The organism is Dactylosporangium sp. NPDC000555 (assembly GCF_040300025.1).
GTDB lineage: Bacteria > Actinomycetota > Actinomycetes > Mycobacteriales > Micromonosporaceae > Dactylosporangium.
Window position 1 is genome coordinate 1 of record NZ_JBEPDB010000064.1, and the last position, 54162, is coordinate 54162.

At 71.8% G+C, this 54162-nt stretch carries 54 protein-coding genes; 25 read left to right on the top strand and 29 right to left on the bottom strand.

Annotated features, from left to right (window positions below; translation table 11 throughout):
- The 4 genes from ABT297_RS30350 to ABT297_RS30365 all read left to right on the top strand — a co-directional run.
- On the top strand, positions 1 to 1474 hold a 1474-nt coding region (locus tag ABT297_RS30350; RefSeq protein ID WP_350555813.1), incomplete at its 5' end, for a fibronectin type III domain-containing protein.
- Positions 1475 to 1552: 78 nt separating this feature from the next.
- Positions 1553 to 2479 carry an AAA family ATPase gene (locus ABT297_RS30355; RefSeq protein ID WP_350555860.1) on the top strand — a complete coding sequence of 309 codons (927 nt, stop codon included), beginning with the start codon at positions 1553 to 1555 and terminating at the stop codon, positions 2477 to 2479.
- 4 nt (positions 2480 to 2483) lie between these two features.
- The gene (locus ABT297_RS30360; RefSeq protein WP_350555814.1) at positions 2484 to 3632 is read left to right on the top strand and encodes a DUF58 domain-containing protein; all 1149 of its coding nucleotides are present in this window, start codon (positions 2484 to 2486) and stop codon (positions 3630 to 3632) included.
- Positions 3626 to 5872, top strand: coding sequence for a transglutaminase TgpA family protein (locus tag ABT297_RS30365; protein ID WP_350555815.1), 2247 nt, complete (start codon positions 3626 to 3628; stop codon positions 5870 to 5872). The genes ABT297_RS30360 and ABT297_RS30365 overlap by 7 nt, the downstream gene beginning before the upstream one ends.
- Positions 5873 to 5881: 9 nt before the next feature.
- On the opposite strand, the gene ABT297_RS30370 is transcribed toward ABT297_RS30365, so the two are convergent.
- Both ABT297_RS30370 and ABT297_RS30375 read right to left on the bottom strand, forming a co-directional pair.
- Entirely contained in the window at positions 5882 to 6547 is a 666-nt protein-coding gene (locus tag ABT297_RS30370) for a response regulator (protein ID WP_350555816.1), read from the bottom strand.
- The gene (locus tag ABT297_RS30375; RefSeq protein WP_350555817.1) at positions 6544 to 7797 is read right to left on the bottom strand and encodes a sensor histidine kinase; all 1254 of its coding nucleotides are present in this window, start codon (positions 7795 to 7797) and stop codon (positions 6544 to 6546) included. Before ABT297_RS30375 ends, ABT297_RS30370 begins: the two co-directional genes overlap by 4 nt.
- Positions 7798 to 7985: 188 nt before the next feature.
- Between ABT297_RS30375 and ABT297_RS30380 the strand changes: the two genes are divergently transcribed.
- The 10 genes from ABT297_RS30380 to ABT297_RS30425 all read left to right on the top strand — a co-directional run bounded on the left by ABT297_RS30380 (position 7986) and on the right by ABT297_RS30425 (position 15780).
- Positions 7986 to 8462, top strand: a complete 477-nt coding sequence (locus ABT297_RS30380) for a DUF1707 domain-containing protein (protein WP_350555818.1) — start codon at positions 7986 to 7988, stop codon at positions 8460 to 8462.
- Positions 8463 to 8545: 83 nt separating this feature from the next.
- Positions 8546 to 9196 carry an SDR family NAD(P)-dependent oxidoreductase gene (locus tag ABT297_RS30385; RefSeq protein ID WP_350555819.1) on the top strand — a complete coding sequence of 217 codons (651 nt, stop codon included), beginning with the start codon at positions 8546 to 8548 and terminating at the stop codon, positions 9194 to 9196.
- 43 nt (positions 9197 to 9239) lie between these two features.
- A complete protein-coding gene (locus ABT297_RS30390; RefSeq protein ID WP_350555820.1) occupies positions 9240 to 10049 on the top strand; it encodes a metal-dependent hydrolase in 810 nt (269 codons plus the stop codon).
- Between the two features lie 11 nt (positions 10050 to 10060).
- Positions 10061 to 10423: a peptidyl-tRNA hydrolase Pth2 gene (gene pth2, locus ABT297_RS30395; protein WP_350555821.1), complete on the top strand. Its 363-nt coding sequence runs from the start codon at positions 10061 to 10063 to the stop codon at positions 10421 to 10423.
- A gap of 112 nt (positions 10424 to 10535) precedes the next feature.
- Complete coding sequence (locus tag ABT297_RS30400) at positions 10536 to 11504, top strand: LLM class F420-dependent oxidoreductase (RefSeq protein ID WP_350555861.1); 969 nt, start codon at positions 10536 to 10538, stop codon at positions 11502 to 11504.
- Positions 11501 to 12289, top strand: a complete 789-nt coding sequence (locus tag ABT297_RS30405; protein WP_350555822.1) for an SDR family oxidoreductase — start codon at positions 11501 to 11503, stop codon at positions 12287 to 12289. The genes ABT297_RS30400 and ABT297_RS30405 overlap by 4 nt, the downstream gene beginning before the upstream one ends.
- Positions 12286 to 12927 carry a nucleoside/nucleotide kinase family protein gene (locus ABT297_RS30410; RefSeq protein ID WP_350555823.1) on the top strand — a complete coding sequence of 214 codons (642 nt, stop codon included), beginning with the start codon at positions 12286 to 12288 and terminating at the stop codon, positions 12925 to 12927. The genes ABT297_RS30405 and ABT297_RS30410 overlap by 4 nt, the downstream gene beginning before the upstream one ends.
- Before the next feature lie 116 nt (positions 12928 to 13043).
- A complete protein-coding gene (locus ABT297_RS30415; RefSeq protein ID WP_502885672.1) occupies positions 13044 to 14285 on the top strand; it encodes a VWA domain-containing protein in 1242 nt (413 codons plus the stop codon).
- Positions 14282 to 15112 (top strand): peptidase, encoded by an 831-nt coding sequence (locus tag ABT297_RS30420; protein ID WP_350555862.1) that lies wholly within the window; start codon positions 14282 to 14284, stop codon positions 15110 to 15112. Before ABT297_RS30415 ends, ABT297_RS30420 begins: the two co-directional genes overlap by 4 nt.
- Before the next feature lie 68 nt (positions 15113 to 15180).
- The gene (locus ABT297_RS30425) at positions 15181 to 15780 is read left to right on the top strand and encodes a hypothetical protein (protein WP_350555825.1); all 600 of its coding nucleotides are present in this window, start codon (positions 15181 to 15183) and stop codon (positions 15778 to 15780) included.
- A 119-nt stretch (positions 15781 to 15899) separates the two neighbouring features.
- On the opposite strand, the gene ABT297_RS30430 is transcribed toward ABT297_RS30425, so the two are convergent.
- From ABT297_RS30430 to ABT297_RS30450, 5 genes are all read right to left on the bottom strand, one after another.
- A complete protein-coding gene (locus tag ABT297_RS30430; RefSeq protein ID WP_350555826.1) occupies positions 15900 to 18257 on the bottom strand; it encodes a DUF8189 domain-containing protein in 2358 nt (785 codons plus the stop codon).
- Positions 18258 to 18460: 203 nt separating this feature from the next.
- On the bottom strand, positions 18461 to 20707 hold the full coding sequence (locus tag ABT297_RS30435; protein WP_350555827.1) for a S8 family serine peptidase: 2247 nt from the start codon (positions 20705 to 20707) through the stop codon (positions 18461 to 18463).
- Between the two features lie 76 nt (positions 20708 to 20783).
- Positions 20784 to 21500 (bottom strand): SRPBCC family protein, encoded by a 717-nt coding sequence (locus tag ABT297_RS30440; RefSeq protein ID WP_350555828.1) that lies wholly within the window; start codon positions 21498 to 21500, stop codon positions 20784 to 20786.
- A 117-nt stretch (positions 21501 to 21617) separates the two neighbouring features.
- On the bottom strand, positions 21618 to 22730 hold the full coding sequence (locus ABT297_RS30445) for an XdhC family protein (protein ID WP_350555829.1): 1113 nt from the start codon (positions 22728 to 22730) through the stop codon (positions 21618 to 21620).
- Positions 22731 to 22843: 113 nt separating this feature from the next.
- Positions 22844 to 23509 carry a nucleotidyltransferase family protein gene (locus tag ABT297_RS30450; protein WP_502885669.1) on the bottom strand — a complete coding sequence of 222 codons (666 nt, stop codon included), beginning with the start codon at positions 23507 to 23509 and terminating at the stop codon, positions 22844 to 22846.
- Here ABT297_RS30450 and ABT297_RS30455 point away from each other — a divergent pair.
- Positions 23498 to 23995, top strand: coding sequence for an NUDIX domain-containing protein (locus tag ABT297_RS30455; RefSeq protein ID WP_350555830.1), 498 nt, complete (start codon positions 23498 to 23500; stop codon positions 23993 to 23995). The two genes, ABT297_RS30450 and ABT297_RS30455, sit on opposite strands and share 12 nt — an antisense overlap.
- Here the strand turns inward: ABT297_RS30455 and ABT297_RS30460 are convergent.
- From ABT297_RS30460 to ABT297_RS30490, 7 genes are all read right to left on the bottom strand, one after another.
- Positions 23977 to 25680 (bottom strand): bifunctional 3'-5' exonuclease/DNA polymerase, encoded by a 1704-nt coding sequence (locus ABT297_RS30460; RefSeq protein ID WP_502885670.1) that lies wholly within the window; start codon positions 25678 to 25680, stop codon positions 23977 to 23979. The two genes, ABT297_RS30455 and ABT297_RS30460, sit on opposite strands and share 19 nt — an antisense overlap.
- 27 nt (positions 25681 to 25707) lie before the next feature.
- Positions 25708 to 26625, bottom strand: coding sequence for a carbohydrate ABC transporter permease (locus tag ABT297_RS30465; RefSeq protein WP_350555832.1), 918 nt, complete (start codon positions 26623 to 26625; stop codon positions 25708 to 25710).
- 11 nt (positions 26626 to 26636) lie between these two features.
- Positions 26637 to 27518 (bottom strand): carbohydrate ABC transporter permease, encoded by an 882-nt coding sequence (locus ABT297_RS30470; protein ID WP_350555833.1) that lies wholly within the window; start codon positions 27516 to 27518, stop codon positions 26637 to 26639.
- Between the two features lie 40 nt (positions 27519 to 27558).
- A complete protein-coding gene (gene ngcE, locus ABT297_RS30475) occupies positions 27559 to 28974 on the bottom strand; it encodes an N-acetylglucosamine/diacetylchitobiose ABC transporter substrate-binding protein (protein ID WP_350555834.1) in 1416 nt (471 codons plus the stop codon).
- Between the two features lie 22 nt (positions 28975 to 28996).
- Positions 28997 to 29749, bottom strand: a complete 753-nt coding sequence (locus ABT297_RS30480; RefSeq protein WP_350555864.1) for a sugar isomerase domain-containing protein — start codon at positions 29747 to 29749, stop codon at positions 28997 to 28999.
- A gap of 32 nt (positions 29750 to 29781) precedes the next feature.
- Entirely contained in the window at positions 29782 to 30813 is a 1032-nt protein-coding gene (locus tag ABT297_RS30485; RefSeq protein WP_350555835.1) for a MurR/RpiR family transcriptional regulator, read from the bottom strand.
- A 347-nt stretch (positions 30814 to 31160) separates the two neighbouring features.
- Positions 31161 to 32432, bottom strand: coding sequence for an aspartate aminotransferase family protein (locus ABT297_RS30490; protein ID WP_350555836.1), 1272 nt, complete (start codon positions 32430 to 32432; stop codon positions 31161 to 31163).
- Between the two features lie 53 nt (positions 32433 to 32485).
- Here ABT297_RS30490 and ABT297_RS30495 point away from each other — a divergent pair, with 53 nt between their 5' ends.
- Positions 32486 to 33499, top strand: a complete 1014-nt coding sequence (locus tag ABT297_RS30495; RefSeq protein WP_350555837.1) for a coiled-coil domain-containing protein — start codon at positions 32486 to 32488, stop codon at positions 33497 to 33499.
- A gap of 9 nt (positions 33500 to 33508) precedes the next feature.
- Here the strand turns inward: ABT297_RS30495 and ABT297_RS30500 are convergent, their stop codons facing one another.
- From ABT297_RS30500 to ABT297_RS30510, 3 genes are all read right to left on the bottom strand, one after another.
- Positions 33509 to 35041 (bottom strand): PucR family transcriptional regulator, encoded by a 1533-nt coding sequence (locus ABT297_RS30500; protein ID WP_350555838.1) that lies wholly within the window; start codon positions 35039 to 35041, stop codon positions 33509 to 33511.
- A gap of 107 nt (positions 35042 to 35148) precedes the next feature.
- Positions 35149 to 35394: a hypothetical protein gene (locus tag ABT297_RS30505; protein WP_350555839.1), complete on the bottom strand. Its 246-nt coding sequence runs from the start codon at positions 35392 to 35394 to the stop codon at positions 35149 to 35151.
- Between the two features lie 120 nt (positions 35395 to 35514).
- Positions 35515 to 36315, bottom strand: coding sequence for a DUF4184 family protein (locus ABT297_RS30510; RefSeq protein WP_350555840.1), 801 nt, complete (start codon positions 36313 to 36315; stop codon positions 35515 to 35517).
- Between the two features lie 84 nt (positions 36316 to 36399).
- On the opposite strand from ABT297_RS30510, the gene ABT297_RS30515 reads away from it, so the two are divergent.
- A complete protein-coding gene (locus ABT297_RS30515; RefSeq protein WP_502885671.1) occupies positions 36400 to 37290 on the top strand; it encodes a TrmH family RNA methyltransferase in 891 nt (296 codons plus the stop codon).
- 81 nt (positions 37291 to 37371) lie between these two features.
- On the opposite strand, the gene ABT297_RS30520 is transcribed toward ABT297_RS30515, so the two are convergent.
- Both ABT297_RS30520 and ABT297_RS30525 read right to left on the bottom strand, forming a co-directional pair.
- Positions 37372 to 38481, bottom strand: a complete 1110-nt coding sequence (locus tag ABT297_RS30520; RefSeq protein ID WP_350555842.1) for an SPFH domain-containing protein — start codon at positions 38479 to 38481, stop codon at positions 37372 to 37374.
- 18 nt (positions 38482 to 38499) lie between these two features.
- Positions 38500 to 38934, bottom strand: a complete 435-nt coding sequence (locus tag ABT297_RS30525; RefSeq protein WP_350555843.1) for an NfeD family protein — start codon at positions 38932 to 38934, stop codon at positions 38500 to 38502.
- A gap of 163 nt (positions 38935 to 39097) precedes the next feature.
- Between ABT297_RS30525 and ABT297_RS30530 the strand changes: the two genes are divergently transcribed.
- Positions 39098 to 40423: a serine hydrolase domain-containing protein gene (locus tag ABT297_RS30530; RefSeq protein WP_350555844.1), complete on the top strand. Its 1326-nt coding sequence runs from the start codon at positions 39098 to 39100 to the stop codon at positions 40421 to 40423.
- Positions 40424 to 40429: 6 nt separating this feature from the next.
- Here ABT297_RS30530 and ABT297_RS30535 read toward each other — a convergent pair whose 3' ends face one another.
- Positions 40430 to 41233: a DUF3097 domain-containing protein gene (locus ABT297_RS30535; RefSeq protein ID WP_350555845.1), complete on the bottom strand. Its 804-nt coding sequence runs from the start codon at positions 41231 to 41233 to the stop codon at positions 40430 to 40432.
- A 75-nt stretch (positions 41234 to 41308) separates the two neighbouring features.
- Here ABT297_RS30535 and ABT297_RS30540 point away from each other — a divergent pair, with 75 nt between their 5' ends.
- Both ABT297_RS30540 and ABT297_RS30545 read left to right on the top strand, forming a co-directional pair.
- On the top strand, positions 41309 to 42091 hold the full coding sequence (locus tag ABT297_RS30540; protein ID WP_350555846.1) for an Rv1486c family protein: 783 nt from the start codon (positions 41309 to 41311) through the stop codon (positions 42089 to 42091).
- A gap of 182 nt (positions 42092 to 42273) precedes the next feature.
- Positions 42274 to 42597 carry a hypothetical protein gene (locus tag ABT297_RS30545; RefSeq protein WP_350555847.1) on the top strand — a complete coding sequence of 108 codons (324 nt, stop codon included), beginning with the start codon at positions 42274 to 42276 and terminating at the stop codon, positions 42595 to 42597.
- Positions 42598 to 42643: 46 nt separating this feature from the next.
- On the opposite strand, the gene ABT297_RS30550 is transcribed toward ABT297_RS30545, so the two are convergent.
- From ABT297_RS30550 to ABT297_RS30580, 7 genes are all read right to left on the bottom strand, one after another.
- Positions 42644 to 43423, bottom strand: a complete 780-nt coding sequence (locus tag ABT297_RS30550) for an HAD-IIA family hydrolase (protein WP_350555848.1) — start codon at positions 43421 to 43423, stop codon at positions 42644 to 42646.
- 32 nt (positions 43424 to 43455) lie between these two features.
- On the bottom strand, positions 43456 to 44460 hold the full coding sequence (locus ABT297_RS30555) for a ferrochelatase (RefSeq protein WP_350555849.1): 1005 nt from the start codon (positions 44458 to 44460) through the stop codon (positions 43456 to 43458).
- 20 nt (positions 44461 to 44480) lie between these two features.
- Complete coding sequence (fabI, locus tag ABT297_RS30560; RefSeq protein WP_350555850.1) at positions 44481 to 45251, bottom strand: enoyl-ACP reductase FabI; 771 nt, start codon at positions 45249 to 45251, stop codon at positions 44481 to 44483.
- 88 nt (positions 45252 to 45339) lie between these two features.
- Positions 45340 to 46044 (bottom strand): 3-oxoacyl-[acyl-carrier-protein] reductase, encoded by a 705-nt coding sequence (fabG, locus tag ABT297_RS30565; protein ID WP_350555851.1) that lies wholly within the window; start codon positions 46042 to 46044, stop codon positions 45340 to 45342.
- A gap of 485 nt (positions 46045 to 46529) precedes the next feature.
- Positions 46530 to 47480: a VWA domain-containing protein gene (locus ABT297_RS30570; protein WP_350555852.1), complete on the bottom strand. Its 951-nt coding sequence runs from the start codon at positions 47478 to 47480 to the stop codon at positions 46530 to 46532.
- Positions 47477 to 48340, bottom strand: coding sequence for a DUF58 domain-containing protein (locus ABT297_RS30575; protein WP_350555865.1), 864 nt, complete (start codon positions 48338 to 48340; stop codon positions 47477 to 47479). Before ABT297_RS30575 ends, ABT297_RS30570 begins: the two co-directional genes overlap by 4 nt.
- Before the next feature lie 56 nt (positions 48341 to 48396).
- Positions 48397 to 49470 carry an AAA family ATPase gene (locus ABT297_RS30580; protein WP_350555853.1) on the bottom strand — a complete coding sequence of 358 codons (1074 nt, stop codon included), beginning with the start codon at positions 49468 to 49470 and terminating at the stop codon, positions 48397 to 48399.
- 275 nt (positions 49471 to 49745) lie between these two features.
- Here ABT297_RS30580 and ABT297_RS30585 point away from each other — a divergent pair, with 275 nt between their 5' ends.
- The 3 genes from ABT297_RS30585 (at position 49746) to ABT297_RS30595 (ending at position 51851) form a co-directional block, all read left to right on the top strand.
- The gene (locus ABT297_RS30585; protein ID WP_350555854.1) at positions 49746 to 49955 is read left to right on the top strand and encodes an acetone carboxylase; all 210 of its coding nucleotides are present in this window, start codon (positions 49746 to 49748) and stop codon (positions 49953 to 49955) included.
- Positions 49952 to 50455, top strand: a complete 504-nt coding sequence (locus ABT297_RS30590; RefSeq protein WP_350555855.1) for a PH domain-containing protein — start codon at positions 49952 to 49954, stop codon at positions 50453 to 50455. Before ABT297_RS30585 ends, ABT297_RS30590 begins: the two co-directional genes overlap by 4 nt.
- Before the next feature lie 67 nt (positions 50456 to 50522).
- Positions 50523 to 51851, top strand: coding sequence for a PH domain-containing protein (locus ABT297_RS30595; RefSeq protein WP_350555856.1), 1329 nt, complete (start codon positions 50523 to 50525; stop codon positions 51849 to 51851).
- 59 nt (positions 51852 to 51910) lie between these two features.
- On the opposite strand, the gene ABT297_RS30600 is transcribed toward ABT297_RS30595, so the two are convergent.
- Positions 51911 to 52396 carry a Sir2 family NAD-dependent protein deacetylase gene (locus ABT297_RS30600; protein ID WP_350555866.1) on the bottom strand — a complete coding sequence of 162 codons (486 nt, stop codon included), beginning with the start codon at positions 52394 to 52396 and terminating at the stop codon, positions 51911 to 51913.
- Here ABT297_RS30600 and ABT297_RS30605 point away from each other — a divergent pair.
- The gene (locus ABT297_RS30605; protein ID WP_350555857.1) at positions 52301 to 52729 is read left to right on the top strand and encodes a thioesterase family protein; all 429 of its coding nucleotides are present in this window, start codon (positions 52301 to 52303) and stop codon (positions 52727 to 52729) included. The genes ABT297_RS30600 and ABT297_RS30605 overlap by 96 nt on opposite strands.
- Before the next feature lie 119 nt (positions 52730 to 52848).
- Positions 52849 to 53649, top strand: a complete 801-nt coding sequence (locus ABT297_RS30610; RefSeq protein ID WP_350555858.1) for an MBL fold metallo-hydrolase — start codon at positions 52849 to 52851, stop codon at positions 53647 to 53649.
- Positions 53650 to 53665: 16 nt separating this feature from the next.
- Here the strand turns inward: ABT297_RS30610 and ABT297_RS30615 are convergent.
- The coding region (locus tag ABT297_RS30615; protein ID WP_350555859.1) for a DJ-1/PfpI family protein at positions 53666 to 54162 on the bottom strand (497 nt) is incomplete at its 5' end.

Here is a 54162-nt window from a genome sequence, read left to right on the forward strand (position 1 = left end):
CCACGTGACCACCGTCCACAAACCCGCCCCCGCCGTCGCGGGCGGCGCCCCGCCCCCCGACCCGCCGCCCCCGCCGGCGACAAAGCCGCCGGCCGCCCCGCCGGGCGCGCCGGGCCGGGTCGGCGCGGTGGCGGGCAACGCGAACGTGCGGGTGACGTGGACCGCCGCCCCGCCCAACGGCAGCGCTGTGACGAAGTATGTGGTCGAGGGCGACGGGCAGCCGCCGCACGAGGTGGGCGCCAGCCAGCGCTCGCTGGACGTCGCCGGGCTGACCAACGGCCAGACGTACAAGTTCACCGTCTACGCGGTCAACGCCAAGGGCAACGGGCCGAAGAAGGCCGCCAACCCGGTGGTGCCGACCCGCGACGTGCCCGACCCGCCGGCGAGCGTCGCCGCGACCGCCAACCCGGACGGGACGGTCGCCGTGACCTGGCCGGCCGCGGACGGGCAGGGCCACAAGATCGCCAAGTACGTCGTGACGAGCGTGTCCAGCGCCGAGTCGAAGACCTACGAGTCCGCGCAGCCGTCGCTGATGGTGCCGGCCGGCGAATTGCCGTACGGCACGCAGGTCGCGTTCAGGGTGGCCGCGATCAACGACATCGGCGCGAGCTCGGAGCAGTCGCCGCTGAGCCCGTCCGTGGTGCCGTTCAACAAGCCGGGCGTGCCGGGCTCGCTGACCGTGAAGGCGGCGCTCGACAAGCGCGGCACCGTCGTGGCGTCGTGGAAGGCGCCGCAGGACAACGGCACGCCGATCACCGGATATGAGGCGACGGTCAACGGCACCAAGATGAGCATCGACACCGCGCTCAGCCACGAGTTCGGCGGGTTCAAGGACGCCGAGCACGTCACGATCCAGCTGCGGGCGATCAACAAAGCGGGGGTGGGCGGCGCGGCCTCCGGCGCTGCGGACACCCTGGCCCAGCCGACGATGACCGTCGACGACGGCGCCGACACCGCCGCGCTCAACTCGATCACGGCCCGCTTCACCGCCACCGACGGCGGTGGCGCGCCGGCCGCCTGCCGGCTCGACGTGGCCGGCGTCGGCGGCGTGCAAGGCAACTGCTCGGGCTCGCTGACCATGGAGGGGCTGTGGCCGGGCACCGACTACAGCTACACCGTGACGATCACGAACACGGCCGGCATGACCGCGAGCGGCAGCGGGTCGATCAGCACCCCGGTGTACAAGGGGACCGTCGTGTGCACCGTCAACAGCTACTGCGGCCGCGGCGCCGACAACGGCGGCATCTGGGTCTACAAGACCCCGTCGCAGAAGGGCGCCGTGGCCGGGGACGTCTACGCCCCGGACAGCTACGTCGCCATCTGTCAGACGAACACGAACGTGAGCGTCAACGCCGAGCCCTACGGCGGCAAGGCGAGCACGCAGTGGATCAAGATCCAATTCAAGGGCGAGAACTACATCCCCTACGCCTGGTTCAATCTGCCCAGCGGCACGGGGCCGCTGAAGCAATGCTGATGGAGCATCGTGATCTCGCCTGAACAGTCCGCGGAACCTGGTCCACCCGGCAACGAGGAGGTCAGCGCGGCGGCCGAGCTGGTCGGCCGGCTCGCGCGCAACGTCGAGTCGATCGTGCTGGGCAAGCCCCAGGTGGTGCGGCTGACCATGACCGCGCTGCTGGCCGAGGGGCACGTGCTGCTCGAGGACGTGCCGGGCGTCGGCAAGACCACGCTCGCCCGGGCGATGGCGGCCAGCGTGCAGGGCCAGTGGCGGCGCATCCAGTTCACGCCCGACCTGCTGCCCTCCGACGTCACCGGCGTGACGATCTTCAACCAGGCGACCCGCGGCTTCGAGTTCCACCCCGGGCCGGTGTTCGCCAACATCGTCATCGCCGACGAGATCAACCGGGCCTCGCCCAAGACGCAGTCGGCGCTGCTGGAGGTCATGGAGGAGCGCTACGTCACCGTCGACGGCGTGCGGCACGGGGTGCCCCGGCCGTTCCTCGTGGTCGCGACCCAAAACCCGATCGAGATGGACGGCACGTACCGGCTGCCGGAAGCGCAGCTGGACCGGTTCCTGATGAAGCTCGCCGTCGGCTACCCCAGCGAGGCGGTCGAGATCGAGGTGCTGCGCGGCGCGGTGACCCGCTCCCCCGAGGCCCTCGACCCGGTCACCGACACACAGGCCGTCGCCCAGCTGGTGCGGCTGGCCCGGCGCGTGCACATCGCCGAGCCGCTGCTGGGCTACGCCGTACGGCTGGGCAACGCGACCCGCTCGCACCCGCAGGTCCGCATCGGGGTCAGCCCGCGCGGCGTGATCGCGCTGACCCGCGCGGCGTGCGCCTACGCGCTCACCGACGGGCGCGGCTACGTCGTGCCCGAGGACGTCAAGGTCCTCGCGGAGCCGGTGTTCGCGCACCGGCTGGTGCTCTCGCCCGACGCGCAGGTGCGCGGCGTGGCGCCGGCCGATGTCGTGCGCGAGGTGCTCGACACGGTGCCCGTGCCGTCTCCCGTCGCGGCCTGAGCCGATGCGCGTCACCGCCCGCGGGTCCGGGCTGTGCGCGGCGGCCGCGGTGCTGCTCGGTGTCGGGCTGGTCTTCGGCTACCCGCATCTCGTCGTGCTCGGCACCGCCGCCGTCGCCGCGCTCATGTTCGCCGCCGCGTACGTCTGGTGGCGCCCCCGGCTGACCGTCTCCCGCGGCGTCGAGCCGGACCGGGTCATGCGCGGCGAGCCGAGCACGGTCACGCTGCGGGTCGGCAACACCAGCCGGCTGCGCGGCGCCACCCTGGTCGCGCACGACCGGTGCGGGGAGGCCTCCGTGCCGGTACCACTGCTGCGCCTCAGGGCCGGGGGCGAGACGACGGCGCAGTATCCGGTGCCGACCGTCCGCCGCGGCGTGGTGCCGATCGGCCCGCTACGCGTGGTGCGCGGCGACCCGCTCGGCCTGCTGTCGCTCGCCCGCGGCTACGGCGGGACGGCCCGGGTGTGGGTCTACCCGCGGGTGCACCGGCTCTCCGCCGTGCCGACGGGCGTCACGCGCTCCCTGGACGGGCGCGACGACCGGGTGCCGCACGGCACGATCACGTTCGACACGCTGCGGGAGTACGTCGTCGGCGACGAGCTGCGGCGGGTGCACTGGCGCACGTCGGCCCGGGTCGGCGAGCTGATGGTGCGCGAGCAGCTGGACACCAGCCTGCCGCGCCTGGTCGTGCTGCTGGACGACCGCCGCGCCTCCTACGCCGACCCGGAGCTGTTCGAGTCCGCGTGCGAGGCGGCGGCGTCGCTGGTGATGGCCGCCTTCCGCGAGGAGCTGCCGATCGCGCTGCGGCTGCTGTCGGGCGGCCGGCAGGTCCAGAGGACCTCGGGCAACACCGCCCGCGACTACCTGGACCTGCTGACCGAGGCCGAAATGTCAGAAAAAACCGAAATGTCGGAGAATTCAGACATACCCGAAAAGTCGATCGCGGCGCTGCGCACCCAGCGCCTCGGGGACACCCTCGTCTACCTCAGCGGCGACCCCGACCTCTCCCGGGTCAGCACCCTGCGCACCGCGTACCCCACCCTGGTCGCGGGCGTGTTCGGCGACGCCCGCCCGGCGCTGGAGCGCGTCGTCGTCCTCGCCGTGCGCGACGGCGCCGAGTTCGCCGCCGCGTGGGACGGGGTCCAGGCATGGTGAGCCGCGCACTCGTGCCGGTGTCGCTGCTCGGCATGCTCGTCCTGGCCGGGCTCTCGCTCGCCCCGATCTACAACGGCACCCTGCTGCCGCTGCTCACCACCGTCGCCGCGGCCGCCTCCGTGCTCATCAGCGTCGCGGTCCGCCGGCTGCCGGCCTGGACGGCGGCGCCCGCCTCGGTGCTGGGCCTGGCCGTCATGACGTTCGTCGCCGTGCGCGTCTCCGCGCAGGCCGGGCAGATCCCGGGCGCGGTGCCCGACATCGCCCGGGAGGCGCTGCGCAACAGCATCCCGCGGCTGCTCACCGCGCTGATCCCGATCGAGCCGCAGCCGGACACGGTCCTGCTGCCGGTCATCGCCACCTGGCTGGCCGGGCTCGCCTCGGCCGAGGCCGGTGTGCGCTACGGCCGGGTGCTGCTGTCCTACACCGCACCGACGCTGCTGTACGGCGGCGCGCTGTACCTCGTCGGCCCCGACACCACGGCGGTGCGCGCCACGACGTGGATCCCGCTCGCCTACGCCGCCTTCGCCGCGCTCGGCCTGGTCGCGAGCGCTCGGGCCGATATCTCGTCCGACGTCCTGACGAAAACGCAGAAACGGACGATCGGCGTCCGGGTGGGTGCCGGCGCGGCGGCCGGCGTCGCCGTCGTCGTCCTGCTCTCCCAGTTTCTCGGCCCGGCCGTCGCCGGCCGCGGCAACGACACCCCGGTCGACCCGCGCAACTACGTCACGCCGCCGCAGCTGGACGCGCTCGACGAGAACCCGCTCGTGCGCCTGTCCGGCTGGAACCTCAACAAGGGCCAGCACCTCTTCGACGCGGTCGTCGCCCCCGGCCCCGGCGCCCAGCAGGAGCCGCCGATCCGGCTCGCCGTGCTCAGCGACTACGACGGCATCACCTGGCGGATCGGCTCGGTCTATCGCAACGCCGGCCGCGTCCTGGGCCGCTCCGAGGGCGACGGCCCCGAGGTCACGCAGACGATCACGATCGACGAGCTCGACGGCCGCCTCCTGCCCGGCGTCGCCACGCCGCAGCGCGTCGACGGCGTCCGGGTCGCCTACGACGCCGAGACCGGCACGGTCGCGCTCAATGACGGACTGCGCAAGGGTCTGACGTACACGGTCACGTCGCGCCAGCAGCCGCGCCCCGACGACCAGGCCCTGTTCGTCGCCGACGTGCCCGCCCCCGGGGAGGCGGCCCGCTTCGTGGCCCTGCCCGGCAAGGTCCCCGACTCGATCGCCCAGCTCTCCGGGCACCTCGGCGAGGGCATCTCCAACCCGTACCAGCGCGCGTTCGCCATCCAGCAGTGGCTGGGTGATCACTACAAGCTCGTCTCCGACGCGCCCAGCGGCCACGCGTACCCCAACGTCGAGCACTTCCTGTTCGGCAACAAGCAGCTCGGCGGGCAGAAGGGGACCTCCGAGCAGTTCACCGCCGCCTTCGCGGTCCTGGCCCGGCTGGCCGGCCTGCCCACCCGGGTGGTCGTGGGCTTCCAGACGCGCAAGAACGACAAGGCGGTCCGCGGCGCCGACGCCATCGCCTGGCCGGAGATCCAGTTCAAGGGCTTCGGCTGGGTCGCGTTCGACCCACTGCCCAAGTCCGACACCGTGCAGCGCCCGGTCGAGGACGACTTCCGTCCGAAGGCGCCGCCGTCGCAGCCACCGCCGCAGTCGGTGCCGCCGCCGTCCATCACCCCGAGCACCCCGCCGGCCCGCTCGGGCTCCCCCTCGGCCGCCGCGCCCCCCGCCGCCTCCGGGGCCGGCCCGCTGGTCGCCGCCTCGGCCGCCGCGGTCGCGTTCCTGCTCGTGGCTGGCTATTTCGCGGCGGTACCGCTGGTGCTGCGCAACCGCCGCCGGCGGCGCCTGGCGGAGGGTTCCCCGTCGGCGCGCATCGACGCCGCCTGGAGCGAGGTGCTCATCGGCCTGCGCCAGGCGGGCCGCCCCGCGCCGGCCCATCTCACGGCCGGCGAGATCGCCCACCACGCCGCGACGGCCGCCGAACACCGGGCCCACGCCGCGCCGCGCCTCATCCGCCCGGCCGTGCCCCCGATCGACGACCTGGCCGCGCTCGTCAACGCGGTGGCCTTCGCGACTCCCGCCGCCGGCCCGGGCGAGCCACAGGCCGCCCGCGCCACCGCCCAGGCCGCCGCCTACGTGGAGGACCTCAGGTCGCGCCGCCCGTGGTGGCGCCGCCTGCTGTGGACCTTCGACCCCCGCCCGCTGCATTGGCAGCGCCGCCGCCGCTGACCGACGGTTTCAGCCGAGCCAGCCGGGGCGGACCAGGCCGGCCTCGTAGGCGAAGACGACGAGCTGGGCGCGGTCGCGTGCGCCGAGCTTGATCATGGCCCGGCTGACGTGGGTCTTCGCGGTGGCCGGGCTGACGTAGAGCTTCGCCGCGATGTCCTCGTTGGACAGGCCGGCGCCGACCAGGGCCATCACCTCGCGCTCGCGGTCGGTGAGGGTGTCCAGCGACATCGGGGCGAGCGGCGCGCGGGAGTGGCTGGCGAACTCCTCGATGAGCCGGCGGGTCACGCCCGGCGACAGCAGCGCGTCGCCGGCCGCGACCGCGCGCACGCCGCGCAGCAGGTCGACCGGCTCGGTGTCCTTGACCAGGAAGCCGCTGGCGCCGACGCGCAGCGCCTCGAAGACGTACTCGTCGAGGTCGAACGTGGTCAGGATGACGATGCGCACGTCGGCGAGGCGGGCGTCGGCGGCGATCTGCCGGGTCGCCTCCAGGCCGTCGAGGACGGGCATGCGGATGTCCATGAGCACCACGTCGGGGCGGGTCCGCACCGCCAGGCGTACCGCCTCCGCGCCGTCGGCCGCCTCGCCGACCACCTCGATGTCGGGCTGCGCGTCGAGCAGGGCGCGGAAGCCCGCCCGCACCAGCGCCTGGTCGTCGGCCAGCAGGACCTTGATCACGGTTTGTTTTCCTCACGCAGGGGGATCGTGGCGCGGACCTCGAAGCCGCCGGCCTCGCGCGGGCCGGCCTCGACGGTGCCGCCGAACGTGGCGGCGCGGTGGCGCATGCCGGCGATGCCGTTGCCGGCCTGACCGGCGTCCGCCCCCGCGCCCGCGCCGTCGTCGGTGACGCGAAGGCTGAGCTCGGCCGGGCCGTAGCCGACGACGACGGTCGCCGTGGCGTCCGGGCCGGCGTGGCGGCGGACGTTCGTGAGGGCCTCCTGGACGATGCGGTACGCCGCCCGGTCCACCTGCGGCGGCAGCGCCCGGGGCTCGCCGACGGTGTCGAGCGTGACGGGCAGCCCCGCGCCGCGGGCCTCGCCGGCGAGCCGCTCCAGGTCGGTCAGGCCGGGCGCCGGGGTGCGCGGCGCCGCCTCCCCCGGGTTGAGCCCGGCGAGCACCGCCCGGGTCTCCTTGAGCGCCTCGGCGCTGGCGTGCTTGATCGCGGCGAGCGCCACCCGGGCCTGCTCGGGCTGCTCGTCCATCAGGTGCAGCCCGACGCCGGCCTGGACGTTGATGAGCGACAGGTGGTGCCCGATGACGTCGTGCAGCTCCCGGGCGATGAGCAGCCGCTCGTCGCTGGCCTGGCGGCGCTGCTGCTCCTTGCGGGCCTTCTCCTCCTCGGCCCGGGCCAGCGCCTCCTGGTGCGCGCGGTCGCGGGCCATCTGGGCATACCGTATGCCGCGCACCCGGGCCGCCTCGCCGAAGAACGCGATGATGACGCACCACACGCCGATGGCGACGAGCCGCCCGACGGAGGCGTGCGGCAGCACCAGCACGACGTACGCGCCGTAGGCGACGACCACGGCGATCCAGGTCAGCCAGCGGAAACCCGCCGACAGGGCGGTGACGACGGCGACGATGGCGGCGATGAAGCCCGGTCCGTTGGGGTACAGCTGCGCGAAGTAGGCGACCGTGGCGGTCAGCGCCCCCGCGAGCGTGAGCAGGGGCAGCTTGTGGCGCAGCACCAGGACCGCCGGGCCGGCGATCAGCAGCAGATAGCCGGTCTGGTCCAGCTCGTGGGCGGTGCTGCCGTAGGCCGCAGCCCGGGTGCCGAAGACCTGCAGGAGCGCGACGAACACCGCGAACGGCACCGGGTGCGGCCCGGGCCAGCGCCGCGGACGCCCACCCTCGATCCGCCGCTCGAAGCGCTGGAACTTGCGCTCCAGCCGCTCGGCGCGGCGCTCGTCGGCCCACGGCGGTCGTCTCACAGCACAAACGTAGTGGAGGCGCCCACCTGCGGCATCGCCTCGCCGGTGCGCCGGCGTGTACTCCAGCGGGAGTACACGCGGGGCCCGGCTGCGTCGCCGGAGGTAGTCCACGAGCCGACGCTGGTGCGACGCGCCCGGCGCCGCCGACCGCCACGCTGGAGTCCATCAACGGAAGGGGGCTTGGACACATGAGCGGGAACACGTTCGGCGAAAGGGTGCGCGCCTCGGACGAGGAGCGCGAACAGTACGCCAACATGGTGCGGGCCGGCATGACCGAGGGCCGGCTCACGCTCGAGGAGGGGGAGGAGCGGCTCAGCCAGGTGTACGCCGCGAAGTTCCGCGACGAACTGCCGCCGCTCACCGCCGACCTGCCCGAGGGCGGGCGGCGCGGGCTCCACGAGACGCCGGAGGCCAAGGCGCGCTTCGCCCGGGACAGCCGCCGGCACCTGTGGGGCCACGCCGGCTTCGTGACCGTCGTCGCGGCGGCGCTGACGGGACTGTGGGTGTTGTCCGGTGCGCACTTCTTCTGGCCGGCGATCCCACTCTTCTTCATGATGTTCGGCCTGACCAGGCACGCGCGCTGGCGGGCGTACGGCGGGCACCACCCGCGCTGGGGCCGCGGACCGTGGGGGGCCGCGTCCGACCGGCAGGGCTGGACCCGCTGACACCGATTGGGGGCCGCCGCGCCGACCACCGCGGCGGCCTCCACCGATGAGAGGGCCGACAAGAAGAGAAAGGGTGGCACGCAGTGCTCGGATCGTCGTACCTCGAGCTGAAGGGCCGGGTCGCCGTGGTGCTCGGCGGGCCGGACGGGGTGCCCGCGGCGGTGTGCCGGATGCTCGCCGAGCGCGGCGCCCGGATCGCCGTCGTCGGCGCGGACGAGGGCCGCCTCGCCGACCTCGTGGACGAGCTGCGCTGGGGCGGCGCGGAGGCGGTCGGCATCCTGGTCGAGGACACCGGAGCGGCCGCGATGGACGCGGTGCGGCTGGGCGTGCTCGCCGAGTACGGCCGGCCCGATCTGCTCTTCGTGCTGCCGTGCCCGCCACCGTCCGGCGGCGGCTGGCAGCAGACCGTCGACAGTGGACTGACGGTGACCTTCCAGGCGCTGCAGGCGTTCCTGCCCTGCATGGCCGAGGCCGGCGCCGGCGCCGTGGTGACGCTCGCGCCCCACGGCCCCGACCCGGCGACCAACGCGGTCGGCGGCGGCGTGACCGCGCTCACCCGGCACTACGCCCGGCTGGTCGCCGACGCGGGCGTGCGGGCGAATGTCGTGTCCTGGACACCGGGCGAGTCGACCGTGGACGACGCCGCCTTCGCGGCCCTCTACCTGGCCTCGGACGCCGCCGTGAGCATGACGGCGACGACGCTCGACGTGACGGGCGCATCGATGCGCCGGTAGCTCCTATGTACGAATGATCGTCCACCTGGGATAGTCACGTGTCATGATGGGCTCCTCGCATGCGCTCTCCGGGGCGGCCGTCTGGTTGACAGGGTCGCTCGTGCTGGACCAGGTCGCGCACTTCCACCAGACGCCGCTGCAACTCGCCGTCGGCACCGCGATCTGCGCCGGTGGCGCACTGCTGCCCGACCTGGACCTCTCCGGCCGGGTCACCCAGAACAAGGGCGGGGCCACCGTGGCGCGCACGTTCGGCGTGCTCTCGCTGTTCGTCGCCGAGTGCGTCGAGAAGCTCTCGCTCGGCGTCTACAAGCTGACCCGCATGAAGCACGACCCGCCCCGGCGCAACGGCCATCGCACGCTCACGCACACGATCATCTTCAACGTCGGCGTCGGATACGGCACCCTCGCCCTGTGCAACGCCTACGGCAAGTGGGCCGTCATGGGCGTGCTCTTCCTGACGTTCGCGCTCGCGCTGCGCGGGCTGTTCGAGAAGTGGGCCGAGCGCGCCGGCTGGGTCATCGTCACCCTCGCCGCCGCCGGCGCGGCGTTCCTGGTGTACGAGCGCCTCCCCGGCGACCGCGGCTATCCCCTGCTCGGCGTCGCGGTCGGCGTCGGCGGCCTGGTCCACCTGCTCGGCGACATGATCACCCGGCACGGCTCGCCGATCTTCTGGCCGATACCGACCGGCCGCCGGATGTGGCGCTGCATCGGCCTGCCGGATTCGATCGCCCTCACCGCCGGCGACAAGACCGAGACGGTGTTCCTGCGCATCGTGTTCACCACGGTCGCCATCCTCTCCGGCACGGTCCTGCTCGTCCCGATGCTCCTGCAACGCCTCAACATCGCGCTGTAGGGTCGTCAGCCGTGAGCGAGACCGCCGGCGAGTTCAGACTCGTCATCGTGATGCGGACCGACCTCGGGATGGGAAGGGGCAAGATCGCCGCGCAGGCGGCGCACGCGGCCGTCGCCGCGGCGATGCGCAACCAGGGCACGGCGGCGTTCACCGGCTGGTGGCGGGCCGGACAGCCGAAGGTGGTGCTCAAGGTGCCCGACGAGGACACGCTCGGGCTCGTCGTCGGGGCCGCCGAGGAGGCCGGGCTGCCGGTCGAGGTGATCCACGACGCCGGGCGCACCCAGGTCGCCGCCGGGACCGCGACCTGCTGCGCGATCGGCCCGGCCCGCGGCGACGCGCTGCACCCGGTGACCGGCGGGCTGTCGCTGCTGTGACGCGGACAGTCGCCGCCGCCCGCGGCGTGGGAGCTCGCGAACGAGCGAGCCGTTCCGCTTGCCACATCGGCCGTTTCGCGGAGATGATCGGCGGATGAACAGCCAATGGGGGCTGACGATCCCGCTCACCGGAGTTCCGCTGCCCGACCACGCGGCGTTGCTGTCCGCGCTACCGGATCTCGGGTACACGGACGTCTGGTCCTCGGAGGTCGCCGGAACCGACGCGTTCACCCCGCTGGCGCTCGCCTCGGTCTGGTCCCCGTCCCTCCGGCTGGGCACCGCGATCGTCCCGGTCTTCACTCGTGGCCCCGCTCTGCTGGCGATGCAGGCGGCAGCCCTCGCCGAGGCCGCGCCGGGGCGGTTCGCCCTCGGCATCGGGGCCTCCTCGCCGGTCGTGGTCGGCGACTGGAACGCGGTGCCGTTCGACCGGCCGTACGAGCGCACCCGGGATGTCCTGCGCTTCCTGCGCCGCGCGCTCGCGGGCGAGCTCGTCGACGGGGACTTCGACACGTTCGCTGTGCGGCGGTTCCGGCTCGAGCGGGTTCCCGGGGTACTGCCGAAACTGCTCTTGGCGGGTCTGCGAGGCCGGATGCTGCGCCTGGCGGCGGCCGAGGCCGACGGCGCGATCCTCAACTGGCTGTCGGTCGAGGACGTGGCGACCGCGCGGGCCGAGCTGACCGCCGCGCCCGAGGGCTTCGAGGTGACGGCGCGCATCTTCGTGTGCCCCACCGCCGACGCCGACGAGGCGCGCGCGACCGGGCGCCGGCTCATCGCCGCCTACCTGACGGTGCCCGCCTACGCGGCGTTCCACCGCTGGCTGGGCCGCGGCGCGGCGCTCGAGCCGATGTGGGACGCGTGGGCGGCCGGCGACCGCAAGGGCGCGCTGGCCGCGATCCCGGACGAGGTCGTCGACGCGCTCATCGTGCACGGCAGCGCCGACCGGTGCCGCGCGCACGTGCGGCGCTACGCCGACGCCGGGGTCACCACGCCGGTGATCGCGCTGCTGCCGACCCGGGAGCTCGTCGCCGGCGGCGCGCCCGCGCTACTGGAGACGCTGCGAGAGCTGGGGCCACGGCCGTGAGGCTCGACGGGAAGGTCGTCGTCATCACCGGCGCGGCCGGCGGGATCGGCGCCGCGATGGCCCGCCGCTTCGCCGCCGAGAAGGCCGCCGCGCTCGTGCTGGCCGACCTCGACGGCGAGGCCGCCAAGGCGCTGGCCGCGAGCCTGCCCGGCGAGGCCGTCGGCGCCGAGGTCGACGTGACCAGCCAGGAGCAGGTCGCCGAGCTGGTCGGGACGACGCTCCAGCGCTACGGGCGCATCGACCTGTTCTGCGCCAACGCCGGCATCATCAGCGGTGCCGGCCTCGAGGCCACGGCCGAGACGTGGGAGCGCACCTGGGCGGTCAACGTGCTGTCGCACGTCCACTCGGCGCGGGCGGTGCTGCCGTCGATGCTCGAGCGCGGGTCCGGCTATCTGCTGCACACCTGCTCGGCCGCGGGCCTGCTGACCGCCGTCGGCGACGCACCCTACGCGGTCACCAAGCACGCCGCGGTCTCCTTCGCCGAGTGGCTGTCCATCACGTACGGCGACCGCGGCGTGCGGGTCAGCGCGCTGTGCCCGCAGGGCGTGGACACCCCCATGCTCACCGACGGGCTCAAGGCCGGCCACATCGGCGCGAAGGTCACCGCGGCCGGCGGCGCCGTCCTGTCCGCCGACCAGGTCGCCGACGCCGTCGTCGCCGGGCTGGACGCCGAGCGGTTCCTGATCCTGCCGCACCCCGAGGTCGCCCGGTACTACCTGCACCGCGCGACGGACACCGACCGCTGGATCGCCGGCATGCGCACGCTGCGCGACTCGCTCGTATGAGGCGCCTCGACGTGCTGCAGCCGGCCCTGGACGTGGTCGTGCCGTTCGTCCGCGGCCGCCGGGGCCGCAGCGTCATCGGCATCTGCGGCCCACCGGCGGCCGGCAAGTCCACGCTGTCCAGCGCGCTCTCCGACGCCCTAAACGTCCACGATGGACTGTCCAGTGTGGCCGTGCCCATGGACGGCTTCCACCTGTCCAACGCCGAGCTGGAGCGCCTCGGCCTGACCGCCCGCAAGGGCGCCCCGGAGACCTTCGACGCGGCCGGCTTCGTGCACCTGCTGCGCCGCCTGCGCGCCGGCGAGGACCTGGTCTACGCCCCGAGCTACAGCCGCACCCTGCACGAGTCCGTCGGCGGCGTGATACCCGTGCCCCCGGACGTGCGCGTGATCGTGGTGGAGGGCAACTACCTGCTGCTCGACCACGGCCCGTGGTCCTCGGTGCGCGGGTTGCTCGACCTCGTGCTGTACCTCGACGCGCCGGACAGGGTGCGGCAGGAGTCGCTGGTGCGCCGCCAGCTCGCGAAGGGCCTGGACCTGCCGGAGGCGCAGGACTGGGTCTTCCGCAGCGACGAGCGCAACGCCGAGGTCATCGCCGGCACCCGCGACCGCGCCGACCTGATCCTGTCACGCAGCTCCTAACCCGTTTCCAGACATCGAAGAACGACGTTGGCCCGGGCCACCACAAAAGCGATCGATGAATAGCTGCGGAACGTGCGAGCGAATATCACTTTCCGTAAATCTTTATGCTCTTCGCCGTGATCGCGAAACGATGGCTTACTGTCATCCTGTTAGGATTTTCCATCCTGCCCACAATCGCTCCTGGACCAGCCTTCGCTGAAGAGCCCGAGCCCAACGAGCCGCCGAAGGTGGAACTCGTGCTCGATGTCAGTGGGTCGATGCGCGCCAACGACATCGGTGGCCGCAGTCGCATCTCCGTCGCCCAGCAGGCGTTCAACGAGGTCGTGGATGCGCTTCCCGACGAGACGCAGCTCGGCATCCGGGTCCTCGGCGCGACCTACCAGGGCAAGGACAAGGCCGAAGGCTGCAAGGACACGCAGCAGATCGTGCCGGTCGGCCGGGTGGACCGGACCGCCGCCAAGGCCGCCATCGCAACGCTGCGGCCCACCGGATTCACGCCGGTCGGGCTGGCCTTGCGCGCCGCCGCGCAGGACCTGGGCACCGGCGGGAGCACCCGCCGGATCGTGTTGATCACCGATGGCGAGGACACCTGCGCGCCGCCGGATCCGTGCGATGTCGCTCGGGAGCTGGCCGCTCAGGGTATGCACCTGGTGGTGGACACGCTCGGTCTGGCACCGGACGAGAATGTGCGTCGGCAGTTGCTCTGCATCGCCGCCGCCACCGGCGGATCCTATGCCTCGGCGCAGACGCCCGAGGAGCTGACCGGCCGGATCAAGCAGCTCGTCGATCGAACCAAGGAAGCCAATATCCTGCCTCCGGCGATTGTGGCCGGCGGCGCGGAGTGCGCGCAGGCGCCGCTGCTCTCCCCGGGCGTCTACACCGACCGGGAGAAGATCTCGGAGCATCGCTGGTACCGGGTGCCGATCCATAAGGACCAGGAGCTGCGCGCCTCGGTGAGCATAGCCCTGGACCGCCCGGTCAACCGCGACTACGGGGTGCTCCTGCGGGCCGTCACCGCCGACGGGCGGGAACTCGTGCGTACCGCGAATGCGGGCAGCGGGCGCACCGATGTGCTGTCCACCGGCGTGCGCTGGTCCGCGGCGAGCGCCACCGTCACCACGACGGACATCTGTCTGGTCATCAGCAACTCGTTCGCCAGCGCGGCGCAGGCGAACTCGGGCCCGGGCATGCCGTTCGAGCTGACCATCGACGTCGTCGCCGCCTCGCCCGCTCCGAACGCTCCCGGCCTGGGGCGGGGCTGGCTGCTGCTTCTAGTGCTCACCGTCGCCGGCCTGCTCACCGGCGCGATCGCTGGCTGGCTGACCCGCTGGTGGGTCGCGACCTGGAGGACGAACTGATGACCATCCGTACCCGGCAGGGACGCATCCGATCGCGCGCTCGTCTCGCCGCCGCCGCGCTGGCGGCCGTGGCTGTCATCGCGCTGCCGGTCGACGCGGCGGCCGCACCGACTCCGTCGCCGAGCGCGAGCACGGTCGCGCGGGCGGGGACCTCATTCCGCACCGCTGTCCTGGTCAGCCCCGGCCAGTCGATCCAGGTGGACGCCTCCACCGGTGATTACCTCTACTGGTCGTTCACCGCCACGGCCGGACAGATCATCGAGATCTCGCTCAGCATCGCGCTCCCGCCTGCCGAGAAACGGAGCGGCCCTTCAACATGGACCGTTGATGTCTTCGACGGGATGCGCCGCCGGCAGGCGTGCACGGCCGGTGCGCAGACACCGATTGCCGCCGTCACCGATGCGAAGACCGCCCTCGGCTGTACCCTGCGGCGCATACGCTCATGGGCCGAGCCATGGTCGGACGATCCACTACCCGGCACCTACTACGTCCGGCTGTCCGTCATCGACCTGCCCGAGAACGACCTCGGCCTGCCCACCCGGGTCAACGCGCTCGTCAGCGCGACCGACGGCGGCACCAGCGCCGACGATGGCGATCTCCATGCCGCACTCGTGCCACCGGCCAAGCCGGGCAAGGCGGCGTCCGGAGCCGGCCCGGCCGATCCTTCGGCCAGTCCGAGCCCGAGTCCCGACGAGGGGATCGCGGCGTTCAATTGGCTGCCCGGCCTGTCCGCGCGATGGGTCTGGACCATCATCGGCGGTATCTTGGCCGCCGTCGCCGGCGTCGTCGGTTTCTCCCTGACCTGGCGCCGCCGCCGCCACATATAGCCGCAAAATGAAGGTCGGTGCTGCGGCTCCCTCGGCGCGGGCGGCGTCGGAAGTGACAGCATGGGCGGGTGACCAATGAGACTCGACGTTCCCTTCACGGGCTGGCCGAGTTGGTGCTCGCCGGGCCGCAGCACCGGGCCAGCGGGACCATTCGCCTTCGGATCACCCACGACGGGTTCGCCACCGTGGCCGCGCCCGATCTGCGGGTGACCGCCGGCGCGCTCGTCGCCGGGGCGCGGCGCGTGCCGCTCGCCGGGCGGACGCTGGGCGAGTTGGCGGCCGACGCGGGGGTTGAGATCGGGGCGCCCCGAGGGCTCTACGCGGACGGGTCGGGGGCGGCGCCCGGCGATCGTGTCGTGCTCGACGGCGCGGCGGAGATCATCGGCGGGTTCGTCGCGGGAGACGCGGCGCTGCGGGCGATGGGCGCAGATGCGGTTCCGGTGTTGTGGCCGGAGCACTTCGACGTCGGCATCTCGCTCGACGAGGTGAACTTCGGCGTGTCGGCGGGCGACGGGACGATCGACGAGCCGTACGCGTACGTCGGCCCGTGGAAGCCGCGCTCGGGAGACTTCTGGAACGTCTCCTTCGGTGCCGCTCACCCGCTGCGCGAACTGCCGGACCTCGGCGCGTTCTTCGCGGAAGGCCGGCGCCGCGCCGCCGAGGGCTGAGCCGGGAAGCGAAGCCGGCGACTTCACGCCCGGCGCCCCGATCGCGCCGATGAAGGCGGGGCGCCCCGGGAGGTTCCCGGGGCGCCCGCTGTTTTGTCGTGCTGTTCAGGCCGGCACGGCTACAGGCCGATCCGGTTGCTCACCGACATCCCGACGCGGGACCACCATGCGAAGTCGTTCGTGTTCTTGGTGGTCTGCACCCGGTGCCAGATCTGGCCGTCGCCACCGATGGCGAAGACCTCGAGCAGCCCGTCGTCGCGCTTGAACAGCGTCGGGTTGCTGTAGATGAGGCCGCTGAGGTTGTCCCACGCACCCCACGAGCCCGGGTCGGACGTCGAGGACTGCTTGATCGACCACAGGTTGTCGTCCTCGCCACGGCCCATGACGACAACGGTGCCGTCGTCGTTCTGGGTCAGCGCCAGCGAGTGCAGGTACTTCGGCGAGCCCAACCGGACCCACCAGGCGAACGAGCCGTCGCTGTTCTGCAGTCGGTGCCAGATCGAGTGGTCCCCGCCGACGACGAATACCTGCAGCCGGCCGTTGTTGTTCAGCACGGCGACCGGTTCGCTGTAGATGAGCCCGCTCAGGTTGGTCCAGGCGCTCCAGGTGCCGTCGACGGCCTGGACGGCGGTGTACAGGTTGTTGTCCGACCCGCGCGCGAACATCTGTGGCCGGCCGGCGCCGTTGCGCACGACCGGACCCGACATCTTCGTCGTCGCGCCCGGCGCCACGTAGAGGTCGAGGCGCAGGTTCCGTGCGGTGCCGCCCGGGGCCACACCCGCCGCGACCAGCGCGTGGCTTGTCGCCTCGAGGTCGCTCGGGATGGTGACCGGCTGAGTGAAGTCACCGTTGGCGTCGGTGATGACGCTGCCCAGCTCGACCGGGTCCGAGTAGATCGTGATGATCACCGTGGAGTACGGGGCGTAGCCGGAACCCTTGAGCGTGATCTGCTGTCCCGGTTCGGCGGCGCTGATCGGGCCGGCGTCGGTGGTGAGCGCCGCGTCCGCCGTCGGTGCCGTCGGCGTCGTCGCCGGTGCCGTCGGCGTGACGGAGTTGGACGCCGCGCTCGCCGCCGAGTTGCCGGCGGCCGAGTGGGCCACCACCGTGACCGTGTAGTCCTCGCCCGCGGTCGCGCCGAGGACGCAGCTGGTCTCGGTCTTGGCCTTCGTGGTGCAGGTGGCCGGGCCCGGGTTCGCCGTCACCGTGTACCCGGTGATCAGCGAGCCGTTCTCGGCCGGTGCCGTCCACGTCACCTCGATCGACGACACGCCGGCCGTGGCCGTCGGTGCCGCCGGTGCGTCCGGGGCGTTCCCCGGCAGCGCCGTCACCGTGAGTGTCGCCGCGCTGGTGGTCGCGGTGCCGAGCGAATTCTGGAACACCGCGCGGTACTGCGCGCCGTTCTGCTGGTCCGTCGTGGTGAACGTCAGCGTCGGGTGCGTCTCGCCGTTGATGTCCGTCCAGCTGACGCCCGGGAGCTTCTGCTGCCACTTGACCGTCGGGGTCGGGTGGCCCGAGGCCGCCGCCGTGAACGTGGCCGTGCCGCCGACGCTGCGCGACTGCGCGAGCGGCTGCGTTGTCACCGCCGGCGCCGCCGTGTAGGCGAACACCTTGGTGTTGTTCGACGGGCCGCCCGGCGTGGTGACCACGATCGCGGCGTCGCCGGCGGCGTGCGCCGGGGTGGTCACCTTGAGGCTGGTGGCGGTAACCGCCGTCAGGCCGGTGCCGGCCGTGCCGCCGAAGGTGACCCCGGTGGCACCGGTCAGGTTGGTGCCGGTGATGGTCACCTGGGTACCGCCGGCCGGCGGACCGGCCACCGGCGACACAGCGGACGCCGTCGGCGCGGCCACGTACGAGTACGCCACAGTGCTGTTGGACGTGCCGCTCGGCGTCGTCACCGCGATCGGGGCATCACCGGCGGTGAGGCTCGGCGGGGTGGTCACCTTGAGGCTGGTGGGGCTGACCGGCGTCAGGACGGCGCCGGGCATGATCCCGAAGGTGACCCCGGTGACAGCGGTCAGGTTGGTGCCGGTGATGGTCACCTCGGTACCACCGGCCAGCGGGCCGGCCGCCGGCGACACGTCCGTCACCGTCGGCGCGGCGGCCGAATAGGTGAACGTGCGCAGGTCGATGGAATCACCGCTCGGGTGCTTCACCACGATCTCCGCGGAGCCGGCGGCGTTTGCGCTCGGGGTGATCGCGGTGATCGTGGTGTTGCTGACGATGTCGAACGACGTGGCCGATACGTCGTCGAAGGTGACATCGGTGGCGCCGATGAAGCCGGTGCCTGTGAGGGTCACCTTGGTGCCGCCCATCAGCGGGCCCGTCGACGGCGCGGCGCTCGCGAGCGTCGCCGGCGCCGCATATGCCGGTGTGGCCACCGCGACGGTCGCCGCGGTGAGGGTGAGGGCCAGCGCCGTGCCGGCCCAGGTTCGTCCGCGGGGTACCGGTCCTCCGCGGACGTTCGTTGTTGCGAACACTTTCCCCCCGTACAGGTGTTGGAGCGGCACCTCGTGTCGCTCGTTCTCCCCGAAGGTAGATCAGATGTGAATGCTTTTGCGATATTCCGCGCGTTTCGCACCCGAAGCACCGGTTCCGACGGCCGGAACGAGGCCCGGCCGCACGGCGGCGGCCCGCGCCGGAGCGCGGGCCGCCATCGGGTCGTGCGGTTACGGGTGGGGGTTCACGGCGTGATGTCGATGTAGCCGGACCAGCCGCCGGCGTAGTACTTGTAGTAGCCGTGGCCGTCCTGGCCCAGGATGTAGGCCTCGGTGCTGCCGAAGCGCGGGTTGTAGAGCACGGACGGGCTGGTGGCCGTGGCGCCGCCGAGGTTGTTCCAGCCGGACCACCCGCCGAGGTAGTAGACGTAGCGCAGCTCGTCGCCCGGGGTGCGGACGTAGACCTCGGTGGTGCCCCAGGTGGGGTTGTAGATCACGCCGGGATCGCCGGTGAGGCTGCCGCCCAGGCCGATCCAGCTCGACCAGCCGCCGAGGTAGTAGACGTAGGCGAGCTTGTCGTCGGTGGTGCGCAAGTAGACCTCGGTGGTGCCGAACTTCGGGTTGTAGAGGACGGCGGGCGTGCCCTGGCCGGTGCCGCCGAGGCCGATCCAGTCCGACCAGCCGTTGGAGTAGTACCTGTACTTCAGACCGCCGCTGCCGATGGCGTAGGCCTCGGTGGTGCCGAACTTCGGGTTGTAGAGCACGCCAGGGTCGCCGGTGAGGGTGCCGCCCAGGTCGATCCAGTCCGACCAGCCGTTGGAGTAGTACCTGTACTGCAGGGCGCCGGTACTGGTGCGCGCGTAGACCTCGGTGGTGCCGAACCGCGGGTTGTAGATGACGGCGGGGTCGCCGGCCATGCTGCCACCCAGGTCGATCCAGTCCGACCAGCCGTTGGAGTAGTACCGGTAGGCGATGTGGTTGTTGCTCAGCCGGGCGTAGACCTCGGTGGTGCCGAAGCGGGGGTTGTAGAGCGGGGCCGGATCCGAGGCCAGGGCGCCGCCCAGATCGGTCCAGTCCGACCAGTCCCCCGACCAGTAGGTGTAGACGAGATGGTTGCTGCCGCCGGCCCGGGCGTACACCTCGGTGGTGCCGAACCGCGGGTTGAACAGGCTCCGCGTCTTGCCCGCCGGGCGCGGCGGGTCCGCCTGCCGCACGAACAGCACGCGGTTGGGCGTGCCGGCCCTCGCGTACTCCGGGTAGTACCTCATGTCGAGCGCGCCGACCGTGGAGCCCTGCACGAGCGCGTTGCGGATCTGCGCGGGGCTGTAGTCCCGGTGCGCCTCGAGGATGAGCGCGGCCGCGCCGGTGACGTGCGGCGCCGCCATCGACGTGCCGTCCAGCGACTTGGTCGCCGTATTGCCGCCGATCCAGTCGGAGACGATGCCGGCGCCCGGCGCGTAGAGGTCCACGCAGGGGCCGTAGTCCGACCAGTGCACCGGGCGGTCGTCGATGGTCGACGCGCCGACGACGATCGCCTCGGCGACGCCGCCCGGCGAGTTGTCGCAGGCGTTGAGCGGGTTGTCGTTCTCGTCGCCGTTGCCGGCCGCCACCGACCAGGTCAGCCCCGAGCCGATCGAGCGGCGCAGGGCCGCGTCGATGATGGCCGTGGGCTTGTCGGAGCCGAGGCTCATGTTCACCACGGCCGGGCGCCGCGCGTGCGCGGTCACCCAGTCGATGCCGGCGGCGACCTCGGAGAGGAAACCGACGCCGCTGCAGTCCAGCACGCGCACGGCGACCAGCGCGATGTCCTTGGCCACGCCGTGGCCGGTGCCGCCGATGGTGCCGGCGACGTGGGTGCCGTGGCCGTCGCAGTCGTTGGCGTTGGCGGGGTCGTTGCTGTTGCCGGCGTCGTTGAGCGGGTTGTTGTAGTGGTTCTGCACCCGGTCGACGAAGTTGCGCCCGTAGGTGGCCCGGCCGCCGAAGTCGTTGTGCGAGATCAGGATGCCGGAGTCCACGACGTACGCCGTGACGTTCGGGGCCGAGTTGGGATAGGTGAACGTGCCGTCGCGGGTGTTCGCGCGGCTGTCGATGCGGTCCAGGCCCCATGGCGGCGAGCTCTGCGAGCCATTCGAGCGCAGCATCACGTTGCTCTCGACGTGGGCCACGTCGGAGGCGGCCGCCAGCTGCTTGGCCTGCGCGTCGCTGAGGTTGTCGATCGCGAAGCCGCGCAGCGCGGAGCTGTACTGCTCGCGGACGTCCCCGCCGTACTTCTGGGAGAGCTTCCGCGCCGCGTCGGCGACGAAGGCCTGCGCCTGCGCGGCGCTCTGCGCGCCGGGCGGGTCCTTGAGCATCACCACGTAACCGCTGCTCGCTTCGGCCCTGCCGTACACAACGCCCTCGGGGGGCGCGGCGTCCGCCTGCGCCGCCTGGCCCAGCACGACCACGGCCGTGACTGCCAGGAAGCCCAGGCGGCGTCTTCCGATGCCGATCATTCCCATCACCTTTAGCCATCCGACAGTTACTCAGCGTCACCATATCGGATGGAACGGCAGTGTGGATCAAGACCGGTCAGCGACGCTTGATCCACCAGATGATGCCGAGTACGACGGCGAAGCTCGCGGCGGCGGTCAGCACGTACGGCACCGCGCGACGCGCCACGGAACCCACGCCGCTGACGGCGAGCAGGTCGATCGGCTCCGCCTCGGGCTGGACGGGCGCGAGCGGCCCGCGCGGCGCTTCCGCCGGGGCCGAACCTCCCGGAACGACGCCCGCCTCCGCGACGACACCCGCCCCCGGCGCGGCCGCCGCGACGGGCGGCGCTTCCTCCGGCGTCGCGGCCGGCTCTTCGGCCAGCTTCCCGGCCAGGCAGTCGGCGAACTGGCCGATCAGCCGGCCGCTCACGTCGCCGATCAGCCCGCGGCCGAACTGCGCTGCCTTGCCGGTGACGTCGAGGACGGTCGACACGTTCACCCGGGTGCCGTCGCCCTCGGGCACCAGCACCGCGGTCACGGTCGCCCTGGCCGTGCCGCCGCCGCGGCTGTCGGCGCCGGACGCGCCGATCACCACCCGGCGGGCCTCCTCGTCGCGCTCGACGAAACGCCCGGAGCCCTTGAACGTCATGCTGACCGGGCCCAGCTTCACCTTCACGTTGCCGGTGAAGTCGTCGCCGGCGACCGAGGTCAGCGTCGCCCCAGGCATACAGGGCGCGACCCGCTCGATGTCCAGCAGGACCGTCCATGCCTGCTCGACGGGGACGGGCACCGTGAAGGTGTTCTCCAGTTGCACGGCCGAACCTCCAGCACTCGGTCGACGGGCCACCTGCGACGTTAGCGGCTCATGAGCGACCGGGGTGCCGCAGGCGATCAACACGCCCGCGATCGACGCGGCGTGGCGATGCCGCGATCAGTCGTGGTGGATCCGGCCGGCGGTGGTGGTCAGGCGCGCTCCGCCGCCGCCCCAGCGGCCGGCGATGATCTCGGCCGCGATGCTCACCGCCGTCTCCTCCGGGGTGCGCGCGCCCAGGTCGAGGCCGATCGGCGAGGAGAGCCGGGCAAGCTCAGCCTCGCTGAGGCCGGCCTCGCGCAGGCGCGCCATGCGATCGTCGTGAGTGCGCCGGGAGCCCATGGCGCCGACGTAGGCGAAGTCCCGCCGCAGCGCGGCCCGCAGCACCGGCACGTCGAACTTGGGGTCGTGGGTGAGCACACACACGACGGTCCGGTCGTCGACCCGGCCGGCCTCGATCTCGCCCTCCAGGTAGCGGTGCGGCCAGTCCACGACCACCTCGTCGGCGCCGGGGAAGCGCTTGGACGTCGCGAAGACCGGACGGGCGTCGCAGACCGTCACGTGGTACCCCAGGAAGCCCCCGATCCGCGCGACCGAGGCGGCGAAGTCGATGGCCCCGAACACGAGCATGCGCGCGGGCGGGGCATACGAGGCGACGAACAGCGTCAGACCCTCCCCGCGCCGCTCCCCGTCCAGGCCGTAGTGCAGGGTGTCGGTGCGTCCGGCGGCGAGCAGGCCGCGGGCGTCGTCGGTCGCGGCGGCGTCCAGCCGCGGCGAGCCCAGGCTGCCGTCGACCGAGCTGGGCCAGACCACGAGGCGCCGCCCGATGCGGTCGTCGGGACCGTCCACGATGGACACCACGGCGACCGGGTCGTGGTGCTCGATCGCGCGGGCCACCTTGTCCAGCGCCGGAAACGTGTTCGGGCCGACCGGCTCGATGAGCAGCTCGATGATGCCGCCGCAGGTGAGGCCGACGGCGAACGCGTCGTCGTCGCTGACCCCGTAGCGCTGCACGACCGGGGTGCCGGTCTCGGTCACCTCGCGTGCCAGCTCGTACACGGCGCCCTCGACGCAGCCGCCGGACACGCTGCCGACGGCGGTGCCGTCGGGGCCGACCAGCATCGTCGCGCCCGGCGGGCGCGGCGAGCTGTGCCAGGTGCGCACGACGGTGGCCATCCCGACCGGCTCCCCCGCGCGCCACCAGTCCAGCAGCTCGCTCAACACCTCACGCACGAGGAACCTCCATGTTGCGAGAGCGGCCGGCGACGCGAAGTCCGGCACGCTCCCACTATGCTCCACCGACCGCGAATCCCAAAAATCGTACGGGTCCGTACGGTTGGCGGGTGCTAGCGCTCCGGTGGTACGTCCAGGTCGGTGTCGTCGGCTATGTCCTCGCAGGGCACGCCCTGCACCTCGCCGGCGTGGGCGACCAGATAGGCGCGGGCGCCGACGTCCGCCGTGGCCAGGGTCGTCACGCCCGGCCAGTGGTCGCGGCCCAGGATCACCGGGTGGCCGCGCCGGCCCTTGTACGTGGCCGTCAGCAGCGCCCTGGAGCCCCCGGACGCGGCGGCCAGCAGGCGGGTGACCGCCTCCGGTCCGATGCCGGGGGTGTCGACCAGCAACACGGCCACCGCCTGAGCATCGGTCTCGGCCAGCGCGGCCAGGCCGACCCGCAGCGAGGAGCCCATGCCGCTCTTCCACGTGGGGTTGTCGAGCAGCTCGGCGCCGTCGAGCTGCGCCTCGTCGCGCACCCGGCCCGACTCGGCGCCCAGGACCACCCAGATTCGCGTGCAGCCGCCGTCGCGTAGGGTGGCGACGGCGCGTTCGACCAGCAGGCGGCCGTCCTCGTGACGCACGAGGGCCTTGGGTCCGCCATACCGGCGGCCACCACCTGCGGCGAGAACCAGTCCGACTATCGCGCTCAGCGGGGCTCTCCTACGTCCAACGGGGTCAGCACCGACTCGGATCAGACTAGTACCCGCTCGGTAGGCTGCATGCTCATGGCCCTCCATGATCACTGTTCGTATTGCGGCGCCGCCTATGCGCAAGGGGCGCCGTGGCCGCGGGTGTGCGCCGCGTGCGGCGAGACGACCTGGCGCAACCCGTTGCCGGTCGTCGTCGTGCTGCTGCCGGTCGACACGGACGAGGGGCGCGGCATCGTGGTGGTGCGCCGCGACGTCGAGCCGATGCGCGGCGAGCCGGCGCTGCCCGGCGGGTTCATCGAGATCGGCGAGTCGTGGCAGGAGGCCGCGGTCCGGGAGCTGCGCGAGGAGACCACGATCCTCGCCGAGGCGGCCGACGTGCGCCTCTTCGACGTACAGAGCGTGCACAGCGGCAACCTGATCGTGTTCGGGCTGCTGCCGCCGCGCCCCCTCGCCGACCTGCCGGCGTCGGTCCGCACGGAGGAGTCGCTCGGCTTCGAGGTCTCGGTCGGGCCGCGGCCGCTGTGCTTCCCGACGCACACCGACGCGATGGCCGCCTACTTCGCGTCGCTGTAGCGCTCCACGACCGACACGTCGAGGGGGAACCGCACCTCGGTGTCGCCGAACAGCAGCCGCCGCGCCTCGTCGCCGGCGGCATGCACGACGGCGGCGACGGCCTCGGCCTCCGGCCGCGGGCAGTGCACCACGACCTCGTCGTGCTGGAAGAACACCAGCTCTGCGCGGCGCCCGGCCAGCGCCGCGCGGAGGCGGGCCAGCAGCACCAGGGCCCACTCGGCCGCGGTGCCCTGGATCACGAAGTTGCGGGTGAACCGGCCACGGGCCCGGCCCCGGGCGCCGCCGCGCGACTCGACCTCGGCGCCCGGCTCGTCGAACCCCTCGCGCCAGGTCGCCGAGGCCGCCGGGCAGGTCCGGCCCAGCCAGGTGCGCACCAGTCCCCCGGTCTCGCCGGTGCGCGCCGCTGTCTCGACGAGCTCCCAGGCGGCCGGGTAGAAGCGCCGCAGCGCGGCGAGGGCCGGCGCGGCGTTGCCGCCGGTCTGGCCGTACATCGCGCCGAGCAGCGCCACCTTCGCCTTGGCGCGGTCGCCGTCGAACGCCTCGGCGGCGAGGTTGGCGTAGAGGTCACCCGCGGCGGCGGCGCGGGCCAGGCGGCGGTCGCCGGAAACGGCGGCGAGCACGCGCGGCTCCAGTTGCCCCGCGTCGGCGACGACGAACGCCCAGCCGGGGTCGGCGACGACGGCCCGCCGGACGACCTTCGGGATCTGCAGGGCGCCGCCGCCGCGGGTCGCCCAGCGCCCGGACACGACGCCGCCCGGGATGTAGTCGGCGCGGAACCGCCCGCCGGTGACCCACTGCTCCAGCCATGACCAGCCGTGCGCGACCCAGAGCCGGTAGAGCTCCTTGTACTCCAGCAGGATCGGCACCGCCGGGTGGTTGATGTGCTCGAGCTCCCAGCGGCGGGTGCTGCGCAGCATGATCCCGACCCGGGCGAAGGCGCGCAGCAGTTCGGCCGGCGAGTCGGGGTGCACGCGCTGGCCCAGGGCATCGTTGAGCCGGACACCGAGCTCGGCCAGGCGCGCGGGCGGGCCGCCGACCGGTGAGGGCGGGCCGAGCATCTCGCGCAGCAGGGCGTCGTGCACGTCGGCGCGCCAGGGCAGCCCGGCCAGCCCCATCTCGACGGCGATCAGGGCCCCTGCGGACTCCGCCGCGATCAGGGTGCGCATGCCGCCGGCCCGGGGCGCGAGCCGGGGCGCGGACGGCAGCTCGGGCAGCGCCTCGATCCGCGCCCGTTGCGCCGCGTAGACGTCGAGAAGTTCCCGCAGCGGTACCGCCGGTGCGTCGTACGCGTCGAAGAGCGAGTCCTGCGACAGGCCGGGGGGCTCGGCCGGCCGCGCCGGCGGGTCGGGCGGTACCGGCCGTCCCGCCAGGCGGGCGCTCGCCGCGGCGAGCGCCCGCGGCTGGCCCCAGGCGCCCTCCGCGCCGAGCAGGAGTGCCTCGGCGAGTTCGAGGTCGTGGCAGCGCTCGACGCGGACTCCCGCTCGCAGCAGCCGGGGATAGATGTCCGCCGTCGACGCCCACAGCCAGCGGGGGCGGTCGCGTGACTCGACTTCCGCGACCGCCCCCGCCAGATCGGTGACGTGCCGCTCGGGCGCGGCGGGCGTGCCGTCGTCGGCCAGCGGCCTGAGTAGGCCGCCGGCCCCGGAGGGTGTCAGCGCGACGAGCACGAGGGCATTACATCGCATCCACCGGGGCTCACGGCATGCTTGTGCTTACTTCACGGCACCGGCGGTGAGACCGGCCTGGATCTGGCGCTGGAAGATGACGTACATCACGATCATCGGCAGGATCGAGATCGTCAGCGCGGCGAAGAGGCCGGACCAGTCCGCCTCGTATCCGGCCGCCGTCGAGATGTCGGCGATGCCCTGGGTGAGCACCCACTTGTCCTTCGCGCCGGCCATGAGGACCAGCGGCAGGAGGTACTGCGCCCACTGCCCGATCAGATTGAAGATCGTGAGGCTGATCAGGCCCGGCTTGGCCATCGGCAGCATCACCGAGAAGAACAGCCGGGTGTGTGACGCGCCGTCGATCGTGGCCGCCTCGGCCACCGAGTTCGGCAGCGACCGGAAGAACGCCGACAGGAAGAAGATCGTGAAGGGCAGGGAGTAGGCGATGTACACCAGGATGAGCCCGGTGTAGCTGTTGAGCAGCCCGAAGTTCTTCACGACGAAGAACAGCGGCACGACGGCGAGGAACGGCGGGAAGGCGATGCCGGCGACGAAGCCGAAGTAGATCAGCCGGTTGCCCCAGAACTTGTACCGCGCCAGCACGTACGCCGCCATGGACGCCAGCAGCACCGTGCCGAAGGTGCTCAGGCTGACCACGATCATGCTGTTGAGCACATAGCGGCCGACGTGGGCCTTGGTCCAGGCCCGGCCCCAGTTCTCCCAGCGCAGCTCGCCTGGCAAGGTCCACGGCGCGCTGAAGATCTCCGTGGTGTTCTTGAACGAGGCCAGGAGCACCCAGATCAGGGGCACGATGATGAGCAACGCCCACACGGCCAGCAGGATGTGCCCGAGGCCGCCGAGCACGCTGAACTTCTGGCGGGGGGCCGCGGCCTTCACGCGACTCCGGGCGTCGCTCGCTCCGCTGCGCTGGCCAGGCGCCTCCCGGCCGACGGTGGCAGTCATGTCCCGGCCTCTCAGAACTCGTACGACTCGCGCCGGGTGACGCGCAGCGTCAGGGCGGCGAACGTGAGGGTCAGCAGGCACAGCGCGACGCCGTAGGTGGTCGCGTCGCCGAGGCGGCTCTGCTGCATGTTGTTGTAGATCTCCAGGCCGAGGACCGTGGTGGCGCCGTCCGGGCCGCCGTTGTCCTGGGCCAGCACCGCCACGATGGCGAAGCCGTCGAAGGCCATGATCCCGAGGTACACCCAGGCCGTCTGCAGCGTGTCCCACAACAGCGGCAGCGTGACCGAGAAGAACAGCCGTATCTTCGAGGCGCCGTCGAGCTCGGCGGCCTCGTAGATCTCGCCCGGGATGTTCGCCATGCCGGCGGAGAAGAGCACGACGTAGAAGCCGACCGCCTGCCACACGAGCACCGCGATGATCGACGGCAGGGCCAGGTGCTTGTCGATGAGGAAGCCGACCGGACCGTCGAGGCCTGCCTTCAGCAGCACGCCGTTGATCAGGCCGGACTCGTTGGGCCGGTAAACGGTCTGGAACAGCACCGCGATGACCGGGATCGCGAGGACCTGGGGGAGGAAGAACACCACACGGTAGAACTTCGACCCCCAGACACCCGCGGTCTTGCCGCCCTGGCCTCTGCCGCCCACATTGAGCAGGAAGGCAAAGACCAGGGCAAACGCGATGGTGATCAGCGGCAGGAAGACCAGCATGATTGCGTGGTGCTCCAGCGCCTGCCAGAACCGGTGGTTGTGGAACATGCGCGAGTAGTTCTCCGTCCCGACCCACTTGGGTGCGACGAATCCGCGCCACTGGGTGAACGACAGACGGATCGTCTGCACGTACGGGGACAGGACGAAAATCGCGTACAGCGTCACCGGCGCAACCAGGAACCCCACAATGAAGGGGTATCTTCCGTGCCGCATGATCAGGCTCCGATCAGCGCTTGAACTTGGTGACGGACGAGTCCTTCTTGATCTCGTCGGCCTTCTTCTGGATGCGCTCGACGAACGCGTCGGCCTTGATCCGGCCGAACATGAGCTCGTTGGTGGCGGTACGGGCCTCCTTGTCGAGGTCCTTGTACCAGCCGTCGAAGTACAGGTTGAACACTTCCTGGCCGGCCGCCTTGAGGGCGTCCTGCGAGGACTGGATGCCGGGCGTGAAGGTCAGACCCTCGGTGCTGCCCTGCACCACGGTAGGCGCCTTCACCGTCTCGGTGAAGCCCTTGCCGCCCGCCTTCGACAGCATCTGGCGCATGTACTCCAGGCCGCCCTTGGGGTTCTTGCTCTTGGCCAGGACGACGTAGCCCTCACCGGCCGCCGCGCGCAGCGCCGTCGACTTGAGCTTGTCCGCCGCGGTGATGCTCGGCGTGGTCGCGAGCTGGTACTTGAAGCCCTCCGGTGTGTCCTTCTTCTGCTCGTTCTCGAGCCAGTCGCCGGACGGGTACATCGCCAGCTGGTTCTGGTTCTGCTTGAGCTGGACGTCGGTGTGCTTGAGACCCTCGGCGCCCTGCAGGTTGTACTTCGCGCCGATCTCGGCCCACGCCTCCGCGGCCTGCTTGACCGCGTCGGCCTTCCAGGCACCGTCCTCGAGGTTGTCGATGTTCTTGAGGATGTCGGTGCCGCCGATCTTCGCGGCACTGGTGAGGATGATGTTCCACTGGTAGTACGCGGCGTTGGCACCGGCGTACGCGTAGGGCGCGATGCCGGCCTTCTTGATCTCCTCGCAGAGCGCGGTGAACTCGCTCCACGTGGCAGCGGCCTTCCAGCCCCTCTCGGAGAAGAGCTTGCCCGAGTACCAGATGCCGTAGGTGGTCGCGACGTAGTACAGCACGTACGGCTTGCCGTTGAACGAACCGGCCTCGATCGTGCCGGGCATCAGGGTGTCGCGGACCTTCTTCGACGGGTCGTCGACCGACGGCGCGTCCAGCAGCGGCGTCAGGTCCTGCAGCTGGCCGTCGGTGACCAGGGCGCCGAAGTCCAGCATCTTCTCGCCGGAGTTGTTGACGAACTCCGGGGCGTTGCCGCCGGAGATCAGCGGCTGCACCAGCGTGGAGATGGCCTGGCTGGACTGGTGCTTGACCTCGGACTTCGGGAACGCCTTCTTGTACAGCGGCTCGTGCACGTCGGTCGCGTACTTCTCGCCGTAGCCGCCGTTGAAGATGACGACGTTGATCGCCTGGTCCTCGGGCGCACCGAGCGGGTTGGTCGCGCTGACCGTCCCGGTGTTCTTGGTCGAGGGCTCCTCGCTGCTGCCGTCCGCGCAGGCGGACAGCAGACCTGCGGCCGGCGTCGCGAGCAGGCCCGCAGCCGCAGCGCGCCGCAGGACGGTACGACGAGACAGTTCATTGGACATTTGGGGGTCTCCTCGGTTCGGGTCAGGCGGTTCGCCGGACGCGTCCGGCGTACCGCGACTCGAGGGTGTGGTTGTGCTCGTCCCCGCCGGGGACGTTTGCGGAGAGGTAGACGGGAGCCACCTCACCCGCGGCCTCGATGCGTCGCACGACCTCGGCGACCACCAGCTGCGCGATGAGCGCGTTGGTGACCGAAGAGACCGGGCAGACCGCGCCGCCGCTATCCAGCGACAGCAGTGCGTCGCCGTACGGCGCGCCGTTGTCCAGCACGACGTCGGCAATGTCGGCGAGCCGCTTACCCGAGGGGTGCCTGGGGGACGCCCGGAGGGTGTGCTCGACCGAGGTGATTGCGATCAACCTGTGCCCGCGCTGCTTGATCAGCAGCGCCATCTCGACGATCCCCCCGTTGATCCCCGACTGTGAGGCCATCACGAACACGTCCTCCGGACGCGGCGCGGCGATCTCGTAGAGCCGGGCGGCGATGCTCGGATCGCGTTCCAGCTTCTCGTCCTCAAGGATGCTGGGGTCCGCGCCGCCGTAGACGACGAGGTCCCGAAGGAGGATCTTGTTCGTCGGCACGAGGCCCCCGGCGCGGCCGGCGAAGTCCACCGCCACCGCCTCGGAGTGTCCCGTGCCGAACGCCTGGAGGAGTCCGCCGCCGCGCAGCGCGGCGGCGATGTGGTCGGCGGCCTGGCTGACGCCGTCGACCTGGGTCAGGGCGATCCGGTCGATGACCGACTGGATCGCGGAGACGTAACCGTGAGCGGTGACGGCCATCCCGTCGCCCTTTCTCGCGTCCTGGAGGGTGGTCACGACGCTTCCTTTCCGGAGGCCGACCGGTGACCGGCGACCGCCTGGGCCGTGACGGAGAACGCTGCGTGGGCGCGCTCGTGGGTGCGCTGCGCGATCGCGATGTACAGCAGGTCGAGCACCACGAGCTGCGGGTGCCGGGCCGAGAGGGCGTCCGGCCGGAAGGTGGTCGCCTGCGTCGCGGTCAGCAGGACGATGTCGGCGACCTCCGCCAGTGGCGAGCGCGGGAAGCTGGTCAGCGCGATCGTCGTCGCGCCCCGGCTGCTCGCCTCGGCGATCATCTCGACCGTCTCGCGCGCCTGGCCGCTGTGCGAGACGCCGAGCGCCACGTCGCCCGCTTTGAGCAGCGCCGCGCTGGACAGTCCGTTGTGCACGTCGGTCCAGGCCCAGGCGGCGACGCCGATGCGGTGCAGGCAGAACTGCATCTCCCCGCCGACCAGCGCGCTGCCGCCCTGGCCGTAGATGTCGACCCGATTGGCGCGGGCGATGGCCTCCGCGGCGCGTTCCACCTCGGTGAGGTCCAGCAGGGCGGCGGTGTCGTGCATCGCCTGCGTGTCTGCGGCCATGATCTGGCCGAGCACGCGCTCCAGCGGGTCGGTCGGCTGGATCTCGCGACCGATGTCCATCGTCCAGCCGCCGGTGCGGGCGGCCCGGCCGGTCTCGCCGGCGATGGCCAGCCGCAGCTCGGCGTAGCCGACGAAGCCCAGCGCCCGGCAGAAGCGGGTCACGGTGGCGGGCGAGGTGCCGCTGCGCTCGGCGAGCTCGACGATCGTCGAGCGGGCCGCCGCCGCGGGGTCGGCCAGGATCAGCTCGGCCACGCGCTGCAGGGCGCCGGTGAACTCTGGCAGCCCGGCGCGGACCCGCACCAGGACGCTCTCGCCGGCGCCGACCGCGGCGACCGCGAAGCCGTCAACGGGACCGGCCGGTGCGATCGGAGGCGGCGAGACCGAGCCGGCCGTGGGAATGGACGACACGGGCGAGGCGCCGACCGCGGGCTGCACCGCCGTCGTGAGCTCGTCGCGTGACGTCATGACGTTCCCTTCAAAAAGGTTCCTTAACGGTTAGTGGTAAAAGTTCTTACTGAGGGGGCCTTCTTGTCAAGGAGTTGAACGAAGTTTTCAAACTGTTACCAACGAAGTGGATCTTAAAGATTGCTAAAATCCCAGCTCAGCATAGATCTAGATCTTGAACTAGCACCGCTCGCCGGCCGCCCAAGGAGACCATCCCGGACGGGGGTGGCGGCAGGAGCGGGCCGATATTTAGCCCGTTTTGTTACAAGCGGAGGGCGGGCGGGAATCCGCCGATTTTCATGGAAAAGGCCGAACCAACCCGTCTGGGATGGTTCGGCCTGCCAATGATGGTCGGTTTAAACCGGGCATTATCGGCCCAAAACACCCCCGTGCTCGTGCAGTGCGCTGGTCAGAATTTCCAGACCCTCGCGCGCCTCGTCCTCGGTGAGGTTCAGCGGCGGACCCATGCGCAGGGCCGTGCCGTACAGCCCGCCCTTGCCGACCAACAGTCCGTCGCGCTTGCACGACTCGAACACCGCGGTCGTCGCGGCCGCGCTGGTCAGCTCGACGCCGATCATGAGGCCCCGGCCGCGCACCTCGGCGACGATCGGACTGTCCACCGCGCGCAGGCCGTCGAGCAGGATCGCGCCGGTCCGCGCCGCGTTGGCCTGAAGGTCGTGCCGAAGGATGTAGTCGAGCACCGCGTTGCCGGCCGCCGTGGAGATCGGGTTGCCGCCGAAGGTGGAGAACGAGATCCCCTGTACCGACTCGAGCACCTCGGCCCGGCCGACGACGCCGGCCAGGGCGAAACCGTTGCCGACGCCCTTGGCGAACGTGAGCAGGTCCGGCGTGACGCCGTGCGCCTGATAGCCCCAGAAGTGCTCGCCGGTGCGCCCCCAGCCGGTCTGCACCTCGTCGCAGACCAGCAGGATGCCGTGCTCGTCCAGCACCCGCTTCCACACCGCCAGCAGGCCGTCGGGGCCGTGCACGAACCCGCCGACGCCCTGGATCGGCTCGGCGATCAGGCAGGCCACCGGCCCGGCGGTCGTGGTGGCCAGCACCTCGCGCAGGTCCTCCTCGGCCGCCTCGAGGTACCGCTCGTCGCTCATGCCCTTGAACAACCCCCGCAGGCGGTCCCCGGAGTGCAGGTAGCTCACGTTGAACGGGCTGAGCGGCGAGGCGGACCAGGCCCGGTTGCCGGTCACCGCGATCGTGCCGGCCGTGCGGCCGTGGTAGCTGTTGCGCACCGCCAGGACGCTGCTACTGCCGCGCTTGTTGGTGGCGGCCTGCAGGGCGGCCTCGTTGGCCTCGGTGCCGGAGTTGGTGAAGAAGACCCGGGCGTCGGGGATGCCGGACAGCCGCGCGATCTTCTCGGCGAGCTCCACCTGCTGGCGGATGAGGTAGAGCGTGGAGGTGTGCACGATGCCGGTGCGCAGTTGGCGCTCGACCGCCTCGCGGACTTCCGGCAGATCGTAACCGAGCGAGTTGGTCAGGACACCGCCGAAAAAATCCAGGTAGATTTTTCCATTACTGTCCGTGACGCGTGAACCCTTGCCAGTAACCAGTTCGATCGGCTCGTCGTAGTACACGGGCATCCAGGCGGGCATGACCCGCCGATGACGGATGAGTAGGTCGTCCATACCGTAAATTCTCGCGCTGGAGTTTTCAGGACGCTTCGGTATGCTGACCCGCGATGTTGACGGCACCCAGACGTCTCCTCACGCTGGCGGTCACCGCGCTGCTCCTGGTGGCCACGTTCGGTAACCCCGCAACGGCGGAGCCGACACCCGGCGAGGATGGCGGGCAGAACCTCACTGTGCGTCAGGCCCTGGACAAGGCGAACGCGGAGTACAACGACGCGAAGGGCCGGCTCGACAAGTCCGTCGCCGACCAGGCCTCGATCGGCGAGCAGATGGCCAAGACGCAGACCCGGCTCACCGAGCTGCAGGCCTCGGCCGGGGCGGTCGCCGCGGCCGCGTACCGGGGCCGCCGGACCAGCATGCTCACCGTGATGATCGGCGCGGACAACCCCGACGACCTGCTGCACAACATGGTCACCGTCGAGTACATGCTGCAGCAGGAGAACCGGCAGCTGCGCGAGGTGATCGACACCCAGAAGCAGCTCGAGCAGCAGCGCAAGGACATCGACGCGGCGGTCGCCAACCAGCAGGCGCAGCTGAAGATCATGGAAGCCAACAAGAAGGCCGCCGAGAACGCGCTGCGCAAGGCCGGCGGCGGTGCTGACGCGAGCGGCGGCGCGCCGACGGGCGGCAAGGTGACCACGAACGCGGGCTCGCGCAACTCCGACGGCTCGTTCCCGTCCGAGGGCTGCTCGCAAAAGGACCCGACGACGAGCGGGTGCATCTCGCCGCGCATGCTCAACGCGTACAACGAGGCGCGCAAGGCTGGCTTCACGCACTACACGTCGTGCTACCGCGGCGGCGGCGGAGGCGACCACCCGCTGGGCAAGGCGTGCGACTTCTCGGCGAATTCATCGACATTCGTCAACGCACGGGCAACCGGCGCCGACAAGACCTACGGCGACAACCTGTCCGCCTGGGCGATCGCGAACGCCAAGAACCTCGGCGTGAAATACGTGATCTGGTACAAACGGATCTGGCAGCCGAGCAGCGGCTGGAAGTCCTACGGCGGCGACGGCACCCCGGCCGGCGACCACTACAACCACGTGCACATCTCGATGCAATAGCCGGCGGGATCAGCTGCGCCAGGCGTCCAGGGCCAGCAGGGCCACGTGCAGCGACAGGCACACCGGGACGGCGTCGAGGTCGGCGCCCAGAATCTTGCGGATCTTCGCCAGGCGCTCGTAGAACGCCGGGCGCGACAGGTGACTGTGCTCGGCCGCGGCGGACTTGTTGCGGCCGCACTCGAGGTATACGCGCAGCACGCCCAGCAGCTGCTCGCGCGGGTGGTGGGCGTCGTAGGCCAGCAGCGGGCCCAGCTCCCGCTCCACGAACGTCTGCAACTGCGGCTCGTCGCGCAGCATGTGCAGCAGGCCCGGCAACCTGACGTCGGTGAGGCGGACGACGCCGGCGACCGGGTGGCGGACCACCGCGGCGACCTGAGCCGCCTCGACCAGCGACTGGCGCGCCTCGCGCGGCGAGCGCACCCCCTCGCCGGCCGCGATGACGATCGACCGGTCGCCTTTCCGCAGTCGCTCCGCGAACTGTCGCAGTACCTCCGGCTCATCCGATGCGTCGCGCAGGGCCAGCAGTACGCCCGCACTCATCGCGTCCAAGGTCCCGACAAGCCCCTTGATCGACATTTCCGCCAACGCGCGTTCGGCCTCGGCGGCCAGCGCCGGACGGATCACCAGTCCGACGAGGTGCCGGCGCTCCAGTGGTACCCCCAGCGCCCGGGATCGCAGCGCCACGTCCTCGACCGGCATGGTGTGGTTGATCAGCGCGGTGAGCAGGGTCCGCTGCGGGCCCTCCGGGTCGGGGTCGATCAGCCGGCCCAGGGCGAGGGTCGAGGCGGCCCGCTCGATCAGGATGACGTACCGCGCCTCCGCCGACGGCACCCGCATGAGCAGCCGCCCCCAGTCCTGGCCCCGCGCGCCGACGGCCGTCACGAGCCAGCCCGACTGCGCGTCGTGGCCGGTGCGCCCGGCCGGCCGGATCGCCCGCGAGTGCGCCTCCCAACTGGCCAGCAGCAGCGCCGCCGAGCCGCCCGCGGCGTCGTACGCCAGGACCTGCCGCGACAGGTTCTCCAGCACCACCGGCGCGCCGGCCAGGGCCGCGGCCTGAGCGACCACCTCGGCCGGGCCGGCACCCTCGACGGACAGTTCGGTGAAGCGCTGGTGGATCTCCTCCGTCGCGCGCAGCTCGGCCAGCTGCGCGTCGATGATCATCGAGTGCACCGCCTCGGTGATGGCCACGAACGGTGTCCCGCGGTGCAGCTCGACCAGCGGCAGGCCGAGCTCGTCCGCCGTACGCGTCAGGACGGCCGGCAGTCGCTGTGCGTAACGGCGCCCCATCTCCACGGCCAGGCCGCAGGCGCCGACCTCGGCCAGGTCGGTGATGTAGCGGCGCAGCCCGGCGTCGTCCGGCGGCAGCCCGATGCCGGTGGTCAGCACCAGCTCCCCGCCGCGCAGCAGGGTGGCGATGTCGGGCACCTCGGAGCTGTGGACCCAGCGCACGGCCTGGTCGAGGCCGCACTCGCCCGCCACGATCCGCGGAGCGCCGTTGCGCACCGGCTCCAGGGCGAGCACCTCACGAACGGTCGGGAACATCAGCGCGGATCGTACGCGTGAATCCTCGGCCACGTCGCCCGCCGGCGGATCGGGCGCACCGGCCAAGGTGGTGCCGGCATCGCACCATCACGCGGCCGTCGCCGCCGTCAAGCCTTCGGGACCTTCGTCATCATGGCCTTCGCGAGGGCGGTCATGTTCGTCTTCATGGCGGCCGAGTCCCAGGGCTCGGTGCCGCCGGCGGTGAAGCGGACCTCGACGTACAGGTTCTGGTCGAAGCAGACGAGGATCGCCTCGATGCGCTTGTCGCCGGCGCTGAGCCGCCGGGTGTAGAAACCCTGCGCGGACCTTCTTGCGGTTCGGCGTGGGGCTCGGCGGCCGCGGCGGTGCCGCATATGGAGCGCCCCGATAGGGCGGTTGGTGTGGCGCGGTCATGGTCGCCAACGCGGGCGGCCATACCGTCGGGCGGCGGATGCCGGTCAGGTCGGCTATCCGACCGCTGTGGACGTGAGGAGCTAGATTCCCGCGGGTTCTCGTGTTCCGCGCCGGCCCGTCGACAGGTGCCAAAGCACGGCGTAGACCAGCACCCCCACCCCGACGCCGGACATCGCGCCGGTCACTGCCAGACGCAGCACAGCCATCGAATGAACAGCGTCGAGCACGCCGTAGCCCTGCCGCGCCAGCTGCAGGACGGCTGCGAGGACGCCGGCCACCGCCATCGCCGCGAGGGTCCGCCAGCGCGCGGCCGGGCTGAGCGTCACCCGCGGTCCGGCCGGGCTGACGGGCTGACGGCGCCACCAGCGGTAGATCCAGCCGACCAGGGCCAGCGCCCCGACGAGGGTGCTCGCCCACCACAGGCCTTCGGTCACCTTCTGGGTGTCCGGCAGCGGCGACCACGAGGCGGAGCCGTTCTCGTGGACCAGCGCGTCCCAGACCAGGTGACTGAGCACTCCGATCGCCGCGGACAGGACGATCCAGGCGACCTGCCGCACCCCCGACCAGCGAAACCGTGCCGCGGGCCCGGTCAGGCGCCCCGCCGCGGCGGCCGGGAGCAGGGCGATCAGCGGGCGCTTGAGCACCTGGTGGAACAGCGCGACCAGGATCAGCGCTCCGATCGTCCCGGCGACCATCCCGGTGCCGAACTCGTGCGTGTAGGTGAGGTTGTAGTCGCTGTACGGCCCCCACGCTGCCGAGGTGGCTTGCGGGAGGACGTACGGCAGATCCGGGGCGACCGCGCCGGCGGCCAGGGCCGAGGCAACGAGCGGGCGGCGGATCAGCGGCAGGATCAAAGCCGGGTGGCTCACCGTGAAGGGCATCAAACTCCTCCTCAGGAGCTCATCGCCCCGGGTCCTTGTCGATCAAGGCACAGGATACGTGGGTCGCGAGTGCTCCAAGCTGCGATGACGCACCGGCGACGGCGAGGCGCTCCCGAGAGCCCCACATCGGTTCGCCCCGCCGCACAAGGCAGAATCCAGTGCGTGCGGGCAGCAGAGACGATCACCGACCACAACGATGAACGGATCGGCGACTACCGGGCGCTCACCGACGTGGAGCTGCGCACCCGGTGGGAGCCACCGAACGGGCTGTTCATCGCCGAGGGCGAGCTCGTGCTCCGCCGGGCCCTGCGGGCCGGCTACCGGATGCGCTCGGTGCTGGTCGACGCCAAACGCGTCGGCCAGATCGATGACCTGCCCCTCGATGACGTGCCGGTCTACGCCGGCGATCAGGCGACGCTCGAAGCCATCACCGGGTTCCACGTCCACCGTGGCGTCCTCGCCTCGTTCCATCGCAAACCGGACCGGGCCGCCGGCGACGTGCTCGCGTCAGCCAAGCGGATCGCGATCCTGGAGGACATCAACAACCATACGAATGTCGGCGCCCTCTTCAGGAGCGCGGCGGCGCTTGGCATGGATGCCGTCCTGCTGTCACCGTCGTGCGCCGATCCGCTCTACCGCCGCAGCGTCCGAGTCAGCATGGGCGAGGTGTTCGCGGTACCCTACGCCCGGCTGGAGCCGTGGCCGGATGCGCTCACCCACGTGCGGCAGGCGGGTTTCACGGTGCTCGCGCTCACCCCGGCCGCCGACGCGGTGCCGATCCAGCGGCTCACCGCAGCGCAACGCGCCCGGCCAGCGCTCCTGCTGGGCGCTGAGGGCTCCGGACTGACGGCCAAGGCGCTCCACGCGAGCGACGCCCGCATCGTCATCCCGATGCGCCGGGGCGTCGACTCGCTCAACGTGGCCAACGCGGCGGCGGTCGCGTTCTGGGAGCTCACCCGAGGCGACGATCAATAGCCACGGCCCGCATGACAGCGGCGGCTCGCCTGACGTCCCGCGGTCGCTCGTCCGGCGGGACGAGCGACCACGAGCGGTTCGTCAGGTGTTGTCGCGGTTCTGATCGGGCGCCGGGTCGAACACCGAGGGCGGGATGCCCACCGAGCCGGTCAGCTGGCGGGGTGGCTGGTCGCCGGAGACCTGGGCCGCGGCCGCGGCAGCCTCCGCGTTGGCCGCGGCCGCCGCCTCCTCGGCCGCCCGGCGTGCCTCGAGGACCTCCTCCGACTCGGCCTCCTCCACGGCGCTCTGGTCGATGTGCCGGCTGCGCTCGTCGTTGGACATCTGCCCGATGCCGCCCAGGGCGCCGCCGATGCCCTCCAGGGCCTTGGTCAGCTCGACCGGCAGGATCCACAGCTTGTTGGACTGGCCGGCGGCGATCTGCGGCAGCGACTGCAGGTACTGGTACGCCATGACCTTGGAGTCCGGGTTGGCCAGGTGGATCGAGTCGACGACGGTCCGGATGGCCTTCGCCTGGCCCTCGGCCGTCAGGATGCGGGACTGCCGCTCGCCCTCGGCCCGCAGCACGGCCGCCTGCTTCTCACCCTCGGCGGTGAGGATCTGGGACTGCTTGAGGCCCTCGGCGTGCAGGATGGCGGCGCGCCGGTCACGCTCCGCGCGCATCTGCTTCTCCATCGAGTCGCGAATGCTCGGGGGCGGCTCGATCGCCTTGATCTCCACCCGGGTCACCTTGATGCCCCAGCGGCCGGTGGTCTCGTCGAGCACGCCGGACAGGTGGCGGTTGATCTCGTCGCGGCTGGTGAGCGCCTTCTCCAGGTCGAGCGAGCCGATCACGTTACGCAGCGTGGTGACGGTCAGCTGCTCGATCGCCTGCAGGTAGGAGAAGATCTCGTACGTCGCGCGCACCGAGTCGACGACCTTGAAGTACAGCACCGTGTCGATCGACACGACGAGGTTGTCGGAGGTGATCACGGGCTGCGGCGGGAAGTTGACCACCGCCTCGCGCTTGTCCACCTTGTTGCGGACGGCGTCGATGAACGGCACCAGGATGTTGAGGCCAGGGGTGAGCGTCCGGCTGTACTTCCCGAGGCGCTCCACCACGTACTCGACCTGCTGCGGTACCACCTTCACCGACTTGGCCACCGTGATGATGCCGATCAGGGCGACGGCGATCACCAGAATGGCCAGGAGCACGCTTGCATCCACTGGGCCTCAGTCCTTCCACACCATTGCTGTAGCACCCTTGATCTCGATCACCCGGACCCGCTCACCCTTGGGGAAGCTCTGGGTCACGTCATACGGGCGGGCCCGCCACAGCTCCCCGTCGATCTTGATCATGCCGCTGTCATTGTCGACATCTTCCAGCACGAGCGCCATCGAGCCCTCGATGGCCTCGACACCCATCTGGGTGTCGCGTTCGTCGCGGTGCATGTAGCGGCGCAGCGTGGGTCGCACCGCCACGAACGACAGCGCGCTCACCACGGCGAACACGACGGCCTGGATCGGCTCGTTGGCGCCGAGGGCGGCGGCACCCGCGGCGGCGAACGCGCCGATCGCGAACATCAACAGCACGAAGGTGCTCGTGAAGACCTCCGCCGCGACGAGAGCGGCGCCGACGATCAACCAGACGATCAGCCAGACATCCACGTTTCGATCGTGTCACGCCGATGCACGTCGCGCCCGCCCTCGCGCCCCTTCCCGCAAGATCGTCGCAAGATCGTCGCAGGATCCTGGCCCGCTCCCCGCCACCCTCCCCCGCGGCGCGCAGTTGGGCAGGCCAGAGTGCCGTGACGAAGGAAGGCGAACCCGCGTGCCCCTCCTGCCCGAAACCGTCTCCCGCATCGACGAGCTGGTCGCCCGCGCCCATGCCGGCGCGCGCGTGCCGACCCTGGTCGCGGGGGTGGTGCGCGACGGCGCGCCGGCGCACGTGGCCTCGGTGGGGCCACACCCCTGCGACGATCCTGCCGGGCTGCAGTTCCGGATCGGCTCGATCACCAAGACCATGACCGCCGCACTGCTGCTCGCCCTGCGCGACGAGGGCCTTCTGGCGCTCGACGACCTGCTGTACCGCCACCTGCCGGGCACACCTCTGGGCGCGGTGACGCTGCGGCAGTTGCTCGGGCACGCCGGCGGGGTGCAGCGCGAGCCGGACGGCGAGTGGTGGGAGCGCAACTCGGGCGCCGACGTGGAGACGTTGCTGGCCACGCTGACCGCGGACAAGGTCGCCTACCCGCCGCCGCACGGGTTTCACTACTCCAACCTGGCGTACGGCCTGCTCGGCGCCGTCGTCAGCCGCCTCGGCGGCGAGGACTGGCGGGTGATGGCGGGCAAGCGGCTGCTGCGGCCGCTCGGGCTGGAGCGCACCACCTACGATCCGGCCGAACCGTTCGCCCGGGGGTACGTCATGCACCCCTGGCTCGACGAGATGCGCGAGGAGCCGCGCCTGGACGCGGGAGCCATGGCCCCTGCCGGGCAGCTCTGGTCGACCGTGCGGGACCTGGCGCGCTGGGCCGCGTTCCTGGCCGACCCGGACCCGGCGGTGCTGGCCCCGGCGACGGTCGAGCAGATGTGCGCCCCGGTGGTCCTGAGCGACCTCGACGGCTGGCGCGAGGGGCACGGCCTGGGCCTGCAGCTGTGGCGCCGCGGTGAGCGGGTGTTCGTGGGGCACAGCGGGTCGATGCCCGGATACGGCTCGGTCATGGCCGTCCACCGCCCGTCGCGCACGGGGGTGGTGGCGTTCGCCAACGCGTACACCGTGCACTACCCGGGCGGCCTGAGCGCGTTCGGCCTGGACCTGCTCGAGACCGTTCTGGAGCGCGAGCCGGCCCGCCCGGCCCCGTGGCGGCCGGGCACCCCGCCGCCGCCGTCGGTCGCGCCGCTGACCGGCCGCTGGTGGTGGATGGGGCGCGAGTACGAGGCCGGCTGGACCGGCGACGCCCTGATCGTGACGCCGCTGACGACCGGCGAGGCGTCGTGGCGCTTCGAGCCGGACGGCCCGGTGGCGGACCGCTGGCGGGGCCGCTCGGGTGACAACGACGGGGAGATCCTGCGGGTGCACCGCTCCCCGTCCGGCGAGGTGCTGGCCCTGGACATCGCGACGTTCGTCTTCACCCGCGACCCGTGGCCGGCGCTCTGACCCCGCTCAGGCGTCCTCGTCCGGCTCCGTCACGAAGTCGATCAGGCGCTCCATCGAGTTGATCAGTGGCGTCTCCACGTCCCGGAAGCTCGACACCGACGCCAGGATCCGCCGCCACATGTCGGAGGGGTCCGCGACGCCGAGCGCCGCGCACACGCCCTCCTTCCACGGGCGCCCCGGCGGCACCGCCGGCCAGGCCCGGATGCCGACGGCCGAGGGCTTCACCGCCTGCCAGACGTCGACGTACGGGTGGCCGGTCACCAGGACCCACGGCGACTGGACCGCCGCCACGATCCGGCTCTCCTTCGAGCCGGGCACGAGGTGGTCGACGAGCACGCCGAGGCGCGCCACCGGGCCGGGGTCGAAGCGACCGACCGCGGCCGCCAGCTCGTCGATGCCGTCCAGCGGCTCCACCACCACGCCCTCGACGCGCAGGTCGTCGCCCCAGATGCGCTCGACCAGCGCGGCGTCGTGGACGCCCTCGACCCAGATCCGGCTGCGGCGGGCGACCCGGGCGGTGTGCCCGGCCACCGCGATGGACCCCGATGCGGTCATTCTCCGCTGGTGTACCCGCTGAGGCGCCGGCCGCACGAGCGTCACCGGCTGCCCGTCGAGCAGGAACGCGGCCGGATCCAGCGGGAAGTTCCGCCGCGTGCCGTGCCGGTCCTCCAGCACCACGGCGCCGAGCTCGAACCCGACCACGGCCCCACAGAAACCCGAGTCGGCGTCCTCCACGACCAGGTCGACCTCCGCCTCGACCACGGGTACGCTGCGCCGGCGCCGCCAGTCGTTGTTCGCCAGGACGTCCATGGCCGGGAAGCGTATCGGCTGACGGCCCCTTCGCCTGCGAGACATACCGGCACGTCGGCACGTACCCTTGCTCCCATGTCCCCCGCAGCACGCGCGGCGACCCTGCAGGCGCGCCGCTCGGCGCGTTTCGTGGCATGGGTCCGGGCGTGGCGCGCCGGCCTGGTGCCGTGCGACGACGCCGCCGCCGAGATCTCCGGCGACGAGGAGCACATGGTCTCCGACGTCCCCGGCACGTGGACCGACGTGTCGCTCGCCGACGCTCTGCCGTCGCTGTCGAAGCTGCACCCGGACGAGGTACGCCTCGTGCTACCCGCCCCGGGCGACCCGCGCGGCCTGCCCGGCCCCGGCCCGTTCACCGGCGCCGCCCTGCTCGCCGGCGAGGGTGTGATCGCGGGCGGCCTGGGCTTCGTGCCGGAGCTTCGCCTGCACACGTCCGGCTCGGGCGACGAGTTCGAGACGGTGCGCTGGCAGGTGTTCGCCCTGCCGGAGGACCGCCCCCCGACCCACGAGCCGAGCACCGCCGAGGCCGAGGCGGAGCTGTCCGCCGAGCTGGCCACCGCGACGCGCACGCTGGCCAAGCTGGACATCGCCCAGTGGCGCCCCGAGCTCGCCGGCGCGATCGAGGCCATCCGCAAGCCCGACGGCGCGACCGACCTGCCGCCCGGCTACGACCCGAGGGCCCGCCGCCTGTATGCCCGGGCGAGCATCCTCGACCGGGTCCTGGCCCTCGCCGAGCACGCCGCCCCGGGCGGCGCCATCAACGGCTACGAGGTCCAGCAGCGCGACGCGGCCCTGCGCCCGCTGACGACCGCCTGCCGCCGGGCCCTGGTGGCCGCCTGCAACGCACCCCTGTTGTAGCCCACCGGCTCCCGCTCGAACACGGTCGAACAGGACCTGCACATCGACGTGCACCCATCAGCACATTGCCAGCAGTCGATACACACAGGTACGATGCGCTCACGTTGAGCTGTCGCGTTGCCGCGCGCATCGGCGCCCGCGGTCGCCGCTCGAAGTCGTGATGGTCGATGTTGGGGGTTCGGATGAGTCTTGGGACACGGGCCGCGTCGTTCGGCACTGCGGTGCTGCTGGCCCTCGCGGTCGACGCGGTGGTCGCCCAGTCGGCGTCGGCGGTGCCGAGCGACTGCACCATCAGCCGAGACAACGTCACGCACGAGTATTCCAGCCTGTGCACCGCGGGTACCGGCGAACACCAGGTCGTCGTCCAATGGAAGTTCGTCAACCCCTGGCTGCCGCCGGACGTCTACACGTCGCGCGGGCCATGGGCCGGCGTCGGCAGCGTGTCGACGACCTCGGGCATCCCGGGCAGCGCCGTGATCATCAGCGCGGCGGTCCAGCTCCGCTGAAGGGGGCGGATTGCCGAGCACGCGGCCCGGCAATCCGGGGCGACGGTCAGACCTCGTCGATCAGCTGGGCGACCGACGGGATGATCCGGGACGGGCGGTATGGGTAGCGCTCCACGTCCGCCGCCGTGCTGATGCCGCTGAGCACCAGGATCGTCTCCAGGCCGGCCTCCAGGCCGCACAGGACGTCGGTGTCCATGCGGTCGCCGATCATGGCGGTGGTCTCCGAGTGCGCGTCGATGCTGTTCAGCGCCGAGCGCATCATCATCGGGTTGGGCTTGCCGATGAAGTACGGCTCGATGCCCGTCGCCTTGGAGATGAGGGCGGCCACGGCACCACATGCGGGCAGGGCGCCCTCGTTCGACGGGCCGGTCGCGTCCGGGTTGGTGCAGATGAACCGGGCGCCGTCGTTGATGAGGCGGATGGCGGTGGTGATGGCCTCGAAGCTGTACGTGCGGGTCTCCCCCAGCACGACGTAGTCGGGCTCGGTGTCGGTGAGGATGTACCCGACCTCGTGCAGCGCGGTGGTGAGGCCCGCCTCGCCGATGACGTAGGCGGTGCCGCCGGGGCGCTGCCTGTCGAGGAACTGCGCGGTCGCCAGCGCCGAGGTCCAGATCGCGGACTCGGGCACGTCGAAACCGATGCGCCGCAGCCTCGCCTGCAGGTCACGCGCGGTGTAGATGGAGTTGTTGGTCAGGATCAGGAACGGCTTGCCCGACGAGCGCAGCCGGTTGACGAACTCCGGTGCGCCCGGCACGGGCTCGCCCTCGTGCACGAGGACCCCGTCCATGTCGGTGAGCCAGGACTCGATGGGCTTGCGTTCTCTCACGCGCAACATACTCCCTCAGAAACGTTTCGAGCCTATGCGCGTTTTGGTGACGCGCAGCAGTCGGCTGGGCAGTAATCCCAGGTGGGGACGGTGCCGAGCGCGTGACGCACATTACTGTGAGCAAGGACGCGCTCATCGACCAGCTGTCGGATCATGTCCACGAACCGCGGGTCGATGCCCGGGGTGGCGGCCCGGGCGTAGGCCAGTCCGAGGCGCGCGGCGGTCGCCCGGGCCTCCTCGTCAAGATCCCAGATCACCTCGAGATGGTCGGAGACGAAGCCGATCGGGCTCACCACGACCTCGGTCACGCCCTCCTTCGCGAGCGTCTCCAGGTGGTCGTTGACGTCGGGCTCCAGCCACGGCACCTGCGGCGGGCCGGAGCGGCTCTGCCAGACCAGGTCCCACTGGAGCTCCGGCGCGGCCTCGGCGGCGACGAGGGCCGCCGTCTCGCGCAGCTGGGCCTCGTATCGCCCGGCGCCCCCGGGGCCGCTGGCCGCGTTCATCGACGTGGGGATCGAGTGGGCGGTGAACACCAGCCGGGCCTTCATCCGCGACGGCAGGCCGTCCAGCGCCTCGCGCACGGCGTCGGCGTGCGGTGCGATGTACCCGGGGTGGTCGTGGTAGTGCCGGATCTTGTCGATGACCGGCGCGTCCGGCACCTCGGCCCGCGCGCGGTCGATGTCGTCGAGGTACTGCCGGCACGAGGAGTGCGACCCGAACGGGCTGGTCACGAACGCGAGCGCCCGGCGGATCCCGTCGTCGCGCATCTGCCGCACGGTGTCGGCCAGCATCGGGTGCCAGTTGCGGTTGCCCCAGTAGATCGGCAGGTCGAGGCGGGGGCGCAGGGCCTCGATGAGTGCGCGGCACTGGGCGTTGATCGGGGAGACGCCGCCGAAGTGGCGGTAGTGCCCGGCGACGGCCTCCAGGCGCTCGCGCGGGATGCCCCGGCCACGGGTGACGTTTTCCAGGAAGGGCAGGACATCGTCCTGCCCTTCCGGGCCGCCGAACGAGAGCAGGAGGAACGCGTCGTGAGCCACGCCCTCATTCTGCTCCTCGATCAGGACGAGCCGACCGCGTGGTACCCACCGTCGACGTGGACGATCTCACCGGTGGTGGCGGGGAACCAGTCGGACATCAGCGCGCAGCAGGCCTTGCCCGCGGCGGACTGGTCGTGCAGGTCCCAGCCGAGCGGGGCGGTCTTGGACCACGAGTCCTCGAACACCTCGAAGCCGGGGATCGACTTGGCCGCCATGGTGCGCAGCGGGCCGGCCGCGACGAGGTTCACGCGGATGCCGCGCGGACCGAGCTCGCGGGCCAGATAGCGCGAGGTGGACTCGAGGCCCGCCTTCGCCACGCCCATCCAGTCGTACACCGGCCACGCCTTCGAGGCGTCGAAGTCCACGCCGACGATGGAACTGCCCTGGCCCAGCAGGGGCAGGCACGCGACGGCGAGGGCCTTGAACGAGAACGTCGAGACGTGGACCGCGGTGGCCACGTCCTGCCAGGGCGTGGCGAGGAAGTCGCCGCCGAGGCAGCTGGCCGGGGCGAACGCGATCGAGTGCAGCACCCCGTCGAGCCCGTCGACGTGCTCGCGCACCTTGTCCGCGAGGCCGTCGAGGTGCTCCTGGTTGGTCACGTCGAGCTCGATCACCGGGGCCCCCTGCGGCAGCCGCTTGGCGATGCGCTCGACCAGCGACAGCCGGCCGAAGCCGGTGAGCACGACCTGGGCGCCCTGCTCCTGGGCGACCTTCGCGGCGGAGAAGGCGATCGACTGTTCGGTGATGATCCCGGTGATCAGCAGCCGCTTGCCCTCGAGAAGTCCAGCCATGGTTTCCGGAGTCTCCCTTGATGATGATGTGTCCGAAGAATCTGGCGCCCGCGCCGGATTGCTTCGCGACGCCAACGACCGACCGACGTCAGTGACCCATGCCGAGGCCGCCGTCGACGGGAATGACAGCGCCGGTGATATACCCCGCGGCGTCGCTGGCGAGGAAGGTGACGACGTCGGCGACCTCCTCGGGCTTAGCCATGCGGCCGGCAGGGATGCTCTTCTTGTACTCCGCCTGGGTGGCCTCCGGAAGCACCGCCGTCATGTCGGTCTCGATGAAGCCGGGCGCGACGACATTGGCGGTGATGTTGCGGCTGCCAAGCTCGCGGGTGATCGAGCGGGCCATGCCGACCAGGCCGGCCTTGCTCGCCGCGTAGTTGACCTGGCCCGGTCCGCCGTAGAGACCGACGACCGAGGAGATGAAGATGATCCGCCCCCAGCGCGCCCGCAGCATCTTGCTCGCGGCGCGCTTGGCGCAGCGGAACGAGCCGGTGAGGTTGGTGTCCAGCACCCCCGTGAACTGCTCCTCGCTCATGCGCAGCAGCAGGGTGTCCTGGGTGATGCCGGCATTGGCGACGAGCACCTCGACCGGGCCGAGCGCGTTTTCCACCTCCGTGAACGCGGCGTCCACGGCGGCACTGTCGGTGATGTCACACTGCACGCCGAACAGCCCGTCGGGCGCGCCCGAGCCACGGTGCGTCACCGCCACGCGGTCGCCCTGCTTGGCGAACGCCTGCGCGATCGCCAGTCCGATGCCCCGGTTGCCGCCGGTGACCAGCACGGTCCTCGCCACGGTGCCGCCTTTCGTGCTCAAGATCTTGCTTAGTGGGATGCAGTACGGAGACTAGGCGCTACCGAATGGTAGGACCCAATGCGCCGGGCGGCTGATGCCGGGCATGGCGGTCCGCAGTACAATATGGAGGTTTGGATGTCCGGCCGCCATAACGGCCGGATCCGTTCGCTGCCCGTCCGGCACGGCAGCCGCTCCCCAGGAGGTGATCGCTGTGCGAAGTAGCGATCCCTCCAGTCGTGGCCGGTAACAGCAGATCACCCGCCACGGCTTCCGTGTGTCTGTTCTCGCTATCCCATTGAGACAACACCCGTTGGGAGCTCGTCGTGAGCCGTTTCGTCGCGCCCGTTGGCTTCTTCCTGGCCGCGATGTGGGTCGCCGCCCTGTTCTTCCTCGTCGGCGCCCACTGACCGCCGTCCGCCGCGTCCCACCGGCGCGGCTGTGGCGCTGCGAAGGCCGCGGCGATCACCGCGGCCCGCGACACCGTCCTACGGAAGCCGGGACCCCCACAGCAGGCTCAGCGCACCCGCACACAGCGCCGTGAGGAACCCGAAGCCCAGGTACCACTGGGTGATCTCGCGTGGCTTCGTGCGGAAGCCGATCGAGCTGCCCATGTCCGAGTAAACCCGCTTGAGCTCTTCCTTGCTCGCGGCCTCGTAGAAGTACCCCTTGGTGACCTCCGCCACCTTCTGCAGCGACGGGCGGTCCACCGGCACCCGCTGCGGCGTGTTGCCGATGCGGACCACGCCGTCGTCGGTGCCGAACGCGATGGTGGAGACCGGCACGTTCGCCGCCGAGGCGGCCGCCGACGCGTCCTCCAGCGAGCGGCCCGCGGTGCGGAACCCGTCGGACAGCAGCACGATGCGGGCCGGCGGCGGGCCGGCCGCGCCGTCGGCGGGCACGGTGCGGATCGCGTCGAGGCTGGTGAACACGGCCTCGCCGGTGGCCGTCGACTCCTGCAGCGTCAGGCCGTTGATCGCCTGCAGGATCGAGCTGCGCTCCTTGGTCGGCGACACCAGCACGCTGGCCGTCTTGGCGAACGAGACGAGCCCGATGTTGAAGCTCGGCGGGAGCTGTTTGACGAAGTCGATCGCGGCCGACTTCGCGGCCTCGATCCTCGTCGGCTGTACGTCGGTGGCCTGCATCGACAGCGACACGTCGATGGCCAGCATGATCGTGGCCCGCTCCAGCGGCTCCTTGGTGTCCACCGACGGCCGGGCCATGCCGAAGGCGAGGATGACCAGGCTGAGCAGGAAGGCGGCCGCGCTGACGTGCCGGCGCGCGCCGATGCCCTTGGGCACCAGGCTGCTGAGGAGGTCGACGTTGGTGAAGCGCACGGCGAAGGCGCGCCGGTGCAGCTGCCGCCACACGTACACGCCGATGACCGCGGCGACGGGCACCAGGGCCAGCAGCCACCACGGTGAGAGCAGACGGATCATCGGGTCGTACCTCGAGTTCGGGCGTGTCGCTGGGCCGCGACGAACCGGACGATGTCCAGGAGCCAGTCGGAGTCGGTGCGCAGCCGCAGGTGTGCCGCGTTGGCGCCACGCAGTGCCGAGGCTATCTCGGCACGCTGGGCGGCGGCGGCGTGGGCGTATCGATGGCGCAGCTTCGGGTCGGCGGTCTGCACCTCGTGCGTCCGGCCGGTCTCCGGGTCGACGAGGGCGATCACCCCGACGTCGGGCAGCTCCAGCTCGCGCGGGTCGACGACCTCGACGGCGAGCAGGTCGTGGCGCACCCCGAGCTTGCGCAGTGGCCGCGCCCACTGCTGCGGCGGCGTCATGAAGTCGGAGACGACCACGGCGACGCCGCGCCGGCGCGGGGGCCGGTTGAGCATGTCGATGAGCGCGCCGAGGTCGGCGCGGCCGGGCCGGCTCGGGGTCAGCGCGATGGTGCGGAGCAGGCCCTGGGCGTCCTTGCGGCCGGGGCGCGCCGGGAGGCGGGTGAGCGCCTCCGCGGTACCGACAGCGGCTCCGATGCGGTTGCCACCGCGGACGGTGAGATGCGCGACGGCGGCCGCGGCGGCCACGGCCAGGTCGCGCTTGAGGTATCGGGCCGTGCCGAAGTCCAGGCTGGCGCTGAGGTCGACGGCGAGCCACGTCTCCAGCTCGCGGTCGGAGACCGTCTGGCGCACGTGCGGCAGCGTGGTGCGGGCCGTCACCGGCCAGTCCATGCGCCGCACGTCGTCGCCCGGCCGATACTCCCGCGACTCCCCCGCCTCGGTGCCCGGCCCCGGCAGCAGGCCCAGGTAGTCGCCCTGCAACAGGCCGTCGAGCTTGCGCGTGACGAGCAGCTGCATGCGGTTGAGGACGACCTCCGCGCGCGCGTCGTCCAGCCCGGTGCCGCTCTGGATCTTCACCGCCCCGGCCACGTGGTGATGGTGGTGGTCGCTTGTGCCTGCGGCTGGCCCGCCGGCGCGGTGGTGGCCTGCTGGCGCGGCGCGACCGTGGGCGGCGGCACCGCGGCGAGGACCCGGCGCACCACGTCGTCGGCCGGGATGTCGTCGGCGAGGGCGTCGTAGGACAGCACCAGGCGGTGGCGCAGGATGTCGGGGGCGATGTCCTGCACGTCCTGCGGCAGCGCGTAGTCCCGGCCGCGCAGCAGGGCGAGCGCCCGGCTGGCCCGCACGATGCCCAGCGAGGCGCGGGGGCTGGCACCGTACTGGATGAGGTGCGCGATGTCGGCCAGGCCGTGCTCGGCGGGGGCGCGGGTGGCGACCACCAGCCGCACCGCGTAGTCGACGAGCGCGTTGTGCACGAACACGTCGTCGGCCTTGTCCTGCAGCGCCATGAGCTCCTGGGTGGTGAGCACCGCCACCGGCTCCGGGGTCTTCACGCTGACCCGGTAGACGATCTCGCGCTCCTCGGCGTCGGTGGGATACCCCACCTGGATCTTCATCAGGAACCGGTCGCGCTGGGCCTCGGGCAGCGGGTAGACGCCCTCCTGCTCGATCGGGTTCTGGGTGGCCATGACCAGGAACGGGCGGGGCACGTCATATGTCTCGCCGCCGATGGAGACCTGCTGCTCGGCCATGACCTCCAGCAGGGCCGACTGCACCTTGGCCGGCGCGCGGTTGATCTCGTCGGCGAGCAGGAAGTTGACGAACACCGGCCCGAGCTCGACGTCGAACTTCTCGCTGGACTGCCGGTAGATCCGGGTGCCGACGATGTCGGCGGGCACGAGGTCGGGCGTGAACTGGATGCGGGAGAACGTGCCGCCGACGACCCGGGCGAGCGTCTCCACGGCGAGCGTCTTGGCGACGCCGGGCACGCCCTCGAGCAGCACGTGGCCGCGGCAGAGCAACGACACGAACATCCGCTCGATCATCCGGTCCTGGCCGACGATGACCCGCTTGACCTCGAAGAGGGCCCGTTCGAGCACGGTCGCGTCCTGAGCGGGGGTCGAGACAGGGTTGCTCGGCTGGGTCACCGGTCCTCCACGCGTGTATTCAGTCTGCTGCCAATCTTCGGCAGACCTAGCGTCGCACGACGCGGCGACCGCCCGCGATCCGACGCTGCTGAGAGCCTACTGGGAGTTCACATCCGGGCGACTTCAACCGGAATATCTGATATGTGACTATCGATTCGGGGGATTTTCTCTCACCCTCGCCTCACGGACTGGACATCACCCGTACCCGAGTGGGTAACATTCACCCCGTCGCCGGGCGGCTTCCCCCGTGGCCGCCCGGCGCTCACACTCAAGGCGTGGAAGAGCTCATCTGCTCCGCCAAGGGCTGCCGTTCCCGAGCCGTGTGGCAGCTGCTGTGGAACAATCCGAAACTGCACACGCCCGACCGGCGGAAGATCTGGCTGGCCTGCGACGAGCACCGCGAGTCGCTGTCGTCGTTCCTGAGCGCGCGCGGATTCCTGCGGGAGACCGTGCCCATCAGCGCTCCGGATAGGCTCGAGGAGTGAACGCTCCGGTCGCACCAGACCCCCTGCACCCATGGCCGGACACCGTCGTGTGGCGGCCGATCTCTCCGCGGTACTTCGTGGTCAGGCTGGCGACGCTGGCCATATGGGTGGTCGTGCTGACGCTCGCCTGCGTGGTCGCCGGTGTGCTGTGGTCGGGGTGGCTCCTCCTCGCCGCCGTGGCGGTGCCGGCCGCCGGCGCGGTGCGGGCGGTGTTCATGCGCCGGTCCATCCGGGCCTGGGGCTACGCCGAGCGGGCCGAGGACCTGCTGGTCCGCCACGGGCTGCTGATCCGGCGGTTGTCCATCGTGCCGTACGCCAGGATGCAGTTCGTCGACGTGACCGCCGGCCCGATCGAGCGCGCCGCCGGCCTCGCCACCGTCACCCTGCACACCGCCGCCGCGGCGAGCGACGCCACCGTGCCCGGCCTGGAGGCCGCCGAGGCCACCCGCCTGCGCGACCGCCTGGCGGCGCTCGGCGAGATCCGCGAAGAGGGCTTGTGAGCAGCGGAAGGGCCGCTCATCGGGGGATTCGTCCGCGCTCTGTCCGCCGTGGCGATGCGGAGGCGGCGTGACCGGACCGCTGACCCTGCCCCGGCGGCGGCTGCATCCGCTGACGCCCCTGGTGCGCGGGGCGAAGCTCGTCGCCCTCGCCGCGGTCGCGGTCTCCTGGCGCGGGCTGGGCGACCTCGGCCTGGAGCACTGGCTTCAGGCCATGACCGCGATCCTGGTGCTGGCGATCCTCATCTCCGCGGCGCTCTGGGCCGTGACCGGCTACGAGGTGGTCGGCCGCGAGCTGCGCGTCCACGAGGGACTGCTGTCGCGCCGGGTGCGCACCATCCCGCTCGAGCGGGTCCAGGCGATCGACGTCGTGCGCCCCGCCCTGGCCCGCGTGTTCGGCCTCGCGGAGCTGCGCCTGGAGGTCATCGGCGGCGGCAAGACCGAGGCGCCGCTGGCGTACCTGACCGTGGCCGACGCGACCGCGCTGCGCGCCTGCCTGCTCGGCCTGGCCACCGGCGCCGAGCCCGCCGAGCCCGCGGCCGAGCGAGAGCTGTTCGCCGTGGACAACGGCCGGCTGCTGCTCGCCCAGTTGCTCACCCCGCCGACGATCTCGGTGCCCATCGGCGCCGCGTTCGTGCTCTGGCCCGCGCTCGCCCACCCCGACTGGACGCTCATCGGCGCGGCCAGCACGATCACGGCCTTCCTGGGCGTGTTCCAGGTGCCGGTCCGCCGGGTGCTGGACGAGTGGGGGTTCCACATCGCCGACGACGCCACGGCGCTGCGGCTGCACCAGGGCCTGCTCAACAAGCGCAGCCAGTCCGTGCCACCGCACCGTGTGCAGGGCATCAAGATCACCTGGCCGCTGCTGTGGCGCGCGACCGGCTGGGCGCGGGCCCGCATGGACGTGGCCGGCTACGGCGGCGTCGGCGACGAGCAGCTGCGGGCCGGCACCCTCGTGCCCGTCGCCCGGTCCGCGCACACGGTCGCCGTGGCCGCTACGGTGCTCGGATCGGCCGTCGACCCGCGCCCCGGCACGGCGCCGATCGACGCCGCGGCCCTGCCGGTCAGCCGCCCGCCCGCGCGCGCCCGCTGGCTGGCACCGCTGGCGTGGTCCCGCATCGGCGTCGCCGTCACCGACGACGTGGTGGCCGTCCGCGAGGGCGTGCTGACCCGCGAGCTGATCGCGGTGCCGCTGGCCCGGGTGCAGAGCGTCCGGGTGACCCAGGGCCCGCTGCAACGGCTGCTGTCGCTCGCCACGGTCACCGTCGACACGGCGGGCGGCCTGCACGCCACGGCCCGCCTGCGCGACGCCGCGGACGCCTACCGCCTCGCCGGCGAGCTGGCCGCCCGCTCCCGCACCGCCCGCCGCGCCTTCTCCACGCGCCGAGCGGTGCTCTGACCTACGCTGCGCGGGGTTCTCCATTATCACGGAGTGAACGTGCTGCTGCTTGTGCAGTTTCACTCCGTGATCATGGCGAGCACGATCCGCGCGCCGTGCATCGCCGCCACGTCGACCAGGCCCGCCGCCGGGTGCACGGTCAGCGAGGTGCCGACGGCGGCGAACGTGCGGCAGGACATCGCCGCCTCCGCCGCGGCCGTCAGGGTCGCCGTGTTCATCCGCTGACCGAACGAGATCGTCGCGGACTTGAGGATGCCGCCGCAGCGCCGGCAGGCCGGGTCGTCCTCCCCCGCCTCGACCCGATCGAGCGTGTCGCGCATCGGTCCGCGAACCCCGCACCGCAGGCACTCGGTCTCGTGGATGGTGCCGTGCAGCTCGATGACCTTCGCCGCGTCGAGGCAGCCCGAGGAACACGGCCTTCGAATTACCGGGGTCGCTACGCTTGACGTATGGAGTCGAGCGAGCGCCCCACCGTCGATGCGACCCCCTGGGTCGGTGCTGTCACCCGCGTCGAGCTCACGGTGACCGATGCCGACACAGCTCAGGCGGTGGGCTCGGGCGACGTGCCCGTCCTCGGCACGCCGCGGCTGCTGGCGCTGGCCGAGGCGGCGACCGTCGGCGCGACCGCGAGCCGGCTGCCGCCGGGCTTCACCACCGTCGGCACGCGCGTCGAGATCGAGCATCGCGTCGCGACCCCGATCGGCGGTCGCGTCGTCGCCGAGGCCCGCATGGCGAAGGTCGACGGGCGCACGCTCGTGTTCGAGATCGTGGTCAGGGACGGCCGGCAGGTCGTCGCGGAGGGGCGCGTGGAGCGGGTGATCCTCGATCGCGCCCGTTTCCTGGCCAAGGCCTTGGAGGACCGAGAAGCCCCGGCGTAACCCGGTCCGCAGCGAAGCGGAGGTTTCGGAATGACCGGTCCGCAGCGAAGCGGAGGGGCCGGTCACCATGGGCTCAGCTCCAAGTCATGCCGCTGCCGGAGCGAAGCGGAGGTTTCGGAATGACCGTGCTGCATGAGATCGCCGCGGGGATTCACGTGCTGCGCTACCCGGTGCTCGACGTCAACGCCACCCTCGTCGTCGGCGGCGAGGCCGCGCTGGTCGTCGACACCCTGTCCACACCGGGCCAGGCCCGGGACCTCTTGGCGGCGGTACGCCGGGTGACCCCCCTTCCCCTCGTCGTGGTCAACACGCACCACCACTTCGACCACACGTTCGGCAACATGGTCTTCGCCGACGGCGGCGCGCCGATCTGGGGTCACGAGGAGGCCGCCGCCCTGATCGGGCCCGCACTGCGCGAGCGGGCCGTGCTCGAGCACCCCGACCTGGCCGCCGACCTGGCCCGCCTCACGCCCGTCCCGCCGACCCGTCTGGTCCGCACCTCCGCCGAGCTGGACCTGGGCGACCGCGTGGTCAGGCTGCGCCACTACGGCCGGGGTCACTCCGTCGGCGACCTGGTGACGCTCGTGCCGGACGCCGACGTCGTCATCGCCGGCGACCTGGTGGAGGAGAGCGGCCCGCCGCAGTTCGACGACGCGTACCCGCTCGAGTGGCCCGACACGCTGGCCGCCCTGCTGCTCGACCTCAACCCGCAGAGCCAGGTCGTGCCCGGCCACGGCGCCGTCGTCGGACCCCGCTTCGTGACCGCCCAGCACGAGCGGCTGGCGGCCCTGGCGTGGCTGATCCGCGACGGCGACCAGGACGGCGCCCCGGCGGAGCGGGTGGCCGCGAAGGCGCCGTTCCCGCATGACATGTCGATGTGCGCGGTGAAGCGCGGCTACGTGCAGTTGAACATGCCTTGATCCGCCGCGCGGCGCTTCAGGCCGGGATGCCGGCCACCTCGCGGTCGAAGTTGCGGTGCGACGCCAGCGCGGCCAGCAGGGTTTGCGGGAAGTCCGGGGTGAACTCCTCCTCCACGATCAGCGCCGGATCCGACGAGGCCGTCGTCAGCGGGATCTGGGCCCGCTGCAGCACGCCCAGGCCGGTGCCGAACGCGCCGACCGGCTTGCCGTGCTTGTACGCCTCCGCGGCGAAGTGCACCGCCGCGCCCTCCACCGACAGGTCGGCCGCGGCGCTGGGCACCACCACGGCGTCGTAGAGAACCGACGCGGTCGTGGTGATGGCGTGGGTGACGTCCATCGGCACGCCGTCGGAGGTGGTCACGGCGGCGTCGGTGATGCCCAGCAGGTCGACCACGGCGCCCGCCTCGGTGCAGGAGTCGCGCAGGTGCGCGAGGACGCGGGAGTCGGCGCCGTCGGCCAGCAGGACGGCCACGCGACGGGTGCGCGCCGAGGCGCCGGCGCGCGCCTGGGACA

What these genes read in the sequence shown, in the direction of transcription:
- ngcE (WP_350555834.1), bottom strand. Translation starts at nt 28,974, where the DNA reads ATGTCCAATGAACTGTCTCGTCGTACCGTCCTGCGGCGCGCTGCGGCT.
- ABT297_RS30535 (WP_350555845.1), bottom strand. Translation starts at nt 41,233, where the DNA reads ATGGACGTCCTGGCGAACAACGACTGGCGGCGCCGGCGCAGCGTACCC.
- ABT297_RS30575 (WP_350555865.1), bottom strand. Translation starts at nt 48,340, where the DNA reads ATGCAGCTGCTCGTCACGCGCAAGCTCGACGGCCTGTTGCAGGGCGAC.
- ABT297_RS30360 (WP_350555814.1), top strand. Translation starts at nt 2,484, where the DNA reads ATGCGCGTCACCGCCCGCGGGTCCGGGCTGTGCGCGGCGGCCGCGGTG.
- ABT297_RS30365 (WP_350555815.1), top strand. Translation starts at nt 3,626, where the DNA reads ATGGTGAGCCGCGCACTCGTGCCGGTGTCGCTGCTCGGCATGCTCGTC.
- ABT297_RS30410 (WP_350555823.1), top strand. Translation starts at nt 12,286, where the DNA reads ATGAGGCGCCTCGACGTGCTGCAGCCGGCCCTGGACGTGGTCGTGCCG.
- ABT297_RS30485 (WP_350555835.1), bottom strand. Translation starts at nt 30,813, where the DNA reads ATGACGTCACGCGACGAGCTCACGACGGCGGTGCAGCCCGCGGTCGGC.
- ABT297_RS30490 (WP_350555836.1), bottom strand. Translation starts at nt 32,432, where the DNA reads ATGGACGACCTACTCATCCGTCATCGGCGGGTCATGCCCGCCTGGATG.
- ABT297_RS30435 (WP_350555827.1), bottom strand. Translation starts at nt 20,707, where the DNA reads ATGATCGGCATCGGAAGACGCCGCCTGGGCTTCCTGGCAGTCACGGCC.
- ABT297_RS30505 (WP_350555839.1), bottom strand. Translation starts at nt 35,394, where the DNA reads ATGCGGCACCGCCGCGGCCGCCGAGCCCCACGCCGAACCGCAAGAAGG.
- ABT297_RS30465 (WP_350555832.1), bottom strand. Translation starts at nt 26,625, where the DNA reads ATGACTGCCACCGTCGGCCGGGAGGCGCCTGGCCAGCGCAGCGGAGCG.
- ABT297_RS30460 (WP_502885670.1), bottom strand. Translation starts at nt 25,680, where the DNA reads ATGCGATGTAATGCCCTCGTGCTCGTCGCGCTGACACCCTCCGGGGCC.
- ABT297_RS30450 (WP_502885669.1), bottom strand. Translation starts at nt 23,509, where the DNA reads ATGGAGGGCCATGAGCATGCAGCCTACCGAGCGGGTACTAGTCTGATC.
- ABT297_RS30380 (WP_350555818.1), top strand. Translation starts at nt 7,986, where the DNA reads ATGAGCGGGAACACGTTCGGCGAAAGGGTGCGCGCCTCGGACGAGGAG.
- ABT297_RS30610 (WP_350555858.1), top strand. Translation starts at nt 52,849, where the DNA reads ATGACCGTGCTGCATGAGATCGCCGCGGGGATTCACGTGCTGCGCTAC.
- ABT297_RS30540 (WP_350555846.1), top strand. Translation starts at nt 41,309, where the DNA reads ATGTCCCCCGCAGCACGCGCGGCGACCCTGCAGGCGCGCCGCTCGGCG.
- ABT297_RS30390 (WP_350555820.1), top strand. Translation starts at nt 9,240, where the DNA reads ATGATGGGCTCCTCGCATGCGCTCTCCGGGGCGGCCGTCTGGTTGACA.
- ABT297_RS30545 (WP_350555847.1), top strand. Translation starts at nt 42,274, where the DNA reads ATGAGTCTTGGGACACGGGCCGCGTCGTTCGGCACTGCGGTGCTGCTG.
- ABT297_RS30500 (WP_350555838.1), bottom strand. Translation starts at nt 35,041, where the DNA reads ATGTTCCCGACCGTTCGTGAGGTGCTCGCCCTGGAGCCGGTGCGCAAC.
- ABT297_RS30495 (WP_350555837.1), top strand. Translation starts at nt 32,486, where the DNA reads ATGTTGACGGCACCCAGACGTCTCCTCACGCTGGCGGTCACCGCGCTG.
- ABT297_RS30455 (WP_350555830.1), top strand. Translation starts at nt 23,498, where the DNA reads ATGGCCCTCCATGATCACTGTTCGTATTGCGGCGCCGCCTATGCGCAA.
- ABT297_RS30510 (WP_350555840.1), bottom strand. Translation starts at nt 36,315, where the DNA reads ATGCCCTTCACGGTGAGCCACCCGGCTTTGATCCTGCCGCTGATCCGC.
- ABT297_RS30480 (WP_350555864.1), bottom strand. Translation starts at nt 29,749, where the DNA reads ATGGCCGTCACCGCTCACGGTTACGTCTCCGCGATCCAGTCGGTCATC.
- ABT297_RS30570 (WP_350555852.1), bottom strand. Translation starts at nt 47,480, where the DNA reads ATGATCCGTCTGCTCTCACCGTGGTGGCTGCTGGCCCTGGTGCCCGTC.
- ABT297_RS30605 (WP_350555857.1), top strand. Translation starts at nt 52,301, where the DNA reads ATGGAGTCGAGCGAGCGCCCCACCGTCGATGCGACCCCCTGGGTCGGT.
- fabI (WP_350555850.1), bottom strand. Translation starts at nt 45,251, where the DNA reads ATGGCTGGACTTCTCGAGGGCAAGCGGCTGCTGATCACCGGGATCATC.
- ABT297_RS30515 (WP_502885671.1), top strand. Translation starts at nt 36,400, where the DNA reads ATGACGCACCGGCGACGGCGAGGCGCTCCCGAGAGCCCCACATCGGTT.